At 70.7% G+C, this 57,671-nt stretch carries 47 protein-coding genes and 1 pseudogene (1 of these 48 running past the window's edge); 19 read left to right on the top strand and 29 right to left on the bottom strand.

Features of this window, described 5'->3' with window-relative positions; translation table 11 throughout:
- Nucleotides 1-708, top strand: the 3' portion of a protein-coding gene (locus ACZ49J_RS22445) for an Mrp/NBP35 family ATP-binding protein (protein ID WP_467455814.1). The gene continues 426 nt to the left of window position 1, outside the view; the window shows 708 of its 1,134 coding nt (coding positions 427-1,134); its start codon lies beyond the left edge, outside the window; its stop codon occupies nt 706-708.
- 156 nt (nt 709-864) lie between these two features.
- Here ACZ49J_RS22445 and ACZ49J_RS22440 read toward each other — a convergent pair whose 3' ends face one another.
- From ACZ49J_RS22440 to sigE, 5 genes are all read right to left on the bottom strand, one after another.
- Nucleotides 865-1,527 (bottom strand): hypothetical protein, encoded by a 663-nt coding sequence (locus ACZ49J_RS22440; protein WP_467455813.1) that lies wholly within the window; start codon nt 1,525-1,527, stop codon nt 865-867.
- 350 nt (nt 1,528-1,877) lie between these two features.
- Nucleotides 1,878-2,324 (bottom strand): sec-independent translocase, encoded by a 447-nt coding sequence (locus tag ACZ49J_RS22435; protein ID WP_467455811.1) that lies wholly within the window; start codon nt 2,322-2,324, stop codon nt 1,878-1,880.
- Nucleotides 2,325-2,551: 227 nt separating this feature from the next.
- Nucleotides 2,552-4,318 carry a S1C family serine protease gene (locus ACZ49J_RS22430; RefSeq protein ID WP_467455847.1) on the bottom strand — a complete coding sequence of 589 codons (1,767 nt, stop codon included), beginning with the start codon at nt 4,316-4,318 and terminating at the stop codon, nt 2,552-2,554.
- Nucleotides 4,319-4,976: 658 nt separating this feature from the next.
- A complete protein-coding gene (locus ACZ49J_RS22425) occupies nt 4,977-6,260 on the bottom strand; it encodes an anti-sigma factor family protein (RefSeq protein ID WP_467455809.1) in 1,284 nt (427 codons plus the stop codon).
- The gene (gene sigE / locus ACZ49J_RS22420; protein ID WP_467455845.1) at nt 6,257-6,958 is read right to left on the bottom strand and encodes an RNA polymerase sigma factor SigE; all 702 of its coding nucleotides are present in this window, start codon (nt 6,956-6,958) and stop codon (nt 6,257-6,259) included. The genes ACZ49J_RS22425 and sigE overlap by 4 nt, the downstream gene beginning before the upstream one ends.
- A 223-nt stretch (nt 6,959-7,181) precedes the next feature.
- On the opposite strand from sigE, the gene ACZ49J_RS22415 reads away from it, so the two are divergent.
- Nucleotides 7,182-7,880, top strand: a complete 699-nt coding sequence (locus ACZ49J_RS22415; RefSeq protein ID WP_467455844.1) for an O-methyltransferase — start codon at nt 7,182-7,184, stop codon at nt 7,878-7,880.
- A 636-nt stretch (nt 7,881-8,516) separates the two neighbouring features.
- Here ACZ49J_RS22415 and ACZ49J_RS22410 read toward each other — a convergent pair.
- Nucleotides 8,517-8,684 (bottom strand): DUF3117 domain-containing protein, encoded by a 168-nt coding sequence (locus ACZ49J_RS22410; protein ID WP_003966491.1) that lies wholly within the window; start codon nt 8,682-8,684, stop codon nt 8,517-8,519.
- A gap of 377 nt (nt 8,685-9,061) precedes the next feature.
- Between ACZ49J_RS22410 and chcB the strand changes: the two genes are divergently transcribed.
- The gene (chcB, locus tag ACZ49J_RS22405; RefSeq protein ID WP_467455808.1) at nt 9,062-9,865 is read left to right on the top strand and encodes a 2-cyclohexenylcarbonyl CoA isomerase; all 804 of its coding nucleotides are present in this window, start codon (nt 9,062-9,064) and stop codon (nt 9,863-9,865) included.
- A 172-nt stretch (nt 9,866-10,037) separates the two neighbouring features.
- Here the strand turns inward: chcB and ACZ49J_RS22400 are convergent, their stop codons facing one another.
- Together ACZ49J_RS22400 and ACZ49J_RS22395 are read right to left on the bottom strand one after the other, a co-directional pair.
- Nucleotides 10,038-10,604 (bottom strand): DNA-3-methyladenine glycosylase I, encoded by a 567-nt coding sequence (locus ACZ49J_RS22400; RefSeq protein WP_467455843.1) that lies wholly within the window; start codon nt 10,602-10,604, stop codon nt 10,038-10,040.
- An 11-nt stretch (nt 10,605-10,615) separates the two neighbouring features.
- Nucleotides 10,616-10,969: a DivIVA domain-containing protein gene (locus tag ACZ49J_RS22395; RefSeq protein WP_467455807.1), complete on the bottom strand. Its 354-nt coding sequence runs from the start codon at nt 10,967-10,969 to the stop codon at nt 10,616-10,618.
- Nucleotides 10,970-11,097: 128 nt separating this feature from the next.
- On the opposite strand from ACZ49J_RS22395, the gene folP reads away from it, so the two are divergent.
- Nucleotides 11,098-11,958, top strand: coding sequence for a dihydropteroate synthase (folP, locus tag ACZ49J_RS22390; RefSeq protein ID WP_467455805.1), 861 nt, complete (start codon nt 11,098-11,100; stop codon nt 11,956-11,958).
- 170 nt (nt 11,959-12,128) lie between these two features.
- Here folP and ACZ49J_RS22385 read toward each other — a convergent pair whose 3' ends face one another.
- A complete protein-coding gene (locus ACZ49J_RS22385) occupies nt 12,129-12,887 on the bottom strand; it encodes an LOG family protein (RefSeq protein ID WP_467455803.1) in 759 nt (252 codons plus the stop codon).
- A 120-nt stretch (nt 12,888-13,007) separates the two neighbouring features.
- Nucleotides 13,008-14,087 (bottom strand): succinyl-diaminopimelate desuccinylase, encoded by a 1,080-nt coding sequence (gene dapE / locus ACZ49J_RS22380; protein ID WP_467455802.1) that lies wholly within the window; start codon nt 14,085-14,087, stop codon nt 13,008-13,010.
- Between the two features lie 141 nt (nt 14,088-14,228).
- On the opposite strand from dapE, the gene ACZ49J_RS22375 reads away from it, so the two are divergent.
- Both ACZ49J_RS22375 and ACZ49J_RS22370 read left to right on the top strand, forming a co-directional pair.
- Entirely contained in the window at nt 14,229-15,269 is a 1,041-nt protein-coding gene (locus ACZ49J_RS22375) for a heavy metal transporter (protein WP_467455801.1), read from the top strand.
- A 358-nt stretch (nt 15,270-15,627) separates the two neighbouring features.
- Nucleotides 15,628-16,107, top strand: a complete 480-nt coding sequence (locus ACZ49J_RS22370; RefSeq protein WP_467455799.1) for an ATP-binding protein — start codon at nt 15,628-15,630, stop codon at nt 16,105-16,107.
- A 102-nt stretch (nt 16,108-16,209) separates the two neighbouring features.
- On the opposite strand, the gene ACZ49J_RS22365 is transcribed toward ACZ49J_RS22370, so the two are convergent.
- A complete protein-coding gene (locus ACZ49J_RS22365; RefSeq protein ID WP_467455798.1) occupies nt 16,210-17,304 on the bottom strand; it encodes a bifunctional succinyldiaminopimelate transaminase/glutamate-prephenate aminotransferase in 1,095 nt (364 codons plus the stop codon).
- A gap of 97 nt (nt 17,305-17,401) precedes the next feature.
- Complete coding sequence (fdxA, locus tag ACZ49J_RS22360; RefSeq protein ID WP_134029414.1) at nt 17,402-17,731, bottom strand: ferredoxin; 330 nt, start codon at nt 17,729-17,731, stop codon at nt 17,402-17,404.
- 140 nt (nt 17,732-17,871) lie between these two features.
- On the opposite strand from fdxA, the gene ACZ49J_RS22355 reads away from it, so the two are divergent.
- Nucleotides 17,872-18,918 (top strand): GNAT family N-acetyltransferase, encoded by a 1,047-nt coding sequence (locus ACZ49J_RS22355; RefSeq protein WP_467455795.1) that lies wholly within the window; start codon nt 17,872-17,874, stop codon nt 18,916-18,918.
- Nucleotides 18,919-18,935: 17 nt separating this feature from the next.
- Nucleotides 18,936-19,787, top strand: a complete 852-nt coding sequence (locus ACZ49J_RS22350) for a transglutaminase-like and tetratricopeptide repeat-containing protein (protein WP_467455841.1) — start codon at nt 18,936-18,938, stop codon at nt 19,785-19,787.
- Nucleotides 19,788-19,863: 76 nt separating this feature from the next.
- Here ACZ49J_RS22350 and ACZ49J_RS22345 read toward each other — a convergent pair whose 3' ends face one another.
- From ACZ49J_RS22345 to ACZ49J_RS22330, 4 genes are all read right to left on the bottom strand, one after another.
- Nucleotides 19,864-22,137: a hypothetical protein gene (locus ACZ49J_RS22345; RefSeq protein ID WP_467455793.1), complete on the bottom strand. Its 2,274-nt coding sequence runs from the start codon at nt 22,135-22,137 to the stop codon at nt 19,864-19,866.
- A 159-nt stretch (nt 22,138-22,296) separates the two neighbouring features.
- Nucleotides 22,297-22,668, bottom strand: coding sequence for a DUF6113 family protein (locus ACZ49J_RS22340; RefSeq protein ID WP_467455791.1), 372 nt, complete (start codon nt 22,666-22,668; stop codon nt 22,297-22,299).
- Between the two features lie 136 nt (nt 22,669-22,804).
- Entirely contained in the window at nt 22,805-23,746 is a 942-nt protein-coding gene (gene mshB / locus ACZ49J_RS22335) for an N-acetyl-1-D-myo-inositol-2-amino-2-deoxy-alpha-D-glucopyranoside deacetylase (protein ID WP_467455790.1), read from the bottom strand.
- 90 nt (nt 23,747-23,836) lie between these two features.
- The gene (locus ACZ49J_RS22330; RefSeq protein ID WP_095753716.1) at nt 23,837-24,031 is read right to left on the bottom strand and encodes a hypothetical protein; all 195 of its coding nucleotides are present in this window, start codon (nt 24,029-24,031) and stop codon (nt 23,837-23,839) included.
- Nucleotides 24,032-24,191: 160 nt separating this feature from the next.
- On the opposite strand from ACZ49J_RS22330, the gene ACZ49J_RS22325 reads away from it, so the two are divergent.
- Nucleotides 24,192-26,339: a S9 family peptidase gene (locus tag ACZ49J_RS22325; RefSeq protein WP_467455789.1), complete on the top strand. Its 2,148-nt coding sequence runs from the start codon at nt 24,192-24,194 to the stop codon at nt 26,337-26,339.
- 149 nt (nt 26,340-26,488) lie between these two features.
- On the opposite strand, the gene ACZ49J_RS22320 is transcribed toward ACZ49J_RS22325, so the two are convergent.
- From ACZ49J_RS22320 to ACZ49J_RS22300, 5 genes are all read right to left on the bottom strand, one after another.
- Nucleotides 26,489-27,562, bottom strand: a complete 1,074-nt coding sequence (locus ACZ49J_RS22320) for an ABC transporter ATP-binding protein (RefSeq protein ID WP_467455787.1) — start codon at nt 27,560-27,562, stop codon at nt 26,489-26,491.
- A complete protein-coding gene (locus ACZ49J_RS22315) occupies nt 27,555-28,529 on the bottom strand; it encodes an ABC transporter ATP-binding protein (protein ID WP_467455785.1) in 975 nt (324 codons plus the stop codon). Before ACZ49J_RS22315 ends, ACZ49J_RS22320 begins: the two co-directional genes overlap by 8 nt.
- Nucleotides 28,530-28,745: 216 nt before the next feature.
- Nucleotides 28,746-29,774 (bottom strand): ABC transporter permease, encoded by a 1,029-nt coding sequence (locus ACZ49J_RS22310; RefSeq protein WP_467455784.1) that lies wholly within the window; start codon nt 29,772-29,774, stop codon nt 28,746-28,748.
- A complete protein-coding gene (locus tag ACZ49J_RS22305; protein ID WP_467455783.1) occupies nt 29,767-30,690 on the bottom strand; it encodes an ABC transporter permease in 924 nt (307 codons plus the stop codon). Before ACZ49J_RS22305 ends, ACZ49J_RS22310 begins: the two co-directional genes overlap by 8 nt.
- 6 nt (nt 30,691-30,696) lie before the next feature.
- Nucleotides 30,697-32,334, bottom strand: coding sequence for a peptide ABC transporter substrate-binding protein (locus ACZ49J_RS22300; RefSeq protein WP_467455781.1), 1,638 nt, complete (start codon nt 32,332-32,334; stop codon nt 30,697-30,699).
- An 875-nt stretch (nt 32,335-33,209) separates the two neighbouring features.
- On the opposite strand from ACZ49J_RS22300, the gene ACZ49J_RS22295 reads away from it, so the two are divergent.
- The 5 genes and pseudogenes from ACZ49J_RS22295 (at nt 33,210) to ACZ49J_RS22275 (ending at nt 39,501) form a co-directional block, all read left to right on the top strand.
- Complete coding sequence (locus ACZ49J_RS22295) at nt 33,210-34,238, top strand: ABC transporter permease (protein WP_467455780.1); 1,029 nt, start codon at nt 33,210-33,212, stop codon at nt 34,236-34,238.
- Between the two features lie 146 nt (nt 34,239-34,384).
- Nucleotides 34,385-36,169 (top strand): ABC transporter substrate-binding protein, encoded by a 1,785-nt coding sequence (locus ACZ49J_RS22290; protein WP_467455778.1) that lies wholly within the window; start codon nt 34,385-34,387, stop codon nt 36,167-36,169.
- A gap of 153 nt (nt 36,170-36,322) precedes the next feature.
- Nucleotides 36,323-37,306, top strand: coding sequence for an ABC transporter permease (locus ACZ49J_RS22285; RefSeq protein ID WP_467455777.1), 984 nt, complete (start codon nt 36,323-36,325; stop codon nt 37,304-37,306).
- Between the two features lie 8 nt (nt 37,307-37,314).
- Nucleotides 37,315-38,358, top strand: coding sequence for an ABC transporter ATP-binding protein (locus ACZ49J_RS22280; protein ID WP_467455775.1), 1,044 nt, complete (start codon nt 37,315-37,317; stop codon nt 38,356-38,358).
- Nucleotides 38,359-38,488: 130 nt separating this feature from the next.
- Nucleotides 38,489-39,501: pseudogene (locus tag ACZ49J_RS22275) on the top strand (ABC transporter ATP-binding protein).
- Between the two features lie 12 nt (nt 39,502-39,513).
- On the opposite strand, the gene ACZ49J_RS22270 reads toward ACZ49J_RS22275, so the two are convergent.
- The 8 genes from ACZ49J_RS22270 to ACZ49J_RS22235 all read right to left on the bottom strand — a co-directional run bounded on the left by ACZ49J_RS22270 (nt 39,514) and on the right by ACZ49J_RS22235 (nt 51,209).
- Entirely contained in the window at nt 39,514-39,888 is a 375-nt protein-coding gene (locus tag ACZ49J_RS22270) for a VOC family protein (RefSeq protein WP_467455774.1), read from the bottom strand.
- A 294-nt stretch (nt 39,889-40,182) separates the two neighbouring features.
- Nucleotides 40,183-41,319: an ABC transporter ATP-binding protein gene (locus ACZ49J_RS22265; protein WP_467455773.1), complete on the bottom strand. Its 1,137-nt coding sequence runs from the start codon at nt 41,317-41,319 to the stop codon at nt 40,183-40,185.
- Nucleotides 41,320-41,332: 13 nt separating this feature from the next.
- The gene (locus ACZ49J_RS22260) at nt 41,333-42,394 is read right to left on the bottom strand and encodes an ABC transporter ATP-binding protein (RefSeq protein WP_467455772.1); all 1,062 of its coding nucleotides are present in this window, start codon (nt 42,392-42,394) and stop codon (nt 41,333-41,335) included.
- Nucleotides 42,395-42,409: 15 nt separating this feature from the next.
- On the bottom strand, nt 42,410-43,387 hold the full coding sequence (locus ACZ49J_RS22255; RefSeq protein ID WP_467455771.1) for an ABC transporter permease: 978 nt from the start codon (nt 43,385-43,387) through the stop codon (nt 42,410-42,412).
- Between the two features lie 98 nt (nt 43,388-43,485).
- On the bottom strand, nt 43,486-45,279 hold the full coding sequence (locus ACZ49J_RS22250) for an ABC transporter substrate-binding protein (protein WP_467455770.1): 1,794 nt from the start codon (nt 45,277-45,279) through the stop codon (nt 43,486-43,488).
- A 101-nt stretch (nt 45,280-45,380) separates the two neighbouring features.
- The gene (locus ACZ49J_RS22245) at nt 45,381-46,424 is read right to left on the bottom strand and encodes an ABC transporter permease (protein WP_467455769.1); all 1,044 of its coding nucleotides are present in this window, start codon (nt 46,422-46,424) and stop codon (nt 45,381-45,383) included.
- A 451-nt stretch (nt 46,425-46,875) separates the two neighbouring features.
- Nucleotides 46,876-48,783 (bottom strand): translational GTPase TypA, encoded by a 1,908-nt coding sequence (gene typA, locus ACZ49J_RS22240; protein ID WP_467455768.1) that lies wholly within the window; start codon nt 48,781-48,783, stop codon nt 46,876-46,878.
- 332 nt (nt 48,784-49,115) lie between these two features.
- Complete coding sequence (locus tag ACZ49J_RS22235; RefSeq protein ID WP_467455766.1) at nt 49,116-51,209, bottom strand: ABC transporter family substrate-binding protein; 2,094 nt, start codon at nt 51,207-51,209, stop codon at nt 49,116-49,118.
- A gap of 382 nt (nt 51,210-51,591) precedes the next feature.
- Between ACZ49J_RS22235 and ACZ49J_RS22230 the strand changes: the two genes are divergently transcribed.
- From ACZ49J_RS22230 to ACZ49J_RS22210, 5 genes are all read left to right on the top strand, one after another.
- Complete coding sequence (locus tag ACZ49J_RS22230) at nt 51,592-51,882, top strand: hypothetical protein (RefSeq protein WP_467455765.1); 291 nt, start codon at nt 51,592-51,594, stop codon at nt 51,880-51,882.
- A gap of 174 nt (nt 51,883-52,056) precedes the next feature.
- Nucleotides 52,057-52,878, top strand: a complete 822-nt coding sequence (locus tag ACZ49J_RS22225) for a hypothetical protein (RefSeq protein WP_467455764.1) — start codon at nt 52,057-52,059, stop codon at nt 52,876-52,878.
- A gap of 17 nt (nt 52,879-52,895) precedes the next feature.
- Nucleotides 52,896-54,830, top strand: coding sequence for a fumarate reductase/succinate dehydrogenase flavoprotein subunit (locus tag ACZ49J_RS22220; RefSeq protein ID WP_467455762.1), 1,935 nt, complete (start codon nt 52,896-52,898; stop codon nt 54,828-54,830).
- Entirely contained in the window at nt 54,827-55,600 is a 774-nt protein-coding gene (locus ACZ49J_RS22215) for a succinate dehydrogenase/fumarate reductase iron-sulfur subunit (RefSeq protein ID WP_467455761.1), read from the top strand. Before ACZ49J_RS22220 ends, ACZ49J_RS22215 begins: the two co-directional genes overlap by 4 nt.
- A 210-nt stretch (nt 55,601-55,810) precedes the next feature.
- Entirely contained in the window at nt 55,811-57,331 is a 1,521-nt protein-coding gene (locus ACZ49J_RS22210; RefSeq protein WP_467455759.1) for a hypothetical protein, read from the top strand.
- The last annotated feature ends 340 nt before the right edge of the window (nt 57,332-57,671 follow it).

The following is a 57,671-nucleotide window of genomic DNA, read 5'->3' as shown; positions in this document are numbered from 1 at the left end:
GTCGGCGTCGTGGACGCCGACATCTACGGCCACTCCGTGCCCCGCATGCTGGGCGCCGACGGGCTTCCCACCCAGGTCGAGAACATGATCATGCCGCCGTCGGCGAACGGTGTGAAGGTCATCTCGATCGGCATGTTCACCCCGGGCAACACGCCGGTCGTCTGGCGCGGCCCGATGCTCCACCGCGCCCTTCAGCAGTTCCTGGCGGACGTGTACTGGGGCGACCTCGACGTCCTGCTCCTGGACCTGCCCCCCGGCACGGGCGACATCGCCATCTCGGTCGCGCAGCTGGTTCCGAACGCCGAGATCCTGGTCGTGACGACGCCCCAGCAGGCCGCGGCCGAGGTCGCCGAGCGGGCCGGCTCGATCGCCGTCCAGACCCACCAGAAGATCGTGGGCGTGGTCGAGAACATGTCGGGCCTGCCCTGCCCGCACTGCGGCGAGATGGTCGACGTCTTCGGCACGGGCGGCGGCCAGGTGGTGGCCGACGGCCTGACCCGTACGACGGGCGCGACGGTCCCGGTCCTCGGCAACATCCCCATCGACGTCCGTCTCCGCGAGGGCGGCGACGAGGGCAAGCCGGTCGTCCTCACGGACCCCGACTCCCCGGCCGGCGCGGCCCTCCGCTCCATCGCGGGCAAGCTCGGCGGCCGCCAGCGCGGCCTGTCGGGCATGTCCCTGGGGATCACCCCGAAGAACAAGTTCTAGGGCTCTTTACGACGTTCGGGCGAGTCGCGCCCCTGCAAGGGGCGCGGGGCTGTGTTCGATATGCGGCTCCGCCGCGTGGGCGCGACCAGCCACAACGACCCCGCACCCGAAGAGGCGCCGCACCACAACGGCGCCCCCTCGGCTCAGCGCCGCAGGCTACGCGTACGCGCCGATGTCCTTGATCATGGCGAAGCCAAGCCCGTACGCACTCATCCCCCGCCCGTACGCACCCACATGGACGCCCTCCGGCGTGGACCCCGCGAGGACCCACCCGAACTCGGACTCGCGGTAGTGGAACGGGGTCGGGACCCCGTCCACGGGGAGGGACAGCGTCGACCAGTCCGGACCGGCCAGGTCGTCCGCGAGGACCCACGCCGTCTCGGTCTGCTGGTCCAGCCAGTCGTCCCGCAGGGTGTGGTCCATCTGGCCGGGCCAGGTGAGCGTCAGCAGCCCCACACCGGCCAGCCAGGCCGCCGAGGAGGCCGTGGTGGCCTCCAGGACCCCCGTGCCGTCCGCACTGCGCCGTACGGGGTTCGCGGCGACCGTGACCACGATGGCGAAGCGCTCCTTGCCGTCCTCGCCGGAGCCCTCGTGCTTTATCGAGGGTTCGTCGCCGTGCCCGATCGATCCGTGCTCGACGGCACCGTCGGCCGCCGTACCCACCTGCATCAGCCAGCGCGGGCCCGTGAAGGCCTCGTCGAGGCCGTACCACGGGAAGGGCGCCTGCAGGTAGCTGTCGACCGTGCGCCGGGCGGAGGGGACCGGTTGTCCGTCCTCCGCGGCCGGCGCATGCGCGCCTACCCGACTCGTCGTCTCCATGTGCCCGGACGCCTCCTCGCTCTCGTCGGACCGGGAGCGGCCCGCCCCCCTCGGGCGTCGTCGCTCACACTCGTACGGTCCGCACAACAACTGGGCAGCATAGCCACAGCGCTCCGAACTGCTGGGAAACAGGCCGGGGCGCCAAGGCGCGTTCGGGTCGGGTTCCTGCGACACGGCGGGGCGTACGGGTATGACAAGCATCACACGAGGGTGCGCACAACGCCCCGAAACGACGCGCCCCGCAAGGGGCGCGGGGCTGTGTTGGATATGCGGCTCCGCCGCGTGGGCGCGACCAGCCACAACCGACCCGCAGCCGCCAGACAACCCCGGTCAAACCTGCGCCCGAGCGCCTACGTGGCGTCGGCGTCGAACGGCGGCCGCTCGTCCGGCTGCGGCCTCTCGGGCTTCTTGGTCATGTCGACGGAGCCGCCGCCGCTGGACGATGCGGAAGGGGAGCCCGCGGACGTCTCGGACTCCCGGCCGTGCACCGCGTCCGTGACCTCGGCCATCTCCTTCTTCAGGTCGAAACCGTTGCGGATCTCCTTGAGCCCCAGCTCGTCGTTGTCCAGCTGCTTGCGGATGAACGTCTTGGGGTTGAGGTCCTCGAACTCGAAGTCCTTGAACTCCGGGCCGAGCTCCTGCCGGATGTCCTGCTTGGCGCTCTCGGAGAAATCGCGGATCTTGCGGATGGTGCGCGTGACATCCTGGATCATCTTCGGGAGCTTCTCCGGGCCGAAGACGAGCACGGCGAGGACAACGAGCGTCACCAGCTCGAGCGGTCCTATGTCATTGAACACCTGAAGCTCCTTGCGAGTCCTCGGCCCTGTTCCATCGGCCCTCGGCGGTCGTTCCGTGGTGTCTTCCGTGGTCCGGGCCGGGTCCACGGTACCCGGGGTTGCTGTCCGTCCGGTACTGTCGCGACGCTCCGCGATGCGTGTACAAGGCCGGTTTTCCGCGAAGTTTGCCGTTCAGAGGCGTTTCGCGTCGTGTGCTGTGCAGTCGCTGTCACTCGTGCCCGGCCCGCTCAGCCTCCGGAGGAACCGAGAGTCAGGGTGATCCGCCTGTCCCGGCCGTCGCGCTGAAGGGTGAGTTCCAGCCGGTCGCCGGGGCGGTGGGCACGGATCTTGACGATGAGTTCCTCGCCGGAGTGGACGCGCTGTCCGTCGACCTCCGTGATGACGTCGCCCGCCTTGATGCCGGCCTTGTCACCGGGGCCGTCTGCCTTGACCGGGGGCCCTGAGCCATTGCTCTCGGTGCCGACCCGGGCTCCGTCGCCGGCGTAGTCCATGTCGAGCGTCACGCCGATGACGGGGTGGGTCGCCCTGCCCGTGTTGATCAGCTCCTCGGCGACGCGCTTGCCCTGGTTGATGGGGATGGCGAAGCCGAGGCCTATCGAACCGGCCTGTCCGCTCTCCAGGCCGGAGCCGTTGTCCGCGGAGCGGATGGCGCTGTTGATGCCGATCACGCGGGCACTGGCGTCGACCAGGGGGCCACCGGAGTTGCCCGGGTTGATCGGCGCGTCGGTCTGCAGCGCGTCCACGTAACTGATGTCGCTCCCGTCGCCTTCCCCTCCGCCCGCGGTGATGGGCCGCTCCTTGGCGCTGATGATGCCCGAGGTGACGGTGTTGGCCAGGTCGAAGGGCGCTCCGATGGCGACGACGGGGTCGCCGACCTGGACGTCGTCGGAGTTGCCGAGGGGCAGCGGCTTGAGCCCGCTGACACCCGAGACCCTGACCACGGCGAGGTCGTAGCCGCTGTCCTTGCCGACGATCGTGGCCTTGGCGGTCTCGCCTCCGCTGAAGGTCACGGAGATCTCGCCGCTCTCGCCGGCCGGTTCGACGACGTGGTGGTTGGTGAGGATGTGTCCCCGCTCGTCGAGCACGAAGCCGGTGCCGGTGCCCTGCTCGTCCGCACCGCTCACGTGCAGGGTGACCACGCTGGGCAGCGCGCTGGCCGCGATCCCGGCGACGCTGTCGGGCGCGCGGCCCTTGGCTCCGTCCGCGGCCTGGGGCAGCTCGACGTCCGCGATCCCGCCGTTGCGCTCCAGATAGGCGCCGACGGCTCCGCCGATGCCGCCGGAGGTGAGCGCGAGGAGCACGGCGCCCAGGACGAGAGCCTTGCGCGTACGCCTGCGCCGCTGGTCCTCGCTCGGCACCGCGGCCCCGTTCTGCTGCAGGGGCCCGGGGGCGACAGCCCAGGGGTCGTAGTTCCGCCAGGGGTTGTGGGGTGGCGCTGAGGGAGTGCCTCCCGGCTCGTGGGAGTTCCCCCGGTCGAACCAGGCCGAGGGTGGGGGCGGAGCGGAGAGACCGGCGGAGACGGGCGGCATGACCGCTCCGTGGGGCGCGCCGTCGGCCGGGCCGGGCGTCCCCGGCACCGGCGTCCGCACCGCGGCGGGCGCCCCGTGGGGCGGAGCCGCGGGCTCGACAGCCGTACCGTCCGCGGAAGTCCCCGGGTGCTGGACCGGCGGCGCGGGCGCCCAGGGGCCCGGCTCACCGTAGGGCGGGGTGCTGTAGGGGTCGGGGTCGTGCAGCGGCCTGGGCCGCTCGGTGGGGGCACCGGCGTCTGCCGGGCTGCCCTGCGGTATGCCGGCTTCGGGTAGGGCGCGGGAGGACGCGTCGCCGATGGGGGCCCCGCTCGCTGGTACGGCGTCTGTGGGCGCGGGTTGGTCCGGCACCTCTGCCACGCTGCTCGTCCCGGTCGTCCCACCCGGCGCGGGCGCGGGCACAGCCGCGGACGCGGACGCAGACGCAGACGTGGACGCAGACGCGGACGCAGACGCAGACGCAGACATCACGGCACCGATCGGCCGTGCGAGCTCGAAGTCGCCTTCGGTACCGGTCTGTTCCCGCGCCCCGGCGGGACTCTCGGCCCGCGCTGCCGGGACTTGGGGCCGGGCCGGCTCGAAGTCGCCGTCGTTCGCCGCACCGGCATCGGGAGCCGCCTCCTCCGGACGCCTCAACTCGAAGTCGCCACCGCTGTCGCCACCGTCGGCGTCACCCGCACCCGCTGCCCTCACCCTCACGGCCGCACTCACCCCCGCCGAACCGGCCACACCGTCCTGAACGAAGGCCGGACCCGCCGCCCCAGCCGGACCCGCCGTCTCAGCCGGGTCGGTCGAGGAGCCCACTGTCGGGCCCTCGGCGTCCTCGGGCCCCGGCACCGGAGTCGTCCGGGCGGACGCATCCCGGGAGTCCTCCGTCCCGGACGAGACCCGCCCGTCCGCCATGTGATCCGGCGTCAGGCCGGCCTCCGCGCCCTGGACTCTGGGGCGGTTCCACCACTTCGCCTTCGTGGGTTTCCCCTCGTTCAATGCTCTCCCCACACCTGGCCCGCGGCAGACCTCGCCGGCGGTCATCGCAGATCGTCGACTCCGCGTCCGGGGTCAACCCGGCGGACGCGGCCCACCATGGATTCAACCAGGTTCACGGGCCGCGGCGCAGTGGACGGAGTCAGGGGACCGCGGGAGGGGTGGGTGTGGGGGACGTGGTCGTGGCGGGGGCCGTCAGCAGGCCCGGAGCAACGAACTCCGGCGTTGCCGGCCATTCCGCCGACAGCACGTGCGAGTTCGCCGAGAGCGGCCGTATGAGCGGGGACATCGCGGCCGCGCCGGCCAGCACCGGGGTGGTCAGCGGATGCGCGGTCTGCTGACTCCGGCCGGCCGGAGCGGGGACCCCGGGCAGCAGGGGTGCGGACACCTCGGTGGGCGCCACGGGGGCCTCGCCCATGAATCCGTGTCCCTGTCCGAGCAGCGGAGCGACGGATCCGCGGCGGCGCTGTGACTCGGGGACGGTGGGGGTGCTCGAACCTGGCGCCCGCATCGGCGTCACGTTGCTTCCCGAGCCCGGACCGCCCCGTGCCTCCGTGGTGTCCACCGGCACGCCGGTGGACATCCCTCCGAGTGCGATGGCGGCCAGTGACACCGCCCCGGCCGCCACGAAGGCAAACCGCAGGCCTCGCGAAGCCTGCCGATCGGCGTCGTGACGCCCGACGTGGTGGATACGGAAGCCACGGTCACCGCTGTCGCCGTGCCCCCCGGTGACACCACTGCCGGCGACGGGGGCAACGGCCTCCGCGCCCCGCGCGGCCCCGTTCCCGTCGGCGCCGGCGGCATCAGAGCCCTCCGACGGCCCTGGATTCCCGGACAGTCCCGGACCGGCGTCGCCGAAGTAGTCCCGTCCACTGGCGGGGGTCCGGTCGCCGAAGAACCCACGCCCGCTGCCGGGCAGCCCGCGGTCGCCGAAGAAGCCACGTCCGCCGGCGAACCCGCGGCCACCGAACAGGCGGCGCTCCTCCGACGGCGACAGCACACCGGAGTGCGGCCCCGACGGGACGTATCCGAAGGGCTCACCCCTCGCTCCGAAGATTCCGGGGCCCGCTACGGTCCTGGGATCACCGGGGAGCCCCGGTTCTGCTCCCGGACCCGGAAGTCTTCTCCCGAAGCCTCCCCCGCCCAGCGGTGAGCCACCGCCGTCGAGGTCACCTCCCCCGGGAAGCCCCTGGAGGCGGGCCAGGAAGCTCTCGGAGGGCGACGGAGGGGCCGCCTCCGCGAACACGTTCTTCAACTGGCGCTGGGCGTCCGCCTCCGCCTTGCACTTCGCACAGGTGGCGAGGTGGGCCAGGACGCGCTCACGCGCGTCATGACCGAGCTCTCCGTCCACCAGGGCGGAGAGTCGGTCCCCAAGATGCTGGTCGGCGACACGCCGCTCGCCGGGATTCGGCCGTGATCCACTCACGCGGTCGCGCCCCCTCCTCCCAGCGCCGGCACTCCGACGGCGAAGGTGCGGCGCTCGGCGCGGCGGGCCTCCGGCGAACGGTGCGCGAGGGCCTTGCGCAGCTGGGAACGGCCGCGGTGGATCCGGGAGCGGACCGTGCCGAGCTTGACGCCGAGGGTCGCGGCGATCTCCTCGTACGACAGTCCCTCGATGTCGCACAGCACCACGGCGGCGCGGAACTCGGGGGCGAGGGTGTCGAGGGCCTGCTGGACGTCCGCGTCGAAGTGCGAGTCGTTGAAGACCTGCTGAGGGGAGGGCTCGCGGCTGGGCAGCCGCTCGGCCGCGTCCTCGCCGAGCGCGTCGAAGCGGATGCGCTGCTTGCGGCGCACCATGTCCAGGAAGAGGTTCGTGGTGATGCGGTGCAGCCAGCCCTCGAAGGTGCCCGGCGTGTAGGTGGACAGGGAGCGGAAGACGCGGACGAAGACCTCCTGGGTGAGATCCTCCGCGTCGTGCTGGTTTCCGGTCAGACGGTATGCCAGTCGGTAGACCCGGCCGCTGTGCGTGCTGACGATCTCCTCCCAGGTGGGCGGAGTCCACGCCTGCCCGTCCGCGTCGGTGGAGAAGGTCGCGGTCTGGGCGAAGTCAGCGGCGTGGCTGTGGTCAGCGGTGTCGTTCACGGATTTCGGCCTGCCCGCCGACCCGAGAAAGCGCCGCAGCACTCCTCTCCGATCCACAGGCGCAGCCGCACCTCCCCTATCGGCTCTGGTGGTGTCCAGTGGAGCCCCTACCATAGCCACCTCGCCCGTTAGCTCCGGATAAGCGGTTTTACGAAATTTTGATACTCGCTGCCTCGGCTGATGGGCCTGTGTCAGCACTTGCTCGGTGTCCTGATCCATCCGATGCCCCCCGCCGTCTCTGCCACCCCTCTAAACGACCGGTCCCATCTGCGGGTTCCCGGGGCCAACGGATACAGTCACGCCGAGGCCACCGCGGGGACAGGAGAGGGTCATTACCGGCAACCGGCAGACGAGCTGGGCGTTCGCCGACGCCTTTGTCGCCGAGGACGAAGCTCTGCGCTGGGCCCGTGACCGGGCCCGTGAGGCGGGGCTGCGCTCGGTGTCGCCCGGCACGGGCGCCGCGCTGCGGTTGCTCGCCGCCACCGTGGACGCGAAGGCGGTGGCGGAGATCGGGACCGGGACCGGCGTCTCCGGGATCCATCTGCTGCGCGGTATGCGGCCGGACGGGGTCCTGACCACCGTGGACCCCGAGCCGGAACACCAGCAGTTCGCCCGGCAGGCCTTCCGCGCGTGCGGCTTCGCCAGCAACCGGGCCCGTTTCATCCCGGGCCGGGCCCTGGATGTGCTGCCCCGGCTCGCGGACGCCGGCTACGACCTCGTCTTCTGCGACGGTGACCGGCTGGAGTCCCTGGAGTACCTCGCTGAATCGTTGCGTCTGCTGCGTCCGGGAGGCCTGGTGGTTTTCGAGGGCGTCTTCGCCAACGGCAGGACCGTCGACTCGGGCCCGCAGCCCACGGAGGTCATACGCATCCGTGAGCTGCTGCGCACGGTCCGGGAGAGCCAGGACCTGGTGCCGTCGCTGCTTCCGGTGGGTGACGGGCTGCTGTGCGCGGTCAAACGGTGACGCGGGGCGCGTCCCGCGGACCCGGACGGGAATGACCGACCGGAGCGACCGGCTGGAGCGACCGGCTGGGGAGGCGGCCAGGGAAGCCGGAGCGGCCGGCCGCGAACCGGGGAGGCGGGAGTGACCGGCGGCGGGTAACCGGGGAAGTCGGGGCCACCGGGGCTACCCGGGCGACTGGGGAAGTCGGGGCCACCGGGGCTACCCGGGCCACCGGGGACCTCGGGGCCACTGGAGTCACCGGAACCACCGGAACCACCGGAACCGGAACCACCGGAACCACCGGCCGGAGGATGACCGCGGAGGCCTTATGACCGGCCAGAGTGACCGGTCACGGATGACCGGGCCGCTGAGGGCCAGGGCCACCGGCCGAGGACGACCGCGGAGGCCTCATGACCGGCCAGAGTGACCGGTCGCGGATGACCGCGGACAACCGGGGCCTCAGGGGCCTGGGTCCCCGGCCGAGGACGACCGCGGAGGCATCGTTACCGGCCAGAGTGACCGGTCGCGGATGACCGGGGAGGCGTCATGACCGGCCCGGGTGACCAGGCGCCGGCCGATCGACGGCCACCCCGCAAACAACCGCCCCGGCACCGCGTTCGGTGCCGGGGCAGTTGAAAGGGTATGGTCGCTTCCGCGTCAGCCGACGACCTTCTTGAGGGCGTCGCCGAGGGCATCGGCCTCGTCAGGGGTCAGCTCGACGACGAGCCGACCGCCGCCTTCGAGCGGAACGCGCATGACGATGCCCCGCCCCTCTTTGGTCACCTCGAGCGGGCCATCGCCCGTCCGCGGCTTCATGGCCGCCATGCTCGTTCCCCTTCCTGAAACCAGCTCAACGTCAGCCGACGGCCCCCTTGAAGGGCACGCGCGTTCCCCACTCGGACACGCGACACCGGCATCGAACACATTGCTTCCAGGCCATTATCCCGCATCTCAGGACCCGATGACCAACATCAGTCGGCATCGCTTGGGCAACGCGCGCGAGCAAAACCACTCAATTCGGCGATGTGGCTGCGATACTGCGCGACCCCACGGACTTCCGCCGGAGTTCCGCCAACCGGAATTCTTTGACGCAGGTCACATGTCCCGCCCGCGCCACCGCTGGTGATCTCCGCCATGCTGTGCGGGTGACCCAAGGACGTACCGACCGGTACGCCGGAGCCGCGACACGGAGGGGAACCACCATGGCCGACACCGTGCTCTACGAAGTGAGCGACGGACTGGCGACGATCACGCTGAACCGCCCGGAGGCGATGAACGCGCTGAACGTCGAGACCAAGGTCGCCCTTCGGGAGGCGGCACGGTCCGCCGCCGACGACGACGCCGTACGGGCCGTGCTGCTCACGGCCGCCGGGGACCGCGCGTTCTGCGTGGGCCAGGACCTCAAGGAGCACATCGGGCTGCTCGCGGCGGACCGCGAGACCGGCTCCGGTCAGACCATGAGCACCGTACGCGAGCACTACAACCCCATCGTGCGGGCGCTGGCGGGGATGGCGAAGCCCGTGGTGGCGGGTGTGAACGGGGTCGCGGCAGGGGCGGGCTTCGGCTTCGCGCTGGCCGCGGACTACCGCGTCGTCGCGGACACGGCGTCCTTCAACACGTCGTTCGCGGGGGTCGCGCTGACCGCCGACTCCGGCGTCTCATGGACCCTGCCACGGGTGGTCGGCCCCGGGCGCGCCACCGACCTGCTGCTCTTCCCGCGCAGTATCAAGGCCCAGGAGGCGTACGAGCTGGGCATCGCGGGCCGCGTCGTCCCGGCGTCCGAGCTGCGGGCCGAGGCGGAGAAGGTGGCCCGGGCGCTGGCCGAGGGCCCGACCCTGGCGTACGCGGCGCTGAAGGAGGCCGTCGCCTACGGGCTGTCCCACTCCCTGGAGGAGACGCTCGAGAAGGAGGACGAGCTCCAGACGAGGGCGGGCTCCTCGGAGGACCACGGGATCGCGGTGCAGGCGTTCGTCAACAAGGAGAAGCCGAAGTACCTGGGGCGCTGAGCGGTCGGGGACGGGCGGGCGCGGGGTGGGACGGGCGCGGGGTGGGACGGGCGCGGACGGGACGGGCGGCTGTGGGGTGGCAGTGCGGCGGCCCCCCTCTCCGTCCCGTACGGCTCAGGCTCGTGCTGATCGGCCCCGTGCGACTCGGTCCCGGCCCCGCCGGGGCGGCGGCTCAGCCGCGCCTTGCCGTGCAGTCCGACAGGTGGTCGTCGACCAGGCCGCATGCCTGCATCAGCGCGTACGCCGTGGTGGGGCCCACGAAGCGCAGGCCCCTCTTCTTCAGGGCCTTCGACAGGGCCGTCGACTCGGCCGTGACGGCGGGGACGTCGGTCAGGCTCTTCGGGGCGGGGCGGGTCGCCGGATCGGGGGCGTGGGACCAGATCAGCTCGTCCAGCTCGCCCGGGGACCATTCGGCCAGCACGCGTGCGTTGGCGAGGGTGGCGTCGATCTTGGCGCGGTTGCGGATGATGCCCGGGTCGGCGAGGAGACGGGCCCGGTCGTCGTCGGTGAAGGAGGCCACCGAGGCGATCTTGAAGTCGGCGAAGGCGGCCCGGAAGCCGGGACGTCGGCGGAGGATGGTGATCCAGGAGAGCCCCGACTGGAAGGCCTCCAGGGAGAGCCGCTCGAACAACGCGTCGTCGCCGTGGACCGGGCGGCCCCACTCCTCGTCGTGGTACGCCACGTAGTCCTCGGTCGACAGGGCCCACGGGCAGCGCAGCCTGCCGTCCGGCCCCTCCATCGCGGCGCCGCTCACCGGTGTTCCCCCTCCTCCGGCTTGTGCGGCGAGGTCGGCGGACCGGCCGAGCGGGCGCCCGCCAGGGCGGCCTCCAGGTCGGCGATCCGGGCGTCTCTCTCGGCGAGCTCGGCGCCGAGACGGCCGAGGGCGTCGTCCACGTCCGACATGCGGTAGCCGCGCACGGCGACGGGGAAGCGGAGTGTCTCCACGTCGGCGCGGTTCACGGGGCGGTCCAGCGGCAGGGGGTCCTGGAAGCGCTCGGGCGCGGCCTCGGGCAGCACGTCGCGCTCGCCGCCCCCCACCACGGCGAGCGTCACCGCGGCCACCACGACGGCCAGCGCGACGACCAGGAACAAGAACATGAACATCGCTGAGGTACCCCTTACTCTCGTGCTGCGCCTCCGGGGCGCCCCCGGCTCCGATCGTGCCATGCGAGTCTGACAGTTAAGGTCGCAGACGGCTAAGCAGCGGGAAGTACTGGGAGAGGTCACAGGGCATGCTCAGGCTGGGCAGGCGTGAATTCGGTACGCGGGAGCCGGTGATCATGGCGATCGTGAACCGGACCCCCGACTCCTTCTACGACCAGGGGGCCACCTTCCGGGACGAGCCCGCACTCGCGCGCGTGGAGCAGGCCGTGGCCGAGGGCGCCGCGATCATCGACATCGGCGGGGTCAAGGCCGGGCCGGGCGAGGACGTGACGGCCGAGGAGGAGGCGCGGCGGACCGTGGGCTTCGTCGCGGAGGTCCGCCGTCGCTTCCCCGATGTCGTCATCAGCGTCGACACCTGGCGGCACGAGGTGGGTGAGGCGGTCTGCGAGGCGGGGGCGGATCTGCTCAACGACGCGTGGGGCGGGGTGGACCCCCGGCTGGCGGAGGTCGCGGCGCGGTACGGGGTGGGGCTGGTGTGTACGCACACGGGGGGTGCCGAACCCCGTACGCGGCCTCATCGCGTCACGTACGACGACGTCATGGCCGACATCCTGCGGGTGACGGTGGGGCTGGCCGAACGGGCGGTGGCCCTCGGGGTGCCGCGGGACGGGGTGCTCATCGATCCCGGGCACGACTTCGGCAAGAACACGCGGCACAGTCTGGAGGCGACGCGGCGGCTGGGTGAGATGGTCGCGACGGGGTGGCCGGTGCTCGTGTCCTTGTCCAACAAGGACTTCGTGGGGGAGACGCTGGACAAGCCGGTGAAGGAGCGGGTGGTGGGGACGCTGGCGACCACCGCGGTGTCCGCGTGGCTGGGGGCGCAGGTGTACCGGGTGCACGAGGTCGCCGAAACGCGGCAGGTGCTGGACATGGTGGCGTCGATCACCGGGCACCGGCCGCCGGCCGTGGCCCGGCGGGGGCTGGCGTAGCGCCGGCGCCCGGGTTTTCCTCGCCCCCGCCGCCCCTACCCGTCCCATCCCTGGGGGCTGCGCCCCCAGAGCCCCGCCTGTCGGCCTTCAACCTCGTCCTCAAACGCCGGACGGGCTGAATCGGGGTCCGGGGCGGAGCCCCGGCGGGGGCGAAGAACACCCCGGCTCCCCTACCGGCCCGCCTCCTTCGACACCAGGGCCACCGCCTCGTCCACGTCGTCCGTCAGGTGGAACAGGAGCAGGTCCTTCTCCGAGGCCTTGCCCTGGGCGACGAGGGTGTTGCGGAGCCAGTCGACGAGGCCGCCCCAGTACTCGGTGCCGAAGAGGACGATGGGGAAGCGGGTGACCTTCTGGGTCTGGACGAGGGTCAGGGCCTCGAAGAGTTCGTCGAGGGTGCCGAGACCGCCCGGCAGGACGACGAACCCCTGCGCGTACTTGACGAACATCATCTTCCGCACGAAGAAGTAGCGGAAGTTGAGGCCGATGTCGACGTAGGGGTTGAGGCCCTGCTCGAAGGGCAGCTCGATACCGAGGCCGACCGAGATGCCCTGCGCCTCCACGGCACCCTTGTTGGCCGCCTCCATGGCACCGGGACCGCCACCGGTGATGACCGCGAAGCCCGCCTCGACCAGGCCGCGCCCGAGGGCGACCCCCGACTTGTACTCGGGGGAGTCCACCGGAGTCCTGGCCGAGCCGAACACGCTGATCGCGGGAGGGAGTTCGGCCAGTGTGCCGAAGCCCTCGATGAACTCCGACTGGATGCGCAGGACCCGCCAGGGATCGGTGTGGACCCAGTCCGAGGGGCCGCCCGCGTCCAGCAGCCGCTGGTCCGTCGTGCTCGCCTGCACCTGACCGCGCCTGCGCAGCACGGGACCCAACCGCTGCTCCTCCGGTGGCTGCTTCTTGCCCTCCGGGTTACCGGTAGCCATGTGCGCTCCCTCCGCCGTGCCGGGTCGTTCCACCTCAGCGTAGATCCACGCGGGTTACGGAGGGGGGACGTCGGCATGTCCGCCACGAACCGCCACGGCGATCGGCACGGCACGGTGCTGTCAGGAGGTCAGCCACTCCCTCAGGCGCTCCTCCCCCGCGATGATCTTCGCCGTCTCCACCCGCTCGTCCCGCTTGTGGGCCAGGATCGGATTCCCGGGGCCGTAGTTGACCGCCGGGACACCGAGCGCGCTGAAGCGGGACACGTCCGTCCAGCCGTACTTGGGCTGCGGGGTGCCGCCGACCGACTCGATGAAGGCGGCGGCCGCCGGGTGGGAGAGGCCGGGGAGTGCTCCGCCGCTGTGGTCGTCCACGACGAACTCCTCCACCCCGCAGTCCGCGAACACCTCGTGGACATGCGCCAGCGCCTCGGCCTCCGTACGGTCCGGCGCGTAGCGGAAGTTGACCGTGACCACGCACTCGTCGGGGATCACGTTGCCGGCCACGCCACCGGAGATGCCGACGGCGTTCAGGCCCTCCCGGTACTCCAGGCCGTCGATCACCGGGTGGCGCGGCTCGTACGACGCCAGCCGGGCCAGGATCGGGGCCGCCGCGTGGATCGCGTTGGAGCCCATCCAGCCGCGCGCCGAGTGCGCCCGCTCGCCCTTCGTCCTCAGCAGCACCCTCAGGGTGCCCTGGCAACCGCCCTCGACCTGCCCGTCCGAGGGCTCCAGGAGGACCGCGAAGTCGCCCTCCAGCCAGTCCGGGTGGGCTTCCGACACATGCTTCAGGCCGTTCAGGTGTGCGGCGACCTCTTCGTTGTCGTAGAAGACGAAGGTCACGTCGCGGTTCGGCTCCGGGACCGTGGCCGCGATCCGCAGCTGGACCGCCACCCCGGACTTCATGTCGCACGTGCCGCAGCCCCAGAGCACGCCGTCCTCGTCCAGCCGTGAGGGCACGTTGTCCGCGATGGGGACCGTGTCGATGTGTCCGGCGAGGATCACACGCTCGGCGCGGCCCAGGTTCGTGCGGGCCACGACGTTGTTGCCGTACCGGTCGACCGTGAGGTGCGGCAGGGCACGCAGCGCGCCCTCGATCGCGTCCGCGAGCGGCTTCTCGCTGCCGCTCTCGGAGGGGAAGTCCACGAGCCGGGCGGTCAGCCGCGCGGCGTCCAGCGTGAGGTCAAGCGGGGTGTCGGCCATGCGGACGACCCTAACGCGCCGCGGACCGTGCACCGGCCGCCGCCCGGAATGCGTCCTTCAGCGACCGAATCTCGCCACCCCTGGCACCAGTAGTCACAGACGCACACGTCGCTGACAGGTGTCTCCGATAAATTCGGAGGCGTGTCAGAGCTGTCCCCTCCTTCTCGTCGTCGCCGTGGCCGCGTCCTCCGCCTCGGGGCCGCATTCACCGTCCTTCTCGCGCTCGCGGGGTACCTGGCGATGCAGTACCTCACCGGCGGAACAGGCGCTCCGCGGTGCGAGGTGGTGTCGGGGAAGGGAGACGGCGCGTCGTACGAGTTCACGCCGGAGCAGGCCACGAACGCCGCGACGATCTCCGCCGTGGGCACCTCGCGCGGCATGCCCGAGCGGGCCGTGACCATCGCCCTGGCGACCGCGCTGCAGGAGTCGGGGCTGCGCAACATCACGCACGGCGACCGGGACTCGCTGGGCCTGTTCCAGCAGCGCCCGTCCCAGGGCTGGGGCACCGAGAAGCAGATCATGGACCCGACGTACTCGGCGGGTGAGTTCTACGAGCACCTCGCCAAGGTGCCCGGCTACTCGCGGCTGCCGCTGACCGTCGCCGCCCAGCGAGTGCAGCGCAGCGGCTTCCCGCAGGCGTACGCGAAGCACGAGCCGGACGCCACGCTGCTCGCCGCCGCCCTGACCGGCCGCGCGGCGGCCACCCTGACCTGCGAGGGGCGCCCCGGTGCGACCTCGAAGGGCGGCCCGGACGCGGTGCGGGCCGCGCTCGAACGGGACTTCGGCGGCACCGTGCTGCAGTCGGCCGCGACGCAGATGCGGGCCGACGCTTCCACGGGCACCCCCGCGCCCGCCAACGCCCCCGCGGCGGCCGCCACGCCCTCTTCCACGGCCCCGGCCGCCAACACCGTCACCATCCCCGTGCAGACCGGCCCCGGCTCCGGCAGGGCCTCCGAGGCCTCGCTCCGGCGTCGCGGCTGGGAGCTCGCGCACTGGGCCGTGGCCAATTCGTCGGCCCTGCACATCGAGCGGGTGGCGTACGCGGGCCGGGAGTGGGTCGCCGGCGGCCGGGCGGGCGAGTGGCGCACACCGGCGGACAGCGGCGCCTCCGGCAGCGCGTACGGCGACAAGGGCGCCGGGCGGGACGGTCTCTCCGAAGTTCGAATCGTCACTGGACAGTAGACGCCGACGGTCACCCGCAGGGGGTACGTCCAGCACGGCCCGTGGACGATGTGCGCAAATTTCCGCCCCCTCACCCGGGCTGCGGGGAGAAGCCCTCCGAACCCGTGAAAACCCTTGGGAACAAAGGGCTGTGTCCCTTCCACAGGGTTACCGGACAGCGTCCCTTCACCCGTTTTCGTCCGCATCCGATAATGCGACGCATTGCCAATTCTTTACACGGGATCACCGCAACCTTCGCGGCCTTCGAGCGGTAGTCACTGCGTCCGAACCCGGACGATCAAGGGCCGACCGGCAGCCAGCCGCTCAGCCCCCGGGAACGGTCGGACACTTCAACGTTCCCTCCCGTCAAAGGAGCACCATGTCCCTCCCCCTGACCCGTCGGATCGCCCGTGCCGCGCTGCTCACCGCAGCGGGAGCGGCCTCCGTGGTCGGTGCGGCCGGCTCCGCGAGCGCGGCACCCGAGCTCCCGGCCACCCCGAACGTCGGCGGACTGTCCACCCTGGACGGGGCGAACGTCGGCAACACCGCCGACGACACGGCGCAGAAGGTCACCGGGCTCGCGGGCAAGACCGGAGGCAAGGCCGTGAGCAAGACCCTGCCGGCCGCCGGCAAGACCGGTGGCAAGGTGGCCAAGACCGCGACGCCCGTCGCCCAGAAGACGGCCGGGACCGCGGCCGGCCAGGCAGGCGGCCTCCTCGGTGACGCCACGAAGGCGGCGGGCAAGGACCTGCCCACCAAGTCCGCCGGAAAGGGCAAGCTGCCGGCCAAGGGCAAGGGCCTGCCGACCAAGGGGCTGTCGACCAAGGGCACGCCCCTGAAGGGCGGCCTGCCGCTCTGACGAGCGGTTCCGGACCGGTGCGTGCTCAGGAGGGGGCCGGGGAACATCGCGTTCCCCGGCCCCCTCCTTTGCTGTCCTGCTCCCGCTGTGCCCGGTGGGCGCTCAGCGCAGCCGCTCCACCGCCGCCGCCACCCGCTCGTCCGTCGCCGTCAGCGCCACGCGGACGAAGCGGTCGCCCGCCGGGCCGTAGAAGTCGCCGGGCGCGACCAGGATCCCGCGCTCGGCGAGGTGGGCCACGGTGTCCCAGCAGGACTCGTCACGGGTCGCCCACAGGTAGAGGCTCGCCTCGCTGTGCTCGATGCGGAAGCCGTGGTCCAGCAGGGCGTCGCGCAGGAGGGTCCGGCGGGCCGCGTACCGCTCCCGCTGCAGGCGGACGTGCTCGTCGTCTCCCAGCGCCGCGACCACGGCCGCCTGGGTCGGCGCGGCCGTCATCATGCCGCCGTGCTTGCGGATCTCCAGCAGCGGGCCGAGGACCGCGGGGTCACCGGCCAGGAAGGCCGCGCGGTAGCCCGCCAGGTTGGAGCGCTTGGAGAGCGAGTGGACCGAGACGATCCCCTCGTACGAGCCGCCGCAGACATCCGGGTGCAGAACGCTGACGGGGTCGGCCTCCCAGCCGAGCTCCAGGTAGCACTCGTCGGAGAAGACGAGGATCCCGTGCTCGCGGGCCCAGGCGACGATCCGGGTCAGCTCGTCCTTGCCGAGCACGCGGCCCGTCGGGTTCGAGGGCGAGTTCAGCCACAGCAGCTTCAGACCGGCCGGGTCCAGCTCGGTGGGGTCGTCGTACACCTCGTACTCGGCGCGGGCGAGGCGGGCGCCGACCTCGTACGTCGGGTAGGCCAGGCGCGGGTACGCGACGCGGTCGCCGGGGCCGAGGCCCAGCTGGGTCGGCAGCCAGGCGACGAGTTCCTTCGAGCCGACGATCGGCAGGACGTGGCGGTGGGTGACCTCGCGGGCGCCGAGGCGGCGCTCCACCCAGCCCGTGATCGCGTCCCGCAGCTCGGGGGTGCCCCAGACCGTCGGGTAGCCCGGGGAGTCGGCCGCGGCGACCAACGCCTTCTGGATCAGGTCGGGGACCGGGTCCACCGGGGTGCCGACGGAGAGGTCGACGATGCCACCCGGGTGGGCCCTGGCCGTCGCTTTGTACGGCTCCAGCTTGTCCCAGGGGAAGGTGGGGAGCCGGTCGGAGACTGCGGACACGGGATCTGGCTCACTTTCTCGTACGTACGCCTCGGTCCCGTACGGCGATCAGGACGATCGTGCCGTACGGGACCGAGGTGGCGCGGGTGAGGACCGCTCAGTGCTCTTCCTGGTTCATCGGGGGCAGGCCCGCGATGAAGGGGTGGTCACGCTCGATCAGCCCCAGCTTGCTCGCGCCACCGGGAGAACCCAGCTCGTCGAAGAACTCGACGTTCGCCTTGTAGTAGTCCTTCCACTCCTCCGGGGTGTCATCCTCGTAGAAGATCGCCTCGACCGGGCAGACCGGTTCACAGGCGCCACAGTCGACGCATTCGTCCGGGTGGATGTAAAGGGACCGCTGCCCCTCATAGATGCAGTCGACCGGGCACTCCTCGATGCACGCCTTGTCCTTGACGTCGACACAAGGCTCTGCGATGACGTAGGTCACGCTGTCGTTCCTCCTCGATAGGGCGCTGGCGGGCCTCCTCAGGCTCCGCCGCCTGGCGCGCGGGAGCGCGGCGTCGTCGATGCCCGCACCTAGTATCTCCGTTCCTGGGCATGATCCGAACAGGAGGGGTGGCCCGACCTGTGGAATTCTCTACCGGCGCACGACTCGAAGTCCGTATCACAGCCGCTGACGTGGGCAAACGCGTCTCGGTACGACAGCTCTACGAAGATGCGCCCAAGGGTGAGTTGTTCACCGACACGGTCGGTGTTCTCACATCATGGGACGACGGCGTGCTCCTGATCACACGGCGGAACGGTGAGCGGGTGCGGATACCGGAGTCGTCACTGGTGGCGGGCAAGGTCGTTCCCGGGGCCCCGGCGCGCCGGCGGGGCCCCGCCGCCTCGTACGCGGAACTGGCACGGGTGGCCGCGCGGGGCTGGCAGCCGCTGGAGCGCGAGCCGCTCGGCGAGTGGGAGCTGCGGGCCGCCTCCGGATTTACGCGGCGCGCCAACTCCGTGCTGCCCCTCGGCGATCCCGGGCTGCCGCTCGACGAGGCGCTGGCGTCCGTACGGTCCTGGTACGCGGCCCGGGGGCTTCCCGCTTACGCACAGCTCGCCACCGGCGCCGAGGGCACGCAGGAGCAGCTGTGCGCGGAGCTGGAGCGGCGGGGGTGGGTGCGGGAGGTGACGGCCGAGCTGTGGGTCGGCTCGCTGGCACCCGTCGCCGACCACGATCTGCCCGGTGGGGTGGTGCTGTCGCGGGTGGCGGACGAGGCGTGGCTGAGCCGCTACCAGCGCAAAGGCGTGAGCGAGGTGGCGCTGACGGTGCTGGGGAGCGGCCCCTCGGTGTGGTTCGCGACGGTACCGGGACCGGCGGGCGCCCCTCCGGCGGCCATCGGGCGGTGTGTGGTGGACGGCCGCTGGGCGGGCTTCGCGGCGGTGGAGGTCGATCCGTCCCGTCGCCGCCAGGGCCTCGCCACCGCCGTCATGACCGCCCTCGCCCGCCAGGCCCTGGACGAGGGCGCCTCGGCCGGCTGGCTCCAGGTGGAGACGGGCAACACGGGGGCGCGGGCGCTGTACGGGGCGATGGGCTTCCGGGCGCACCACGCGTACCACCACTATCGGGAACCTGACGCGCCCGGTACCGGCATGGGCGGTTCCCCCGGCGAGCCGTACCGATCATCGTGAGCGGGCACGACGAGACCATGGGTGCGCCACGGCCTCCTGAGCCGGAGCGGGCCGCGGAGGTGCGGCGGCGGTTCGCGGAGGAGGCGCGGGCCGAGCGCCCGGATCTGGTGACGCTGTGCCTGCTGGTGGGCGCGGCCGGCGACGGAACGCTGGACGACGCCGGGGAGGACGCCGCGCAGATCGAACTCGACCGGCTGGCCGGGCAGGTGCCGTTCCGTCCCGGCGACCCCCGTGCCTGGGCGCTCGCACTGGCCGAGCTGCTCGGCGAGCGCTGCGGGTTCCGCGGCTCGCCCGGCGACTACCAGCGGCTGGAGTCGTCGCTGCTGCACGAGGTGCTGCGGCGGCGGCACGGGCTGCCCATTCTGCTGTCGGTGGTGTGGATGGAGGTCGCCCGGCGAGCCGGCGCGCCCGTCTACGGGGTCGCCCTGCCGGGCCACTTCGTCGTGGGGTTCGGGCCCCCTGAGGAACAGGTACTGGCCGACCCGTTCGAGGGAGGGCGCGTCCTGACCGGTGGGGACGCGGAGCTCCTGGTCGTGGGGGCCACGGGCGCGCGACTCGACCCGTCGATGCTGGAGCCCGCCGCCCCGCTCGACGTGGTGCTGCGCGTCCTGAACAACATCCGCGCCTGGGCCGCCGCCCGCCCCGAACGCTCGGACGTCTCCCTGTGGGCCGTGGAGCTCTCCCTGCTCCTGCCCTCCCACCCCGCCCGCCTGCGCCACGAGCACGCCCAGCTCCTCGTCCAGCGCGGCGACTTCCTGCGGGGCGCCGCCGAGCTCGACGCGTACGCCGACGTCGTATCGGCCGTCGACGAACAGGCCGCCGACCGGGTACGCGGCCAGGCACGGGCGGCCCGGGCGATGCTCAACTGAGACGTCCGGGCGGCTGAACGACACGGAGGGCACCCGGTGCGGAACCGGGTGCCCTCCGTACGTGGTGATCAGACGGTCAGCTCGGGTTCGTCTCGATCACGGCCGTACGCTCCGCCGCGCTCTTGCCGAGGAGCGCCGGGCGCAGGGCTCCGATCACGTCCTCCGGTGTCACCGGGGTCTTCTTGCCGGTGCCGCGCGTGATCAGGACGCCGTCGAAGGTGGTGCCGTACAGCTCCTTCAGGGCGGCCTTGTCGTAGTACTCGACGAGCTTGCCGTTCTGGGCCTTGACGCCGAGGAACTTCCACAGGGAGTTCTCCGGGCTGAACTGGATGACCGCCGAGCCCGCCTTGACCGTGACGATCCCGGACATCGCGGGCTCCGCGAACTCCTTCATCATCCGGTCGACCTCGGCCTTGGAGACCGACGGCTCCTTGGTGGCCGTGGGGAGCGTCACGGGGTCCGTCTTCCCGGTCTCGACCTGCGCGCGGTAGGCGTCCTCGACGGCCCGTGTGGACTGGTCGACGGCGATGCCCTTGCCCGCCTTGCCGTACACGGCGACGGCCTTGCCGGACTCGAACTTGATCGTGCCGTCGGTGGCCGAGCCGGAGCCGCCCGCGGCGCGCTCCAGGGCGGCCCGCAGCTTCTCCTCGTCGACGGGCATGACGGGCGCGACCACGCGCTTCTGGCCGAACAGCGAGCCGATCACCGACACCGGGTTGTAGTCGCTCTGGGCGGCGGCGTTGACCGTGGCGTCGGCGTCGAGCTGGAGACCCGCCTGGTCCGGCCTGAGCGACACGGTGTCGCCGTCGACCGACAGCTTGAGCGGCTTGTCCGTGTTGTCCCCGAAGGCCGCGTCGAGCTTCTTGGCGGCGTCGTCGCGGGTGCCGCCACCGATGTCGACGCCGAGGACGGTGGTGCCCTTGGGCACGTCGGAGTGGTTCATGAGCAGTCCGGCGCCGTACACGCCCGCCGCCACGAACACGAGCCCGCTGCCCAGCAGCACCAGCTTGCTGCGGCCCTTCTTCGCCGGCTTCGAGGAGACGGTCGTGGTCGACTGCGCGGGGTCCGGCAGCTTCGGCGGGGTGTGCGGACCCGACTGCTCGCCGGTGCCGCCCGGCCCGAAGGGCGAGCTCTGGGCGCCGGGCGGGACCACGGGGATGCCGCTGGTCAGGGTGTGTCCGGACACGTTCTCCCGGATGCCGCCCGGGCCGTCGTACCCGTGCTGGCCCCCTGGCCCCGGCTCGGGCGCCGGGCGCTGGGGCGTGAGGATCGCGGTGTCGTCGCTGAGGCCACCACCGGGGCCGGAGAAGTCGGGGCCGGCGAAGTCCGGGCCGGGGCCGCCGAAGGGCCCACCGGTGCCGGGACCGCCGCCGGGGCGTCCGGCGCCCGGGCCGGAGCCGCCGGGGCCGGAGCCCAGGCCCGCGCCGGGGCCGCCGTAGCCGGGGCCGGAGCCGGGAGACGGGGACAGGGCCCCGTCGCCGGTGACCGGGCCGCCGGTCGGACCGTACGGCCCGCCGGGTCCGCCGGCAGGGCCGCGTCCGCCGTCTCGGCCGTTCGCGGCGTCGTCCGAGAAGTACGGCAGGTCGTCGCGCCGTCCCGCGCCCGTGTCGGGGTTGGCGCCGGGGCGCGAGCCGGCCGTCAGCGCGGCCGACACGTCGAAGGAGCCGGTGCCGCCGCCGTGGCCGGGCGCCACGGGTCCGGCACCGGTGGCGCCGGGAAGCCCGGCACCGTTCGTACCGCCCGGACGGGGGCCGCCGGCTCCGCCCAGCGGGCCGGAGCCGTTCGTCCGCGGACCGGAGCCACCGGGACGCAGGCCGCTGCCGGGACCGCTCGGGGTGCCCGTGCCCGACCCGTTCGCCGACCCGCCCTGGGGGCCCGCCGGGCCGCCGCTCCAACCCGAGGGAAGACCGCCACCGTTGGTGGAGCCGCCGGCAGAACCGGGCTTGGGCGCACCGGGCTTGCGCGGCGCGAACCAGTCGCTGGTCTTCTCGCCGGCCGCCTCGGCGGGCTCCGGCGAGGGCGGGGCGGTGTCCGTCAGCACGGGCATGCTCGTGGTGCCCGTGGTCTCCGACTCGCTGAGCGTGTCGTCCGACGCGGTCTCGGCCTCCGCCACCGGTGTGCGGACGACGACCGGCGGAATGGGGCGCGAACCGGGGATGTTGATCCGCACGCGGGTGGTCAGCGTGGTCTCGGTCTTGCGCTCGTCCGACCGCGCGCCCGTCGCCGAACGGCCCGGGTCGCCACCGCCGTCGGAAGCCATGGGGGTCCCGTACGGCGGCGTCCCCGACGGGTACGCGGCTCCTCCGCGCCCGTTGGGCCCGGAGGACGAAGTGTCAGTTTCACGACTCAAGGCAGGTTCTCCCGATCGGCTTCGCCGCCCGTGACGACCTCACACGGCGGGCAGCTCGGCGGCGCGCACCACCATACTGGCCACTTCCCGCCCGTATCCCACGACCGCCGATGAAACCCACACGGGCCCTCCACCGGCGCTTGGTGGCGAAGTAGTACGTCACTTGGCAAGTCGGGCGCCGGGGTCTTTCGGTTGCCGCCCCCCGCCAAGCGTGGCGCACATCACAGCGACTGCCATGCCGCCGAGCAGGAAGAGATAGGAGACGGCTCCCGCGCCGAAGAGGAAATCCCCTTCCGGACGGGTGGCGGTGAGGAGGATGACGGAGATCATCCAGCCGGCCACCGGCACAACGGCCCCCGCCCGGGCGCCCATCGCGTGCGCGCCCCCCAGGAAGACCCCGGCCGCTCCCAGCAGGGCGAGCAGCAACCCGGCCGGGAACCAGGCGGCGTTCACCAGTGCCCCGGCCGCTCCGACCACGCCGCCGAGCAGGAAGAGCCCCAGATAGGCGGCGGCCCGTCCGGCCGGGGGCAAGGTGAACGGCTGTGCGAGCGCGCTGCCTTGCGCGCCCCGCCCCTGAGGTCCCGCCGCCTTCACAGCGCACCCGCCCTTCCGGCACCGGCCGTGCGCCACGTTCGCCCCGTGCGTCCGTCATACCCAGTCGTACGCATCAGAGGGCCGCTCCGTTCTGTCCCGCCACCGATACGTTCCCTTCGGCGCCCTCGACACCCTCGAACAAGTCGGTCTCGCGCCCGCCTCCTTCACGTCGGCCGCGCACCAACTCGTAGTACTCGGTGGTGAGGAGGGGCTGCGCCAGTTCGTTGGAGAGCGCGAAGAAGGGCTCGGCGACCACGATCTGGGTGGCGTGCGCCCGCATGGCCCCGGCCTTCGCGGCGGCGAAGTCCGTGCCGTCGACCTCCGTGGTGACGATCCAGTCGTCGACGACACCGGGGACGTCGACGACGGAGGCGGCCTTGGTGAAGGGCAGCCGCCCGGGCTCGGCGAGCGCCTCGCGCAGCCGGCTGAAGCCCTCGATGACCACGGAGCGTGGCACCCGGTTCCAGTAGACCTTGGCGACCTCCCAGGGCTCCCCCAGGTCCGTACGGAAGCCGGGGGCCGCGGCGAGGTCGGCGGCGCGCATGGCGACGCGGTGGGTCTGGATGTGGTCGGGGTGGCCGTAGCCGCCGTTCGGATCGTAGGTGACGAGGACCTGGGGGCGGACCTCCCGGATCACCTCGACGAGGAGGGCCGCGGCCTCGTCGACGTCGGCGGCCCAGAAAGCACCCTCGCGGTCGTTCTGCTCGACGCCCATCATCCCGGAGTCGTGGAAGCGCCCGGGGCCGCCGAGGAACCGGTGGTCGCTGACGCCGAGCCGCTTCATGGCCTCGGCCAGCTCGCCCTCGCGGTAGGGACCCAGCGCGTTGTCCCGGTCGGGCGCGAGGTGGGCCAGGTGGGGCGGTATGACCTCGCCCTCCTCGCCGAGAGTGCAGGTCACCAGCGTCACCTGGGCGCCCTCGGCCGCGTACCTGGCCATGGTCGCGCCGTTGTTGATCGACTCGTCGTCCGGATGCGCGTGCACCAGGAGCAGACGACGGGCAGGGAGCTCGCTCATGTGCCCCACCCTACGAGGCGGCGCCCCGCGCCACGGCGGGCCCGGATCATTCACAGCTTCGGGCCGGTGCCGGTGCGGGGCGGGCCGGGGTCAGAACTTGATGCTGCCGATCATGCCCGCGATGTTCGTCGTGAGCTCACTGATCGTCGGGGCGACGGTGGACGAGGCGAGGTAGAAGCCGAGGAGGATGCAGACGACCGCGTGCCCGCCCTTCAGCCCCGATTTCTTGATCAGTAGGAAGACGATGATCGCCAGCAGCACCACCGCCGAAATCGAGAGTGCCACGGCGGCTCACCTCCTATAGAACAGAGCACCGGAATATGTAAATCCATACAGCAGCCAGCAGGTTCATACCCACACAGCGGTAGTGATCATAACTAGCGGTACGCGCGCATCGGTCGGCGCACAGCCGCACAAGGGGGCGCATGGCCAATATGGTCGAGGCATGACGACCGAGCCCGAATCCTTCCCCCGCCGGCACGCCCGTACCCAGCGGTTCACCCTCGGCGCGCCGCGCGCGTTCACCATCGCACCCGACGCGTCCCGTGTCGTGTTCCTGCGGTCCGCCTCCGGCACCGACCGCGCGAACAAGCTGTGGGTGTACGACCTGGCGGAGGGCGACGTGGGGGCCCCTGCGGCCGAAGGACGGGAAAGGGTGGCGGCCGACCCGGCCGTTCTCCTTGGCGGCGCCTCGGAGGAGCTGTCCGCCGAGGAACGGGCACGCCGCGAACGCAGCCGCGAGGGCGGTGCCGGCATCGTCGGCTACGCCACCGACACGGCCGTCGAGCTGGCCTCCTTCGCCTTGTCGGGGCGGCTTTTCGTGGCCGAGCTGCGCGCCGGGACGGCCCGTGAGCTGGATGTCCCCGGCCCGGTGATCGACCCGCGCCCCTCCCCCGACGGTCGGTACGTCGCCTACGTCTCCGGGGGTGCCCTGCGCGTCGTCGAGGCCGAGGGCGGGAACGACCGGGCGCTGACCGAGGAGGGTGCGGAGAACGTCACGTACGGTCTGGCCGAGTTCATCGCGGCCGAGGAGATGGGGCGTTCGCGCGGTTTCTGGTGGTCGCCCGACTCGGACCGGCTGCTCGTGTCGCGCGTGGACGACACGCCGGTGAAGCGCTGGTGGATCTCCGATCCGGCTCATCCGGACCGGGCGCCGCAGGAGGTCGCGTACCCGGCGGCGGGCACGGACAACGCGGACGTGCGGCTGTTCACGGTCGATCTCCGGGGGGTGCGCACGGAGGTGTTCTGGGACCGGAAGCGCTACCCGTATCTGGCGCATGTGCACTGGTCAGCGGCGGGGGCACCGTTGATCCTGGTGCAGGCCAGGGACCAGCGCAGCCAGCTGTTCCTGGCGGTGGACCCGGACTCGGGGACGACCCGGATGGTGCACGCGGACGAAGATCCACATTGGCTTGATCTTTTCCCTGGGGTACCGGCCTGGACGCCCTCCGGGCAGCTCGTCCGGATCGCCGACGAGGGCGGCGCGCGGGTGCTCGCGGTGGGGGAACGGCCGCTGACGAGTGCGGCGCTCCACGTCCGGACCGTCCTCGACGTGGCGGACGAGGACGTGCTGGTCTCGGCGTCGGCGGGCGAGGCGGCCGACGACCCCGAGATCGGCCAGGTGCACGTGTACCGCGTGAACGAGCTGGGCGTGGAGCGCCTGTCGCAGGAGCCCGGCGTGCACTCGGCGGTGCGGTCGGGGAGGGTGACCGTGCTGATCTCGGCGGTGCCGGACCGGCCGGGGACCAGGGTGCGGGTGCTGCGGGACGGCAAGCACCTGGCGAACGTCACCTCTTACGCGGAAGATCCCGGTCTGTCCCCGCGCGTGACGCTCACACAGGGGGGCGCACGCCGCGTACCGTGCGCCGTGCTTATGCCTACGGACTACCACGGTGACACTCCCCTGCCGGTGCTCATGGACCCGTACGGGGGTCCGCACGGCCAGCGGGTGGTCGCCGCGCACAATCCGCACCTGACCTCGCAGTGGTTCGCCGACCAGGGGTTCGCGGTGATCGTCGCGGACGGGCGCGGGACGCCGGGCCGCTCCCCCGCCTGGGAGAAGGCGGTCAAGGACGACCTGGCGGAGGTCGTGCTCCAGGACCAGGTGGACGCCCTCCAGGCACTGGCCGCCGACTTCCCGCTCGACCTCACGCGGGTCGCCATCCGCGGCTGGTCCTTCGGCGGCTACCTCGCGGGCCTCGCCGTGCTGCGCCGCCCGGACGTCTTCCACGCCGGGATCATCGGGGCGCCGGTCACCGATCTGCGCCTGTACGACACCCACTACCAGGAGCGCTACATCGGCCACCCCGGTGAGCAGCCCGAGGTGTACGCGAGGAACTCACTGATCGACGACTCGGGCCTGGTCGGCGCCCAGGAGCCGAACCGCCCCATGATGATCATCCACGGCCTGGCCGACGACAACGTGGTGGTGGCCCACTCCCTGCGCCTGTCCTCGGCCCTCCTGGCCGCCGGCCGCCCCCACGAGGTCCTCCCGCTCTCCGGGGTCACCCACATGACCCCCCAGGAGGCGGTCGCGGAGAACCTGCTGCTGCTCCAGCTGGACTTCCTGAAGCGTTCACTGGGCCTGGCGTAGTACAGCAACGGGCCGGAGCGACATGGCGCGCTCCGGCCCGTTTACGGCACCCGCACGGCCGTACGCTGTACAGACTGACCCGTCCGTATATCGGTACCGCTTCCGTGAAGTTGCCTGCGTGTTAACGCAGTTGATGCACATTTGTGCAGCTATGTCGGGTCGTAGGCGTGATCGTCGTGCTTCTCCCCCGCGAAATGGCAGGCCGAGTCGTGCGCGGCGGGCCCGGCGGCGTACCGGAGACCGGTGGGGACGGCCAGCTGCGGCACCTCCGTCTCGCACCGCTCACGGGCCTTCCAGCAGCGGGTGCGGAAGCGGCAACCGGAGGGGACGGCCGTCGGAGAGGGCACGTCCCCGGAGAGGATGATCCGCTGCCGGCGTTCCCGCGCCCCGGGGTCCGGCACCGGCACGGCGGAGAGCAGGGCCTGGGTGTACGGGTGCGTGGGGTGGTCGTAGATCTCGGCGTCCCGGCCGGTCTCCACGATCCGCCCGAGGTACATCACGCCGACCCGGTCGGAGATGTGCCGCACGATCGACAGGTCGTGGGCGATGACGACGTAACTCAGCCCGAACTCACCCTGCAGGCGCTCCATCAGGTTGACGACCTGCGCCTGCACGGAGACGTCGAGGGCCGAGACCGGCTCGTCGGCCACGATGATCTCGGGGCGCAGCGCCAGCCCCCGTGCGATGCCGATGCGCTGGCGCTGGCCGCCGGAGAACTGGTGCGGGTAGCGGTTGACGTGCTCGGGGTTGAGTCCGACCACGTCCAGCAGTTCCCGCACCCTGCGGCGCCGGTCGCCCCTGGGCGCGGCCTCCGGGTGGATCTCGTAGGGCTCGCCCACGATGTCGCCCACGGTCATACGGGGGTTGAGGGAGGTGTACGGGTCCTGGAACACCATCTGGATGTTGCGCCGGACGGCCTTCAGCGCCCTGCCGGACAGCTTGGTGATGTCCTCGCCCCGGTAGGTGATGGATCCGGCGGTCGGCTGCTCCAGGTTGACCATCAGCCGGGCGAGCGTGGACTTGCCGCAGCCGGACTCGCCGACGATGCCGAGGGTCTCGCCCTTGGCCAGCGTGAGGTCGACGCCGTCGACGGCCCGGACGGCGCCGACCTGTTTCCTCATCAGGACGCCCCGGGTGAGCGGATAGTGCTTGACCAGGCCGCGGACCTGAAGGATCGGTTCGTCCGTGAGGCCGGCCGCGGGGTCGGCCGTGAGCTCAGCCATGCAGGCACTCCGTCCAGAAGTGGCAGGCGCTCCCGCGCTCGCCGGTGACCTCGTGCAGGGGCGGTACGTCGGTGCGGCACAGGTCCCGGGCGGCCGTGCAGCGCGGGTGGAAGGCGCAGCCGGGCGGGATGCTCGTGAGGCTGGGCGGCAGGCCCTTGATGGCGTAGAGCTCGCGGCCCTTCTGGTCGAGCCGCGGGATCGAGTCCAGCAGTCCTCTGGTGTACGGGTGGGCGGGCGCCTTGTAGAGGTCGTGCACGGGCGCCGACTCGACGACGCGGCCCGCGTACATCACCGCGATCCGGTCGGCGACGTCCGCGACCACGCCGAGGTCGTGGGTGATGAGGACCAGCCCCATGGTGAGTTCGCGCTGGAGCTCGGCGAGGAGGTCCATGACCTGGGCCTGGACGGTGACGTCGAGGGCGGTGGTGGGCTCGTCGGCGATGATCAGCGCGGGTTCGAGGGCCAGCGCCATGGCGATCATGATGCGCTGGCGCATACCGCCGGAGAACTGGTGCGGATAGTCCCGTACGCGCGCGGCGGCGCCCGGGATGCGGACGCGGTCCATCAGCTCGACGGCCTTGGCACGGGCGTCCTTCCTCGACATCCCCCGGTGCACGACGAACATCTCGCCGAGCTGGTCGCCGACGGTGAGGACCGGGTTCAGCGACGACAGCGCGTCCTGGAAGATCATCGCCATCTCGGCGCCCCGGATCCTCCGGCGCTCCTCCTCCTTCAGCTTCAGCAGGTCCCGGCCCCGGAAGAGGATCTCGCCACCGGTGACGCGGCCTGGCGGGGTGTCGAGGATGCCCATGACCGCCTGCGCGGTCACCGACTTGCCGGAGCCGGACTCGCCGAGCACGGCGAGCGTCTCGCCCGCGTCCACGCCGTAGCTGACCCCGTTGACGGCCCTGGCCACTCCGTCCCGCGTCCTGAACTCCACGTGCAGGTCACGCACTTCGAGCAACATGACGACGACTCACCTCAGCTTCGGGTCGAGGGCTCGCGGAGTCGCGTCGCCGAGTGGGACGAACGCGGGCACCGTAATCGTGGGCGCGCCCCAGGGCCGGCAGCGGCCCGCATCGGGCGCCCCAGGTCCACCGGCAGCCCGAGTCGGGCGCCCGCAGCTCACGGCCGAGCCCCGGAATCAGCCCGCGCCTCACACGCGTCCTGCGCCATGGCACCGTCACCTCAGCTTCGGGTCGAGGGCGTCGCGGACCGCGTCGCCGAGCATGATGAAGGCGAGGACGGTGAGGGCGAGGGCGCCGGAGGGCCACAGGAGCGCGTGGGGGGCGTTGCGGATGTAGGGGGACGCGGCGGAGATGTCGATTCCCCAGGAGACGCTCGGCGGTTTCAGTCCGACGCCGAGGTACGACAGGGTCGCCTCCAGCGCGATGTACGTGCCGAGCGCGATGGTGGCCACGACGATGACGGGGGCGATCGCGTTGGGCGCGATGTGCCGCAGCAGGATGCGTGTGTTCGAGGCGCCGAGGGCGCGGGCGGCCTGGACGTAGTCGTTCTGCCGGGCGGTGATGACCGAGCCGCGGGCGATGCGGGAGATCTGCGGCCAGCCCAGCAGCACCATGAACCCGATGACGGGCCAGACGGTCGAGCTGGTCACCACGGAGAGCAGGACGAGACCGCCCAGCACGACGGGGATCGCGAAGAAGACGTCCGTGACCCGGGACAGGACGGCGTCCCCCACCCCGCCGAAGAAGCCGGCGAGCCCGCCGAGGACCGAGCCCAGGACCGCGACCCCGAGCGTGGCGCAGACTCCGACGGTGACCGAGGTCCGCGCCCCGTGGACGGTGCGCGTGTAGACGTCGCAGCCCTGGCCATTGAAGCCGAAGGGGTGGCCGGGCGCGGGGCCCCGCTGGGCGTTGGCGAGGTCGCAGTCGAGGGGGTTGCCGGAGGCGACCGCCGAGGGCCACAGCGCGATGAACACGAGGAAGCAGATCACGAGCCCGGAGACGATGAAGACCGGGTTGCGGCGCAGGTCGTGCCACGCGTCGGACCACAGGCTGCGCACCCGCTCCTCGGGGGCGGCCGAGGGTTCCGGTCTCCGTGGCCCCCGGCCCCACGGCCCTGTCTGGAGGATCTCCGCGTCGGCGGGGACGAGGTCCGCGGTGCCGCCCGAGGCGTACGACGGCTCCAGCGACGGCTCCAGGGGCTTCGGTTCCAAGGGCCGAGGCTCCATGGGCTGCGGCTCAGGCATAGCGGATCCTCGGGTCGAGTACGGCGTACAGGAGGTCGACGATCAGGTTGGCGACCAGGAAGACCAGGACGAGGACGGTCACGAAACCGACGACGGTCTGTGTGCTTTGGCGCAGGATGCCCTGGTAGAGCTGGTAACCGACGCCGTGGATGTTGAAGATCCGCTCGGTGACGATCGCTCCGCCCATCAGGAACCCGATGTCGGCGCCGATGAAGGTGACCACGGGGATGAGGGAGTTGCGCAGCAGGTGCCGGACGATCACCCGGTGCCGCGGAAGCCCCTTGGCGACGGCCGTACGGACGTAGTCGGCGCGGAGGTTCTCGGCGATCGACGTCCTGGTCAGCCGGGTCACGTACGCCAGCGACACGGACGCGAGCACGAGCCCCGGCACGACCAGCTCGCCGAAACCGGCCTGAGGTGACACGGACGGCTTGATCCAGCCCCACTCGACGCCGAGCAGCAACTGGAGCAGCAGGCCCGTGACGAAGACCGGGACGGAGATGACGACGAGGGTGACGAGCAGGACCCCCGTGTCGGCGGGCCGGCCGCGGCGCAGGCCCGTGACCACGCCCAGGGTCACCCCGATGGCGATCTCGAAGAGGATGGCCACGATGGTCAGCCGGACGGTGACCGGGAAGGACGTCGCCATCAGCTCGGTGACCTTCTGCCCGTTGAACGCGGTGCCGAAGTCGCCGGTGAAGACGTTGCCCATGTAGGTCAGGTACTGCCGCCAGACGGGCTGGTCGAGGCCGAACTCCTGCTTCAGCCGGGCCGCCGTCGCCGGGTCGCACTGCCGTTCGCCGCACAGGCCCGCGACGGGGTCGCCCATCACGTTGACCATCAGGAAGATCAGCAGGGTGGCGCCGGCGAAGACGGGGACCATCTGCAGCAGACGCCGGGCGACGTACCGGCCCACGGTCGGTCAGCCCACCTTGATCTGGTCGTAGACGGGGACGCTGAACGGGTTCAGCGCCACGTTCGTCAGCCGCTCCGAGTAGCCCGCGCTGCCGTTCTGGTACCAGAGCGGGATGGCGGCCATCTGCTCCCGGAGGACGTCCTCGGCCTGCCGGAACTTCGCGACGGCCCGGGCGGCGTCGGTCTCGGCGTTGGCCTCGTCGACGAGCTTGTCGAACCGGGGGTCGGACCACTCGCCGTCGTTGGAGGAGGCGCCCGTGTAGTAGAGCGGCTGGAGGAAGTTCTGGATCAGCGGGTAGTCCATCTGCCAGCCTGCGCGGAAGGGGCCGGTCATCTTCCGGTCGGTGATGCGGTTGCGGTAGTCGGCGAAGGTGCCGATCGGGTTGCCGACGCAGGCGTTGTCCTTGCCGAGGGCGTGGTTGATGGAGTTGCAGACGGCGTCGACCCATTCGCGGTGGGAGCCGGTGTCGGCGTTGTAGGTGATCCTGACCTGCCCGCCGGGGAGTCCGCCGCCCTCCTTGATCAGCTTCCGGGCCGCGGCGGCGTCGTACACGCAGGCGTCACCGCAGGGGCCCGCCCGGTAGCCGCCCTCCTCGCCGAGGACGGGTGAGGTCCAGTCGATGGCGGGGGTGCGGGTGTTGTGGAAGATGGTCCGGGTGATCTGGACACGGTTGATCGCCCGGGACAGGCCCTCGCGGACCTTCTCCATGCCCGCCTTGTTCCAGCGCTTGTCGTAGTACGGGAAGGCGAGGGTCTGGATGATGCCGGCGGGCGCGTTGATGTAGCGGTCGCCGAGGTCGCCCTTGACGTTCTTCAGCTGGGAGGCGGGGATGTCGTCGACGAGGTCGAGGTTGCCGGCCATCAGGTCCGTGTAGGCGGTGTTGCTGTCGGTGTAGACCTTCAGGTCGACACCGCCGTTGCGGGCCTTGTCCTCGCCCGGGTAGGCGTCCCATCTGCGCAGGGAGAGCTGGGAGCCCTTGGCGTACGACTGGACGAGGTAGGGGCCGTTGCCGACCGGCTTCCTCAGCCAGGCCTCGTGGTCGTCGAAGAACGCCCGGGGCAGCGGGGCGTACGCGTTGTAGCCGAGGGTGTCGGGGAAGCTGGAGAACTTCTGCCTCAGCTTGACGGTGAACGTCCGCTCGCCCGTGACCTTCAGCCCGGAGAGGGTGTCGGCGGTCTGCCTGCCCTTGGCCGGGTGGGTCTTGTCGTAGCCCTCGATGTACTCGAAGAAGTACGCGTTGCGCTGGTTGTTCCTGAGGCTGGCGCCGTAGTTCCAGGCGTCCACGAAGGAGCGTGCGGTGACCTTCTCGCCGTTGCTGAAGGTCCAGCCGTCCTTGACGGTGATCGTGTAGTTCGTGGAGTCCGTGGTCTCGATCTTCTCGGCGAGCATGTCCTCGGCCTCGCCGGTCTTCGGGTCGTACTGCTTCAGACCGCGGAAGATCATGGACAGGACCTTTCCGCCCTGCACCTCGTTGGTGTTGGCCGGCTCCAGCGGGTTCGGCGGGTCGCCCCAGGAGGAGCTGAGCACGGCGCCGGTGCCGCCACCGCCCTCGCTGCCGCCGCCCCCGCAGGCCGTCGCCGCGAGGGCTACGGCCATCGCGCAGACCACCGGGCGGACCGGTCGGGCGTGCGTGGCTCCGCGCATGGTGTGCCTCCTCGTGAGTGGTGCCGGCGCCGGGGCGCTGTGCGGTTGGCGGGTTCGTTGGCGGGCTCGCCGGCGGGTTCGTTGGCGGGCTCGCCGGCGGGCTCTTTGTGAGCGAGCTGGCGGGCTCGATGGCGGGTTCGTTGCGGGGTCACTACCGGGTTCGTTACCGGGTTCGTTACCGGCCAATATCAACCCATCACGCACATGACGCACATTCACCCCGTCCATCCGGGGGCGGCGGCCATCCGGACGTACACATTCCGGGAGGACCTCACCCGCATATCGGACCTGGTGGCCGGTGTGTCCGTCGTCCCCCGCTTTGGTCATGGCAGTCCAAAGCCGGGCCATGCGGCCCACCACACCCGGGTCAAACGGCAAAAGACCAGATCAAAGCCGTCAATGATTCATTGACGCTGGGCGGAGGGGGGTTGAAAGTCGCGTTTGGCACGGGTTCGCTCCGCGCTGACGGCGCAAGGTTCACCCCGCACCACCGGCACAGGGCCTGACCCGCGCCAGGTGCAGGGTGCGCCCCGTACCGACGGCACAGGGCTCGCCCCACGGCACCGGCACCGGGTTCGCCCCACGCCAGGCACAGGGGGTTCGCCTCGTACTGACGGCACAGGGTTCGCCCCACGCCGACGGCGCGGGGTTCGCCCACGCTGACGGCACAGGGTTCGCCTCACGCTGACGGCGCGGGGGCGCCCCGCGCCACCGGCACAGGGCTCGCCCCGTGCCAGGTACAAGGGGTCGTCCCGCGCCGCCGGTGCAAGGGCTGAAGCTCTTGCACGGGCGGCGTGCGAGTCCCCGTGCTGACGGTACGTCGGGTTCCTTCGTGCCGACGGCAGTCACCTCGCCCCATCCAGGCCAGGAGCACCATGACCTCCCCCATGCCATCGGCCGCCACCTTCCAGGTGGCGGCGGACCCGGGTGCCGCACCCCCGGCGCCCACCGCGCCGTCACAGGGCGGTGCCGGCCGTTCCCCCGGGCGGCTCGCCTGGCTGCGCTTCCGGCGCGACCGGGTGGGTGTGCTCTCGGCCTGGGTGGTGCTGTTCTTCTTCGTGGCCGGACTCGCGGCCCCGCTGATCGCGAAGCTGTACGGCAAGGACCCGTACACCACCTACGGACAGAACCAGTCGGGCCTGCTGAACGACTTCGGGTTCCCCATCAAGCCGAACGGCGGCATCAGCGGCGACTTCTGGTTCGGCATCGAACCCCAGCTCGGCCGCGACGTGTTCACCCTGCTGCTCTACGGCATCCGCAACTCGCTGCTGATCGCCACGGTGACGACCCTGCTGGTCACCCTGCTCGGCGTGGTGGTCGGCATCACGGCCGGTTATCTCGGCGGCCGGGTGGACAGCCTGGTCGGGCGGATCATCGACATCCTGCTGGCGTTCCCCTCGACGCTGTTCTTCATCGCCTTCTGGCCGGTGATGATCTCGATCTTCGTCTCGCCGGAGGACAACACCCCGACCTGGCTGATCGTCGTCAGCCTGATCTCGGTGATGACCGCGTTCGGCTGGGCCCCCATGGCCCGTCTGCTGCGCGGTGAGGTGCTCGCCCTGCGGGAGCGGGAGTTCGTCGAGGCGGCCAAGGTCACCGGCGCCTCACCGGCCCGGGTCATCTTCAAGGAGCTGCTGCCCAACCTGTGGACGCCCATCCTCATCCAGGGGACTCTCGCGCTGCCCATGTACGTCACCACGGAGGCCGCCCTCGCCTTCCTCGGCGTCGGACTCCAGGACCCCACGCCCGACTGGGGCGTGATGATCCAGCGCGGCTCGCAGGTCTACCAGAACGACATCACGTACATGCTCTTCCCCGGTCTCACGATGGTGATCTTCGTGATCGCCTTCAACCTCCTCGGTGACTCCGTGCGCGACGCGCTCGATCCGAGGATCCGGCGCTGACGGCACCCCCTCTCCTCCCTCACCTCTCCTCCCTCACCTCGCCTCCTCTCCTCGCCTCCTCTCCTCACCTCACCTCCGGCCCGGGCGACGGGGCCCGCCGGACCCCCCACAGCCTCCCTTTCTCCCTGATTCAGGCAGGACACCCCATGTCTCTCTCCCGCAGAAACTTCGTCATCGCCACCTCGGTCGCGGCCGGCGGCTCCATGGTCCTCTCCGCGTGCAGCAGCGGCGGAGGCGGTGGGACGGGAAGCGGCGGCTCCTCGGCGGGCGCCACCAAGTACTCCGCCGTCACCATCGGCACGAAGGACGACTCGACCGGTCCCGCGCCCGAGGTCGCGGGAGCGAAGAAGGGCGGCACGATCCACGCGATAGGCCCGGACGACTTCTCCCATCTGGACCCGCAGCGCATCTACTTCGCCTGGAACTCCACGGTCGCCAACCTCTACGTCCGCTGCCTCACCGGTTACAAGATCGCCCCCGACGGCTCCATGAAGCTCGTCGGTGACCTCGCCACCGACACCGGCACCATGTCCGACGGCGGCAAGACCTGGACCTTCACCCTGAAGGACGGGCTGAAGTGGGAGGACGGCAGCGAACTGACCGTCGACGACGTCCGCCACGGCATCGAGCGCGGCTTCGCGAGCTTCACCACCGAGGGCGCCCAGTACGTCCAGACCTGGCTGACCGGTTCCACCGACTTCCGGTCGGTCTACAAGGGCCCGTACAGCGGCAAGCACCTGGACTCGATCGTCACGGACACCGCGAAGAAGACCATCACCTTCCATCTGAAGACACCGCGCGGTGACCTCAACTGGGCGCTGGCGATGCACTCCTACGGCGCCGTGCCCGTCAAGCACGACACCAAGGAGAAGTACGACAAGGACCCGGTGTCCGCGGGCCCGTACCGGATCAAGCAGCACTCCGTGGACAAGTCCATGACGCTGGTGCGCAACCCCCACTGGGACCCGAAGACGGACGCGATCCGCACCGCCTACCCTGACTCCTTCACCTTCGAGTTCGGCCCCGAGGGTCTCCAGGCCACCGACCGGCTGATCGCGGACTCCGGGACCGACCAGTACGCGGTCATGGCCTACAGCGGTGTGCCCGCCGAACGCATCCAGAAGGTGATCAGCACCCCCGACCTCAAGTCCCGCACCGTCGACGGCCTGCTGACCGGCCTGTACTACTACGCCATCAACTGCAGGCGCATCACCGACGTACGGGTGCGCCAGGCACTCAACTACGCCTGGCCGCTGGAACAGATCCGCAAGATCTACGGCGGCCCGTCCGCGGGCGACTACGCGACCACGATCCTCAGCCCCGACATCGCGGGCCGTGTGAAGTACGACATCTACGGCAAGCTGACCAAGCCTCAGGGCGACACGGCGAAGGCCAAGGCGCTGCTGAAGCAGGCCGGCAAGCTCGGTCAGAAGATCGTCTACACCTACCCGCAGGGCGGCAGCGACGCGTACGACAAGACCAAGGTCGTCATCGCCAACGCCCTCAAGGAGGCGGGCTTCGACCCGGTCGTCAAGCCGGTGGAGTCCTCCAGCTACTACGACCAGGTCCAGCAGGTCGACAACCAGTTCGACGTGATGTGGTTCGGCTGGTCCCCGGACTGGCCCGCCGCGTACACCCTCGTCCAGCCGCTCTTCGACGGCACGACGATCGCCAACGGGTCCAACAACGTCTCGCAGCTCAACGTGAAGTGGGTGAACGCGGCGATCAAGAAGGACGCGGCGATCACGGACACGGCCAAGTCGGAGGCGGCCTGGGCGGCGCTGGACAAGGAGATCATGCAGAAGGAGGCGCCGATCATTCCGGAGACGTATCAGCGGCGGTTCTACCTGTACGGGTCGAAGGTCGGAGGGGCCGAGTACGACCCGCTGTTCTCCGCGTTCATCCTTTACAAGCTGTACGCCAAGGCCTGAGCCTCTGCCGGGTTCTGTCGGTGTTTTGGCTGGGGGTTCGTTGTGGCTGGTCGCGCAGTTCCCCGCGCCCCTGAGGAGCAGGGGCGCACCCGGCACCATGACGAACCCGCAGGCTGACCACCCACCACGTGAAAGCCACCCAGGGACCGCCCCATGTTCCGCTTCATCGCCCGTAGGACGCTCAGCGCGGTGCTGATCCTGCTGATCATCAGCGCCCTCACCTTCGTCCTCTTCTACGTCGCCCCGCGCGACCCGGCCCGCGCCGCGTGCGGCAAGGTGTGCACGCCGCAGACGCTGGCGCTGGTGCGGCACAACCTCGGGATCGACGATCCGCTTCCCGTCCAGTACTGGCACTGGCTCGTGGGTGTGTTCGCGGGCCGGGACTACCAGGGGCTCGGGCACTGCTCGGCCCCGTGTCTCGGCTACTCGTTCACCAACCACGAGCCGGTGCTCGGCCTGATCACCGACCGTTTCCCGACCACGCTGTCCCTGTCTCTCGGCAGCGCGGTGGTGTTCGTCGCCTTCGGCGTGGGCACCGGCATGGTCGCGGCGGTCAAGCAGGGCAAGGCGCTGGACAAGATCGCGTCGTCGGCTTCGTTGATCGGCTCGTCGCTGCAGATCTACATCGTGGGCGTGGTCGCGATGTACTACCTCTCCGACGAGTGGCACATCCTGCCCCGTCCCCAGGACAGCGCGGGCTTCACCCAGGACCCGGCCGCCTGGTTCAAGGGCCTGCTGCTGCCCTGGCTGGTCCTGGCGCTGATCTTCACGGCCAACTACACGCGGATGACCCGCTCGCAGCTGGTCGAGACCCTGAACGAGGACTACGTGCGCACGGCCAGGGCCAAGGGCCTGTCCCGGCGCACGGTCTTCTTCCGGTTCGCCTGGCGCGGCGCCATGGGCCCGATCGTCACCATCCTCGGCCTCGACCTGGGCTATCTGCTCGGCGGCGCGATCATCACCGAGGAGACGTTCGGACTGCACGGCATCGGGGCGCTGTCCATCAAGGCCGTACGGGACAACGACCTGCCGCTGCTCCTCGGCGTCGTCCTCGTCGCGGCCGCGGCGATCGTCGTGGCGAACATCGTGGTGGACGCGGTGTACGCGCTCATCGATCCACGGGTCCGGCTGGCGTAGGGGGAGCCATGAGTACGCATACGCAGGCGGGCGGGGCCTTCCTCTCCGTGCGGGACCTGAAGGTCCACTTCGACACCGAGGACGGGGTCGTCAAGGCCGTCGACGGTCTCTCCTTCGACCTGGAGCGGGGCCGGACCCTCGGCATCGTGGGCGAGTCCGGCTCCGGCAAGTCCGTCACCAACCTGGCGATCCTGGGCCTCCACGACCGCGTCCGCACCGCCCTCGACGGTGAGATCCTGCTGGACGGCAAGGAACTGCTGACGGCGACCGAACGGGAGCTCGAGCGGCTGCGCGGCAACACGATGTCCCTGATCTTCCAGGACGCGCTGGCCTCCCTGTCGCCGTACCACACGGTGGGCGCGCAGATCGGCGAGACGTACCGCAAGCACACCGGGGCCTCCAAGCGTGAGGCACGGGAGCGGGCGGTGGAGATGCTGCGCCGGGTCGGCATCCCGCAGCCGGACGTGCGGGTGGACGACTACCCGCACCAGTTCTCCGGCGGCATGCGGCAGCGCGCCATGATCGCCATGGCGCTGGTCTGCGACCCCGAGCTGCTGATCGCCGACGAGCCGACGACGGCCCTGGACGTCACCGTGCAGGCACAGATCATGGACCTGCTCGGGGACCTCCAGCAGGAGTTCGGCACCGCGATCATCTTCATCACCCACGACCTCGGGGTGATCTCACGGATCGCCGACGACGTCCTGGTGATGTACGGCGGCCGGTGCGTGGAGAAGGGCCGGCGCGCCGAGGTCCTCGGCGCGCCCCAACACCCCTACACCCTGGGTCTGCTGGGCTCGATGCCGAGCCTGGAGGGTCCGGTGGACGTCCCGCTCTCCCCCATCCCGGGCACACCCCCGTCCCTCCTCACCCCGCCGCCGGGCTGCCGCTTCCATCCGCGGTGCGCGTTCGCGGAGAAGGTCGGGGGCGGACTGTGCACGACGCGGCGGCCCCTGCTGGAGCCGGACGACGGGCACGCCACGGCCTGCCACCTGACCACCGGCCAGCGCCGGGAGTACTTCGCGGACTACGCGGCGGCAAGGGTCAACTGACGCAAGCAGCCAACCGCCGCCCGGCGGTCACCGCCGCACACCAGTCACCGCCGCACAGGCAGTCAACCGCCCACAGCAGTCAGCCGCCGCACAGCAGTCATCTGACGGACAGCCAAAGGAACCTCACGCCATGACCAGCACGGACCCGCTCCTGGACGTCAGCGGTCTGACCAAGCACTTCCCGATCCGCGGCGGTTTCCCCGTCAAACGAACGGTCGGGGCGGTGCGGGCCGTCGACGGCCTGGACTTCCAGGTCGCCGAGGGCGAGAGCCTGGGCCTGGTCGGCGAGTCGGGCTGCGGCAAGTCCACCACGGGCCGGCTGATCACCCGGCTCCTGGAGCCGACCAGCGGCAGGATCACGTACGCCGGCCGGGACATCACGCACGCGAGCCGCAAGCAGCTCACGTCCGTCCGCCCCGAGATACAGATGATCTTCCAGGACCCGTACTCCTCGCTCAACCCCCGGCAAACGGTCGGCGCCATCATCAGGTCCCCGATGGAGATCCACGGCATCAACCCGGTGGGCGGCCGCGAACGACGGGTCCGTGAGCTCCTGGAGACGGTCGGCCTCAACCCCGAGCACTACAACCGCTTCCCGCACGAGTTCTCCGGCGGCCAGCGGCAACGCATCGGCGTGGCAAGGGCGCTGACGCTGTCCCCGAAGCTGATCGTGGCGGACGAACCGGTCTCGGCGCTGGACGTCTCGATCCAGGCCCAGGTCGTGAACCTCCTCCAGACCCTCCAGAGGGACCTGGGCATCGCCTTCGTCTTCATCGCCCACGACCTGGCGGTGGTCCGCCACTTCTCCCAGCGGGTCGCGGTGATGTACCTGGGCCGCATCATGGAGATCGCGAACCGCTCCGACCTGTACGACACCCGCGCCACCCGTACACCCGGGCCCTGCTCTCGGCGGTCCCCGAGGTCACCGACCACGCCCCGCGCCGCGAACGCATCCTCCTGACCGGCGACGTCCCCTCCCCCATCGACCCGCCCTCCGGCTGTCGCTTCCGCACCCGCTGCTGGAAGGCGACCGGCCTGTGCGCGACCGAGACACCGCCGCTGGCCAGGATCGAGGGCAACGGAACGGGGCACCTGACGGCCTGCCACCATCCGGAACCCGCACGAACGGCCATCGCCGCGTAGGGCTTGGAGGCCCTAGTCCAACTCCCCCCGCTCCACGCAGAACTCATTGCCCTCGGGGTCGGCCAGCACGACCCAGCCGCGCCCGTCGGGCCGCGTGCGGTCCGCGACCAGCGTGGCCCCGAGCCCGATCGCCCGCTCGACCTCCTCGGCACGGGTGCGCCCCTGGGGACGCAGGTCGAGGTGCACCCGGCTCTCGGCCGGCTTGCCCTCGTCCACCCGCACGAACAGCAGCCTCGGGCCACCGGCCGGGTCCGCGATCAGGGCCTCGGGATCACCGGGCTTGTCGTCGTCGGCGAGCGGCCGTCCGAGCAACTCGCTCCAGAACAGGCCGAGATCGTAGGGATCGCCGGTGCAGCTGAACGTGATGCTGTGGATCACGGGGTTCAACGAATGCCTCCAGAGGGCTGGTCGGGTCCCCGGGGAGCATTGCCCGGAGTCCGGCCCCCTGTCGAACGATTAATCCCCGCGCCGGCGGTTGACCACGCGTTCTCCCATGTCACTCCGCGCACCGCACGCGAGGCACTCCCCCCGCACGGGCAGTTCGTGTCCGAGACCCGCGACCCCGCCGTACGGGCGTCGCCAAGAAACGGTTCGGGACCGGGGGCAGGGGCCCTTCGCCCCGCCTCCAGTCCCGAGACCGTCACCGTCGTACGCCCGGCCAGTACGTGCCGACCTGTGTCGTCAGTCCTTGCCGACCTGCGCCTCGGACGCGGTGTCCTGCTCCAGCGCCCTCAGCGCCGGGTCCATCACGACGTCCTCGTCGCGGGCCTCGGTGGTCGGCTCCTCCGGGAAGTGGCAGGCCGTCAGGTGGCCCTCACGGTTGCCGGAGATCTGGACCAGCGGCGGCTCCTCGGAGGCGCACTTGTCCTGCGCCTTCCAGCAGCGGGTGCGGAAGCGGCAGCCGGAGGGCGGGTGGATGGGGGAGGGCACGTCGCCGGCGAGGCGGATGCGCTCGCGCGGCTCGCCCTCGTCCTCCACGGTGACCTCGGGAACGGCCGAGAGCAGGGCGTGGGTGTAGGGGTGCCGGGGCCGGTTGTAGATGGAGTCCCGGTCGCCGACCTCCACCACCTTGCCGAGGTACATCACGGCCACGCGCTGCGAGAAGTGCCGGACGATCGCGAGGTCGTGCGCGATGAACAGGAAGGCGATGCCGAGCTCCTCCTGGACCTTCTGGAGGAGGTTCACCACCTGCGCCTGGATGGACACGTCCAGCGCGGAGACCGGCTCATCCGCGACGATCAGCTTCGGGTTCAGCGCCAGGGCACGGGCGACGCCGATGCGCTGGCGCTGGCCACCGGAGAACTCGTGCGGGAAGCGGTTGTAGTGCTCCGGGTTGAGGCCGACGAGCTCCAGGAGCTCACGGACCTTCTTCTCCCGGCCGCCCTCCGGCTCGATCCCGTTGACCTCCATCGGCGACTTGATGATCGAGCCGACGGTCTGCCGCGGGTTCAGCGAGGAGTACGGGTCCTGGAAGATCATCTGGATCTCGGACCGCACGGGCGCCAGCTGCTTGCGCGAGGCGTGCGTGATGTCCCGGCCCGCGTACGTGATCTTCCCGCTGGTCGGCTCCAGGAGCCGGGTGATCAGCCGGCCCGTGGTCGACTTGCCGCAGCCGGACTCGCCGACCAGGCCGACGCTCTCGCCGACGCCGACGGTCAGGTCCACGCCGTCGACGGCCTGCACGGCGCCGACCTTGCGTTTGATGGGGAACCCGCCGTAGATCGGGAAGTGTTTCGTCAGTCCCTGGACCTCAAGGAGGGTCTCGGTCGACGTACCGGTGGAGCCCTGCTGTGTGGGGAGGGTGAGGTTGTCGCTCATGTCTCGGATCTCCCTAGCGCAGCCGGGGCTGGATCTTGTCGATGAAGATGGTCTGCTTCTGCTCCGCCGTCAGGTGGCACGCCGAGGCACGCCCCTCGCCCAGCGGCGGACGCGTGTCCGTGCACAGCGTGCCCGGCACCTCGTCCTTGAACACGCACCGCGGGTGGAAGGGGCAGCCCGACGGCGGGTTGAGCAGGGAGGGCGGGGAGCCCGGGATCGGCGTCAGCGTCTCGTGGATGTCGCCGTCGAGGCGCGGCATCGAGCTGAGCAGGCCCCACGTGTACGGGTGCTTGGGCGTGCCCAGCACCTCCTTGACGCTGCCGCGCTCCACGGCCCGGCCCGCGTACATCACGAGCAGGTCGTCGGCCATGTTGGAGATGACGCCGAGGTCGTGGGTGATGAAGATGATCGCGGAGCCGAACTCCTGCTGGAGGTCCTTCAGCAGGTCCAGGATCTGCGCCTGCACGGTCACGTCGAGCGCGGTGGTCGGCTCGTCGGCGATCAGCAGGTCCGGGTCGCACATCAGCGCCATGGCGATCATCGCGCGCTGGCGCATACCGCCGGAGAACTGGTGCGGGTAGTCGTCGAAGCGCACCTTGGGCTGCGGGATGCCGACCTTCTCCAGCATCTGGACGGCCCGGTCCTTGGCGTCCTTCTTGTTGGCGCCGGTGTGCTTCATGAACGGCTCGGAGAGCTGCCGGCCCACCGTGTAGTACGGCGACAGCGCCGTCAGCGGGTCCTGGAAGATCATCGCCATCTTGTTGCCGCGGAGCTGCTCCAGCTCCTTCTCGGTGGCGGTGACGAGTTCCTTGCCGTCGAGGACGATCTCGCCGTCGATGGTCGTGGTCCGCGGGTTGTGCAGGCCGAGGATCGTCAGGTTGGTGACGGACTTGCCGGAGCCGGACTCACCCACGATGCCCAGGGTCCTGCCGCGCTCGACGTCGAAGGAGAGACCGTCGACGGCCTTGACGATGCCGTCCTCGGTGGAGAACTGCACCCGCAGATCACGGACCGAGAGGAAGCTCTCGGACCCGGACGGGGCCGGGGCGTCCTCGGTCTTGGTCAGTGTGGTCACGGTGGTTCGTTCTTCCTAGGAGAGCCGGACGCGCGGGTCGATGTAGGCGTAGGCGATGTCGGTGAGGATGTTCACGATGAGGATGAAGAAGGCCCCGAACATCATGACGCCCATCGTCAGCGGGAGGTCCTTGGTGGTCGCGCCGTTCACGGCCAGACGTCCGATGCCCTGGAGGGAGAAGGTGAGTTCGGTGACGACGGCACCGCCGAGCATGGAGCTGATGTCGATGCCGAGGACGGTGACGATCGGGATCATCGAGCCGCGCCAGGCGTAGCGGAAGAAGACGAACTTCCGCGGCATGCCCTTCGCGCGAGCGGTGCGGACGTGCTCCTCCGCCAGCTGCTCGATCATCGAGGCCCGGGCCATACGCGTGTACTGCGCGGTGAAGATGGTGGCCATCACACACACCGGGATGGACATGCCGATGAACCATCCGGCCGGGTCCTCGGTGATGGGCACGTACTTCGGGTCCTCCATCCAGCCCGTGCTGTAGACGAGGATCGTCAGCACGATCGGGCCGAGGAAGTAGATCTGGAAGGAGCTCAGCACCATGGACGTGCCCGTGGCCGCCTTGTCGAGCATGGAGCCCCGCTTGTAGGCGGCGAGCATGCCGGCGCCCACACCGATGATCAGGAAGCAGACCGCGCCACCGGCGGTCAGCGTGAGGGTGGTCGGGAACCGGTCCAGGATCGTGTCCCAGACCATGTCGCCCGAGTAGAACGACTGGCCGAGGCACGGCGCGGCGCAGTGGCCGTCGGGGAAGTCACGGCCCACGACGATGCCGGACATGAAGTCCCAGAACTGCTGGGCGATCGGCAGGTTGAGGCCGAGCGCCTGACGGATCTCCTCCAGTCTCGCCGGGGTGCAGTCCCTGCCACAGGCCAGAGAGGCATAGTCGGACGGCGCGGCGACGAAGAGGAAGAAGGTGGTGGCGCCGATCAGGAACAAGGTGACGACGGCACCGACCAAGCGCCGGATGATGAACTGAAGCATGGCGGGGAGGCTGCTCTCTGCGGAGACGGTGGAAGGTTTCACGGAACCGCGGGAGTGCGCTCCGCCTGGTGCGCACCCCCGCGATCAGCCGTAGGACGTTACGACTTCAGGAAGAGTCCGTTGACGTCGATGTAGCTCGACTCGGTGCTGTAGCGGGCACCGCCGATGTTCGAACCGTGGAGCTGGAACTGCTTGACGTACCACAGCGGAGCGGCCGGGTTGACCTTCTCGAGGATGTAGTGGTGCGCCTCCTGCCAGGTCTTCTCCGCCTCGGTCGGCTCCTGGGTCAGGGCCTTCTTGATCAGCGCCTGGACCTGGGGGTCGTTGACGTGCGAGTAGTTCGGCGAACCGTCGGCGATCTGGTCACCGTCGTAGACCGGCGTGACGACCGTACCGGCGGACGGCCAGTCCTGGCCCCAGCCGCTGATGTAGATGTCGTAGGGGTTGTCCAGCTTGCCGATCTGCTCGTAGTAGCTCGCGCCGTCGACCTCCTTGGAGACGACGTCGATGCCGACCTTGGTCAGCGCGTCCTCGATGGCCACCTTGCGCTTCTGGCCCTGCTCGGTGTTGGCGTAGGCGAAGACGAGCTTCTTCTCGGAGGCCGGGACGTCCTTCAGGAGTTCCTCGGCCTTCTTGATGTTGCCCTGGGGCGTCTTCAGGCGGCCGTACGGGTCGTAGGAGGGTTCGTAGCCCGGCAGGGTCGGGGCGAACAGGTTCTGGGCGACGTCGCCTCCGTAGGCACCGCCCTCACCGGCGATGAGCGACTTGGAGTTCACCGCGTAGGTGATGGCGTCGCGGACCTTCTTGTTCTTGACCCGGTCCAGGTTGAAGTTCAGCACCTGGACGTAGGGCGCGTAGCCCTTGACGGTGCGCTTGTTGACGGCCGGGTCGGAGATGACGTTCTGGATCTGGGTGGACTCGACGCTGCCGGTGAGCTGGATGGCGTTCTTGGACGCACCCTGGTCGGCGATCAGACGCTTCGTCTGGGTCGACTCGGTGACACCGAAGTCGAAGTTCCAGCCGTCAACGTACTGGTGGCGGACGGCGTCGGTCTTCGGGTCCCACTGGTCGTTCTTCACCAGCTTCATGGACTTGCCGACCTTGTACTCGGCGATCTTGTAGGGGCCGAGGGCGACCGGGGCCTTGTCGTACTTCTCCTTCGTGTCGGTCTTCTCCGGAACGATGGCGTAGCCCGGCATGGCCAGCGTCTGCGGCAGGTCGGGGCGCGCCGTGTCGAAGTGGAAGACGACCGTCTTGTCGTCCGGCGTCTCCAGGACGCTGTCCGGCAGGTGCTTCTTGCCGTAGCCGCCGTCGGGCAGTGCCTCGCGGTACTTCGGGCCGCTCAGCCAGGTCTGCACGTAGGTGGGACCGTCGAAGATGAACTTGGCGTACTGGCGCTCGATGGTGTGGCGGACGTCGGCCGAGGTGATCTCGTTGCCGTTCTGGTCCTTGATGCCGTCCTTGAGCGTGAACGTCCAGGTCTTGCCGCCGTCGGAGGACTTGCCGGAGTCGGTCGCCACGTCACCGACGACCGCGACGCCGCCCTTGCCGTCCTCCTTGAAGTTCGTCAGGCCACGGAAGAGCAGGTTGCCGACCTGACCACCGTCGGAGACATAGGTCTGGCCCGGGTCCAGGTGCGAGAGGCCCGCCTCCTGGTAGACCTCGATGGTGCCGCCCTTCTTGGCGCCGGACACCTCCGCGGCCGGTCCGGTGGAGGCCGCCGCGTCAGCGTAGGTGACGGGCTTGGCCTGCGCCGCGGCACCCTTCTGGTCTTCCTTCGAGTCCTTGTTGGAGCTCGTGCCCTTGTTCTCCGAGCAGCCGGTCAGCGCGAGGGAGCCGGCCGCGATGGCGACCACTATGGCGCGTGCTCTGCGCGAGGTGAGCGACTTCATGACGGTGTATGCACCTACCTGTCGGTTGTTATCCATGAGTACTGCCTGACGCGGCTGGTAGGCCGACGCGGGGGCGGCAGTCACCCCCCACCAATGGACGATCAGCGCCCGGACTTGGGGTCGAAGGCATCCCGTACGGAGTCTCCGAGAAGGTTGAAGCACAGGATGAAGATCACCAGCGCCACACCGGGGAAGAACATGAACGCCGGGTCCTGCTCGGCGTACTTGGCGCCGGCGGCGAACAGTCGCCCCCAGTCCGGAGTCGGTTCGACGAAGCCGACCCCGGCGAAGGAGAGGAAGGCGATGGTGAGAATCGTGCTCGGGAGCTGGTAAGTGAACTGCACCAGGATCGGCGAGACGACGTTCGGCAGGATCTCCTTGCGGACGATCCGCCAGGGCGAGGCACCCGACACCTTCGCCGCCTCCACGAACTCCCGCTCACGCAGCGACAGCACGGTGGAGCGCACCAGTCGGGCCATGCCCATCCAGCCCAGCAGCCACAGCACGATCAGGATCGCCACCGCCCGGAAGTAGGTGGGCGTCTCCTCCTCCGGGTCCACGAAGAACGCGGTGACCACGGGCATGAAGGCGATGAAGAACAGCTGCTGCGGGAAGGACAGGAAGAAGTCGGTGACGCGGCCGATCCAGTAGTCGGTGCGGCCACCGAAGTAACCACCGATCAGACCGATGATGACGCCGGTCACCATCAGCAGCACGGTCACACCCAGCGCCATGTAGAGCGAGGTGCGCATGCCGTACATCAGCATGGCGAACAGGTCACGCCCGTACTGGGGTTCGACGCCGAACCAGTGCTCGCCCGAGACTCCTCCGAACCAGCCGAGCGGGAGACCGAAGTCGTCCAGCACCGGGTTGTCCGCGTACGTGGGGTCCTGGCCGTACAGCGTGTACGGGTTGGTCCCACTGATCGAGGTCAGCAGCGGCGCCAACAGGGCGATGACGAAGTAGAAAATCACTACCCCGGCACAGAACATGCCGGTACGGTCACGCCTGAAGCGCTGCCACATCAGCTGGCCGGGGGAACGGCCCTCAAGCTTCTTCGGCTCGTCGGCCTTGCTGGCGGAGGCCAGTTCGGGGTCCAAGGCGACCGACGGACCCGAGCCCTCGGCCTTGGTTGGACTGGTCATGTGTGTTCTTCCCCCGGGGGATGGAGAGTTGAGCGCAGCACAGATACCGGCGGGTTCTGTGGTTTGGGGGAACTTTCGCCAAGTGAGTCAACGCGCGTCAAGGGCGAAAGACATAGGGATCTCCCTACCGTCCATATTTTGAGCAAAAATTGCAAAGATTGACACCTGAACGCGCTTGACAGGTGAGACGAAGACTTCGCGAAACGGACATTCGCGGAGGGATTTTTGTTTACATGTCCGAAACTTGATCGCTGCAACACCGATATCCGAACAGCGCCTCACAGTCCACGGACAGCAAAGTCGACGCGACCGCGGCGGTGCACTTCGGCGCACGGACGGGCGGGCGCGAGGACCGGCCGGCCCGTCGCCGTGGACGACCATACGCGCACACGGAAGGCCCGGTTCCCTCCTTGCGGGAACCGGGTCCTCCACAGGCCTCGGTGACGGTGTGTCAGCCGTGCTTGGCGCGGCTCGCGGCGCGGGCCCGCTCGCGGGCGTCCAGGTTCACCTTGCGGATGCGTACGGCCTCCGGGGTGACCTCGACGCACTCGTCGTCGCGGCAGAACTCCAGCGACTGCTCCAGGGAGAGCTTGCGCGGCGGGACGATCGACTCGGCCACGTCGGCCGTCGACGACCGCATGTTGGTGAGCTTCTTCTCCTTGGTGATGTTCACGTCCATGTCGTCGGAGCGCGAGTTCTCGCCGACGATCATGCCCTCGTACACCTCGGTGCCGGGCTCCACGAACAGGACGCCGCGCTCCTGGAGGTTCGTCATCGCGAAGGCGGTGACGGCACCGGCGCGGTCGGCCACCAGGGAGCCGTTGTTACGGGTCTGGAGGGCGCCGAACCAGGGCTCGAAGCCCTCGTGGATGGAGTGCCCGATGCCCGTGCCGCGGGTCTGGGTCAGGAACTCCGTGCGGAAGCCGATCAGACCGCGCGAGGGGACGACGAACTCCATGCGCACCCAGCCCGAACCGTGGTTGGACATGTTGTCCATGCGGCCCTTGCGCACGCCCATGAGCTGCGTGACGGCGCCCATGTGCTCCTCGGGCACGTCGATCGTCATGCGCTCGACCGGCTCGTACACCTTGCCGTCGACGTCCTTGGTGACGACCTGCGGCTTGCCGACGGTGAGCTCGTAGCCCTCCCGGCGCATGGTCTCGACGAGGATCGCGAGGGCCAGCTCGCCACGGCCCTGGACCTCCCAGGCGTCCGGCCGCTCGGTGTCGAGGACGCGCAGGGAGACGTTACCGATGAGCTCGCGGTCGAGGCGGTCCTTGACCTGGCGGGCGGTTACCTTGCGGTCCTTCACCGCCGCCTTCGCGTCGGCGCCCTTGCCGGTGCCGCCGCGGCCGACCAGCGGCGAGGTGTTGGTGCCGATGGTCATGGAGATCGCGGGCTCGTCGACCGTGATCAGCGGGAGCGGGACCGGGTTCTCGGTGTCGGCGAGGGTCTCACCGATCATGATGTCCGGGATACCGGCGACGGCACAGATGTCACCCGGGCCGGCCTTCTCGGCGGGCTTGCGGGTGAGCGCCTCGGTCATCATCAGCTCGCTGATGCGGACGTTGCTGATGGAGCCGTCGCGCTTGATCCAGGCGACCGTCTGGCCCTTGCGCAGCTCGCCCTGCTCGACGCGGAGCAGCGCGATGCGGCCGAGGAAGTTGTCGGCGTCCAGGTTGGTGACGTGGGCCTGGAGCGGGGCCTCCTCGTCGTAGGTCGGCGCCGGGATGTGGTCCAGGATCGTCGAGAAGAACGGCTCCAGGCTGGTGGAGTCGGACGGGACCGTGCCGTTGTCCGGCTTGGTCAGCGAGGCGATGCCGTCGCGGCCGCAGGCGTAGACGATCGGGAACTCGATCTGCTCCTCGTCCGCGTCCAGGTCGAGGAAGAGGTCGTAGGTCTCGTTCACGACCTCGTCGATACGGGCGTCCGGGCGGTCCGTCTTGTTGATGCACAGGATGACGGGCAGCCGGGCCTGCAGGGCCTTGCGCAGCACGAAGCGGGTCTGGGGCAGGGGGCCCTCGGAGGCGTCGACGAGCAGGACGACGCCGTCGACCATCGACAGACCGCGCTCGACCTCGCCGCCGAAGTCGGCGTGGCCGGGGGTGTCGATGATGTTGATGGTGATCGGTTCCCCGCCGTCCTTCGGGTGATACTTCACCGCGGTGTTCTTGGCGAGGATCGTGATGCCTTTCTCACGCTCCAGGTCGTTCGAGTCCATCATGCGGTCGTCGACGGAGTCGAGCTGGTGCGCGGCGAAGGCGCCGGCCTGCTTGAGCATGGCGTCGACGATCGTCGTCTTCCCGTGGTCGACGTGGGCGACGATGGCTACGTTGCGGATGTCGTGGCGCGTGGCCATATTGCGGCGTTCTCCCGGAGTGTGAGGACGGTCTCGCGGACGGCTGCGTCTCGCGGACCCTGCCGGGCTGGACACGCCACGGCCTCACCCCATGGTACGGGTGCGCTGCCGCTGGGCTTGGCCGGGAGGTGTGGGGGACCTTCTTTTGTGAGGTACTCGACTACGGAGTTCGGCGGGTTGCGTCTCGTCTGCTGGGTTGGGGTTGTGTGGCGGGTGCGGGTCGGTTGTGGCTGGTCGCGCAGTTCCCCGCGCCCCTGAATGCCTTGGGCGCGCCCTCGGCCGATAGGGCCCCGAAGCCTTGTCGGGGCGCCCCCCAGTCGATATGCGAGCCCTCAGCGGCGCTCCGACTTCTTCAGGAAGCCCATGTCCTCGTAGACCGGGGTCCGGAAGCCGAAGGCGCCCGCGTTGGCCAGGTTGGTGCGGGTGGCCACCAGTTGGGGGCGCTGGTAGAGGGGGATCGAGCCGGCGGCGGCCCAGATGCGGGCGTCGGCCTTGCGGATCAGGGAGCGGGACTCGTTCTCGTCCAGCGTGGCGATGGCCTGGTCGAAGAGCTGGTCGACCCGGTCGGTGCCCACGCGCGTGTAGTTCTGCTCGATGCTCAGCGAGCCGTCCGCGCCGGGGACCGGCTTGGCGTAGATGGGGCGGGCGTCGGTGGCGGGGTAGGCGGAGGCGGGCCAGGAGTACAGCGCGAGGTCGTACTCGCCGTTCGCGATGTGGTCCTTGAAGTAGCTCTCGTCGGGGACCTTGGTGATCTCGGTGCGGATGCCGACGCGGTCCAGCATGCGCGCGATGCGCTTGCCGACCGCCCGCAGGGACTGTGAGCCGGGTCCGGACGGCAGCACGAAGCGCAGGCTGAGCGCCTTTCCGTCCTTGGCGAGCGGGCCCTTCATGGCGGGTGCGTGGGTGCCCACCGGGGCGTACGCGCCCGGAGGGTCCTGTTTGTCGTCGTCGTGCGCCTTGTTGTCCTCGCCGACGACGTACGTTCCGCCGTCGGCCTCCCGGGAGTCCGTCTTCTCGGAGCGCTCGGAGTCAGTGGATCCGGAGTGCTTCCTGCCCTCGGCTCCGGCCGCCTTCTTGTCCTTCTTGACCGGGCCGCCCGGTACCCACCCGGCGTCGGCGAGCAGGGCCTTCGCCTCCTTGGTGTCCTCGCCGCCGAGGGCGCCGCTGTTGTCGGCGTACGCGGCCTGGCCGGCGAGCGCGACATGGCTGCCGACGGGGACGGCGGGCAGCCCGAGCGGCTTCAGGACGAGGGCGGCGAGCTGCTCGCGGTTCAGGGCCCGGGCCACGGCACGGCGGACGCGTTCGTCGGTGAGGGGGCCCTCGGCGCCGTTGAGGGCGAGCTGGGTGTAGGCGGGCTCCAGGGACTTGCGGACCTCGAAGCCGCGCAGGGCGGACTGCTGCCTCGCGTACGCGGAGAGCGCCCTGCCCCGCTTGCCGCGGGCGCGGTTGTCGTCGGCGGCCTTCTCGCCGGACTCGTGCCCGGCCTTCCCCGAGTCCAGGGCCCGGTCGGAGTTCCGCCCGGTGGCGTTCTGGTCGCCCTCGGTCCGTCCGGCGCGGTCGATCCGCCGGGCGTCCGCCGCGTCGATCTCCGCGATGTCGACCTTGCCGTCGGCCAGTGCCTCCGCCCGGTCGTGGCGTGGCACGGCGCGCAGCACCAGTTCCTTGAGCTTCGCGGGGCGGCCCCACCACCGGGGGTTGCGGGTGAGGGTGACCTTGCCGCCCTTGCGGTCGACCTCCTTGAGGTTGAAGGGGCCTGCGGTGACCTTCAGCTTGCGCCTGGCACGGTCGTTGAAGGCGTCCGGGTTGCCCGTGACCTCCTTCGGGTACAGCGGTGTGAACAGCGACTTCCAGTCGGCGTACGGCCTGCTGAAGGTGACCCGCACCTGGAGGTCGTTGGCCCCCCGCTCGATCTTCTCGATCCGGTCGTACCCGGCGTTGCGGGCCGTCCAGTACGTGGAGTCCCGGCCGGACAGGGCGCGCCACTGGGCGGCGAAGTCGGCGGCGGCGATCTCGCGGCCGTCGCTCCAGACGGCCCGCTGGTGGAGCTTGTAGAGCACGACCTGCTTCGGCTCGCGCTCGATGATCTCGGCTGACTCCAGGTAGTCGGTGTTCCGCTCCGGCCTGCCGTCCGCGTCCATCCGGTACATCGACGGCAGGACGGCTCCGGCGATCCGCGCGGTGGCGGCGTCGGCGTCCGACTGGAAGGTGTTGAGCGTCTCGGGCACGGCGTCCACGGCCCAGCGCAGGGTGCCCCCGTCGGCGACCTGGTCGCGTTCGGCGGGCGCGATGTCCTGTCCGGCGAGGGGTCTGCCGGCCGGGTCGTCCTCGCCGCACGCGGTGAGCACCGGTGCCGCGAGCACGCCCGCGGCAAGGAACGCGACCGAGCGCAGCGCCGCGCGCGGTCCGACTCGGTCGTCGGCCTTCACTGCCACCTCCGGGTGTCGCCGTGCCACTCCGTCGCCGTCGCGGCGGAGGACAGGTCCACTTTGATCACGTTCGGGGTATATTGGGGCGATATAGAGCTGATCGGATCGATCAGACTGATGGGCCCACTGAAGGCGAGAAGGCGCGAGTGGACGCGACGACACGGCGAGACGCGGGGCGAAGCCCACCCGCGCGGCGCAACCCGCTCCGCGCCCGCCGGCGCGTGCCCGGAGTGCGCCGGGAGCGCGTGGCGGCGCGTTCCGGGGGTTGCGATCCGCCAATCCGTGCACATGCCTTCACAGCGGCTCGTGTGACGCGCAACACTCTCAGGCGCATGAACGTCGCCGTCCAGGGTTCGACAGCCCACGGAAGTGAGGTCACGTCATGTCCGTGCACGACGAACTGACATCGGTCCAGCGCTGCCTCGAAGACCTGTTCCGGTCCGTAGGCCGCCTGGAGCAGCAGCTCGGCAGCGGCGGGCTCGATATGCGCCGGGTCCGCGCCGACGCCGATCACCTGCGCGAAAGCGTCGCGCTGCTGCGCGACGCGGCACCAGGGCTCGGGCAGCACCGGCGGCCCGAACTCCTCACGATCCCCGACACCCCGTACGACAGCGCGCTGTGGACGGACACGGACGACGAGGGACTCGGCGCCCGCGACCGCCACGCGCCCTGAGCGCCGTCCGTGGAGCCGGGTGCGTACTGGCGAGTGAGCCGAAGGGGCGCGCCGGTGTCGAGAGGCCGAGCGCGCGGAGGCCCGACGAAGGAGGGCTGAGCACGGTCGGTCTCTCGACACCGGCTCAGGCGCCCCGGAGGCGAACCGAGCCCCTTAAGAGAAGGGCGTCCTACGTTGGCAACTGGTACGGAACCCCATCCGAACAGCGGCGGTGTACGCACCGGCACACGCGCCGCGATCGCCGCTCCGCACCTGCGGACGGACCGCTGGTGGCTGGCGCCCGCCGGCACCGCGGCCGGGCTGCTCGCCTTCATCGTCTACTCGACGTGGCGGGCCTTCGCCGACGCGGACTACTACGCCGCGCCCTACGTCTCGCCGTTCTACTCGCCCTGCCTGGCCGAGCGGTGCGAGCCGATGCACGCCGGGCCCAACTGGGAGATCTTCGGCAGCTGGTGGGGCGTCTCCCCCGCGATCATCATCCTGATCTTCCCGCTGGGCTTCCGCCTGACCTGCTACTACTACCGCAAGGCCTACTACCGCGGGTTCTGGGCGTCCCCGCCGGCCTGCGCGGTCGCGGAGCCGCACAAGAAGTACACCGGCGAGACCCGCTTCCCGCTGATCCTGCAGAACATCCACCGGTACTTCTTCTACGCCGCGATCGTCGTCGCCGGGATCCTCACGTACGACACGGTCCTCGCCTTCCGCGACGAGAACTACGCGTGGGGCCACATGGGCCTCGGCACCGTCGTGTTCCTGGTCAACATCGTGCTGATCTGGGCGTACACCGTTTCCTGCCACTCGTGCCGGCACATCGTCGGCGGCAAGCTCAAGCACTTCTCCAAACATCCCGTTCGGTACCGGATGTGGCGTTACGTCGGGAAGCTCAACGCCCGGCACATGCAGCTGGCGTGGGCGTCACTGGTGAGCGTGGCGCTCGCCGACTTCTACGTCTACCTGGTCGCGTCCGGCGCCTTCGACGATCCGCGCTTCTTCTAGATGGGTGGGGCCTTCTGATGTCCGTGGTCGACCGGCAGGAGTGGGACGTCGTCGTGGTGGGCGCGGGCGGCGCCGGACTGCGCGCCGCCATCGAGGCACGCGAACGCGGCGCCCGTACGGCCGTGATCTGCAAGTCCCTGTTCGGCAAGGCCCACACGGTGATGGCCGAGGGCGGCATCGCGGCCGCCATGGCCAACGTCAACGCGGGCGACAACTGGCAGGTGCACTTCCGCGACACCATGCGCGGCGGCAAGTTCCTCAACCAGTGGCGCATGGCCGAGCTGCACGCGCAGGAGGCGCCCGACCGGGTGTGGGAGCTGGAGACGTGGGGCGCGCTCTTCGACCGTACGAAGGACGGCCGGATCTCGCAGCGCAACTTCGGCGGGCACGAGTACCCGCGCCTGGCCCACGTCGGCGACCGTACGGGCCTGGAGCTGATCCGCACCCTCCAGCAGAAGATCGTCGCGCTCCAGCAGGAGGACTTCAAGGAGACCGGGGACTACGAGTCCCGGCTGAAGGTCTTCCAGGAGTGCACGGTCACGCGCGTTCTGAAGGACGGGGCACGGGTCAGCGGGGTCTTCGCCTACGAGCGCGAGTCCGGCCGCTTCTTCGTCCTGGAGGCACCCGCCGTCGTGATCGCCACCGGCGGTATCGGCAAGTCCTTCAAGGTGACCTCGAACTCGTGGGAGTACACGGGCGACGGACACGCCCTGGCGCTGCTCGCGGGCGCTCCCCTGCTGAACATGGAGTTCGTGCAGTTCCACCCGACGGGCATGGTCTGGCCGCCGTCGGTGAAGGGCATCCTCGTCACGGAGTCGGTGCGCGGCGACGGCGGTGTGCTGCGCAACTCCGAGGGCAAGCGGTTCATGTTCGACTACATCCCCGACGTCTTCAGGGAGAAGTACGCCGAGTCGGAGGAGGAGGGCGACCGCTGGTACGAGGACCCGGACCACAACCGGCGGCCTCCGGAGCTGCTCCCCCGTGACGAGGTGGCGCGGGCGATCAACGCCGAGGTGAAGGCGGGCCGCGGCTCCCCGCACGGCGGTGTCTTCCTGGACGTGTCCACGCGGATGCCGGCCGAGGTCATCCGGCGCCGACTGCCCTCGATGTACCACCAGTTCAAGGAGCTGGCCGACGTCGACATCACCGCCGAGCCCATGGAGGTCGGCCCGACCTGCCACTACGTGATGGGCGGCATCGCGGTCGAGTCGGACACGGCGGCGGCGCGCGGGGTGCCGGGCCTGTTCGCGGCCGGGGAGGTCGCGGGCGGCATGCACGGCTCCAACCGCCTCGGCGGCAACTCGCTGTCCGACCTGCTGGTGTTCGGCCGCCGGGCGGGCTGGCACGCGGCCGAGTACGCGACCGGCCTGGCGGGCGCCCGGCCGCCGGTGGACGACGTCCAGGTCGACGCTGCGGCCGCGGAGGCGCTGCGCCCGTTCTCGGCGGAGGGCGGGGAGCCCGCCGGAGGGCCGCCGGAGAACCCGTACACCCTCCACCAGGAGCTCCAGCAGGCGATGAACGACCTGGTCGGCATCATCCGCCGCGAGCCCGAGATGAAGCAGGCCCTGGAGAAGCTCGCCGATCTCCGGGTCCGGGCACGCAGGGCCGGGGTGGAGGGGCACCGCCAGTTCAACCCGGGCTGGCACCTCGCCCTGGACCTGCGGAACATGCTGCTGGTCAGCGAGTGCGTGGCGCGGGCCGCACTGGAGCGCACGGAGTCGCGGGGCGGCCACACCCGCGAGGACTACCCGACGATGGACCGCAAGTGGCGCCGCACCAACCTCCTGTGCCGGCTGACCGACCCGACGGGCGGTCTGGCGGCGACCGACCCGGTGGCCGGCCAGATCGACCTCACCCCCGAGACAACCGACCCCATCCGACCCGACCTGCTCGCCCTGTTCGACAAGGAGGAGCTGGTCAAGTACCTCGCCGAAGAGGAGCTGTACGAATGAGCGGCTACACGGCCCACTTCAAGGTGTGGCGCGGGGACGTGGGGGGCGGCGGCCTGGAGGACTTCAAGGTCGAGGTGAACGACGGTGAGGTGGTCCTCGACATCATCCACCGCCTCCAGGCCACCCAGGCCCCCGATCTGGCGGTCCGCTGGAACTGCAAGGCGGGCAAGTGCGGCTCGTGCTCGGCGGAGATCAACGGGCGGCCCCGGCTGATGTGCATGACGCGGATGTCGGTGTTCGAGCGGGACGAGACGATCACGGTCACCCCGCTGCGCGCCTTCCCGGTGGTCCGCGACCTGGTGACGGACGTCGGCTTCAACTACGCCAAGGCCCGTGAGGTGCCGTCCTTCGTGCCGCCCGAGGGTCTCGGCCCGGGCGAGTACCGCATGATGCAGGAGGACGTGGACCGCTCGCAGGAGTTCCGCAAGTGCATCGAGTGCTTCCTGTGCCAGGACACGTGCCATGTGGTCCGCGACCACGAGGAGAACAAGCGGGCGTTCGCGGGCCCGCGCTTCCTCATGCGGGTGGCCGAGCTGGACATGCACCCGCTGGACGCCGCCGCGGAATCGGGCCTCGACCGCAAGGCCACGGCCCAGGACGAGCACGGCCTCGGCTACTGCAACATCACCAAGTGCTGCACGGAGGTCTGCCCCGAGGGCATCAAGATCACGGACAACGCCCTGATCCCCCTGAAGGAACGCGCGGTCGATCGCAAGTACGACCCGCTGGTGTGGCTGGGTTCGAAGATCAGCAGGAGGAAATCGTCGTAGAACGACGCCCGTGCCTCCAAGGGCGCGGGGCTGTGTTGAATATGCGGCTCCGCCGCGTGGGCGCGACGACCGGCCACAACGGACACGCGGGCGAGCACCGACAGCAACAGGGCAGACGAGACGCATCAGGTGCGGACTCACCCAAGGGCCCATACCCTCTCAAATGTGACATCGCCCCCGCACCGGAGCCGGTCGCACCCAGGTGTGCGCGTGGCACACGCCGTGCTCGGGGCCTTGGTAGCCCTGGCCTGGCTGGTGCTGCCCGTGACAGGCGCGGGCGGCACGGAGCAGGCACAGGCGCCCCGTCCCACCGTCACCACGGGCCCCGTCGCCCGGGTGGCACAGCCCGACGAGGACAGGATCGCCACCGGCGACCTGATGCTCCCGTTGCTCGCGCTGGGCGCGGCGGGAACCCTCGCCGCGTACGCGTACGTACGGCGGACGCGGCGCGCCAGGACACGCACGACACCGGGCGGCGGGCGCGAGCCGGTCGTGCCGTCGGAGGAACTCGACCGGCGGGGCCGGCGGTTCCTCGTCGAGGTCGACGACTGTGTGCGGACGAGCGCGGAGGAGCTCGGGTACGTCGTGGGGTGGCTCGGCGAGGCCGCGGCGCGGCCCTTCACCCAGGCACTGGAGGACGCGCGGGGCGAACTGGCGGTGGCGTTCCGGCTGCGGCAGGAACTCGACGACACGGCGGACGAGGTGTCCGCCGACGAGAAGCGGGAGACCCTGAAGCAGATCGTCACGCGGTGCGCGGAGGCCGGGCGGCGGCTGGACGCGGAGGCGCCCGCGTTCGACGCGCTTCGGGAGCTGGAGCGGGACGCCACCGGGGCGCTGGAGTTCGCGGAGGCACGCTTCCGGCAGCTGACCGCGCGGACGACGGGCGCGGAGGCGACCCTGGTCGGGCTGCGCGACCGGTACGGCCCTGCGGCCTGCCTGCCCGTCGCGGGCCACGTCGAACAGGCCAAGGACCGGCTGGTGTTCGCCACCGAGCAGCTGGGCCGGGCACGGCGGGCCATGGTCGAGGGCGACCATGATGAGACGGCGGTTCACCTGCGGGCGGCGGAGGGAGCCGTTCACCAGGCCGACGTCTTCGTGACCGGTGTCGACCGGCTGGCCGGCGAACTGGCGACGGCCGAGGAGCGGCTGCCGGCCGTGCTCGCGGAGGTGGAGAGGGCCCTCGGCGCCGGCGGCCTCCCCCGGGACCGTACCGCCGCGACGACCGTGGCGGACGTACGCCGGGAGGTGGCCGTCGTGCCGTACGACCCCCTCGACGCCCTGCGCCGCCTGGCCCGGGCCGCCGCCGCGATGGGTGACTCGCTGCCCGGTGAGTACGCCGCCGACCTGCTCGACGGGGCCCTGCTCACGGCCCGGAGTGCGGTGACCGCGGCGGCCGGTTTCGTCACGACACACCGGGCGGCCGTGGCCGGCCGGGCGCGGACCCGGCTGGCGGAGGCGGAACGTCACTTCTTCCTGGCCCAGGAGAGCTCCTCCCTCTCCGAGGCCCGGCACGCCGACGTGCTGGCCCACGAGGCCCAGCGGCTGGCCTGGCAGGACGTGCGGTCGTACGGGAATCCGTACGCCGGCCCTTTCGGCGGCGGGCTGGCCGGGGCGCTGCTCGGCGGCGTCCTCCTCGGGGAGGCACCCGGCGACCGGGGCGCCCCCCGGGGGCCCGCCTGCTTCGGCGGGCCGGCCACCCGGGGACGGCGGGGCACGCGCGGGCCGCTCTGAGCCCACCGCACTGGACGCCTCCGGCGGGCCACCTCCGCCGGGAGCGGGCCGTGACCCGGCGCTGCTGGGCGGCGTCCTCCTCGGGGAGGCACCCGGCGACCGGGGCGCTCCTCGGGGGCCCGCCTGCTTCGGCGGGTCCCCGACCCGGGGACGGAGGGGTAGGGGCGGGTCGGTTTGAGCCCGCCCTCCGGACGCCTGCGCCCGGCCGCCTCCGCCGGGAGCGGGCCGTGACCCGGCGCTGCTCGGCGGCGTCCTCCTCGGGGAGGCACCCGGCGACCGGGGCGCTCCTCGGGGGCCCGCCTGCTTCGGCGGGTCCCCGACCCGGGGACGGAGGGGTAGG

Source organism: Streptomyces sp. NPDC030840 (genome assembly GCF_055572015.1).
The sequence above is the reverse complement of the archived record's forward strand: the minus strand, read 5'-3'. Positions and strand labels throughout refer to the sequence as shown.

Coding starts and splice junctions, on each gene's coding strand:
- ACZ49J_RS22220 (WP_467455762.1), top strand. CDS start 52,896: ATGTCCGTGGTCGACCGGCAGGAGTGGGACGTCGTCGTGGTGGGCGCG.
- chcB (WP_467455808.1), top strand. CDS start 9,062: ATGGCCGACACCGTGCTCTACGAAGTGAGCGACGGACTGGCGACGATC.
- ACZ49J_RS22440 (WP_467455813.1), bottom strand. CDS start 1,527: ATGGAGACGACGAGTCGGGTAGGCGCGCATGCGCCGGCCGCGGAGGAC.
- ACZ49J_RS22290 (WP_467455778.1), top strand. CDS start 34,385: ATGTCTCTCTCCCGCAGAAACTTCGTCATCGCCACCTCGGTCGCGGCC.
- dapE (WP_467455802.1), bottom strand. CDS start 14,087: ATGGCCGACACCCCGCTTGACCTCACGCTGGACGCCGCGCGGCTGACC.
- ACZ49J_RS22395 (WP_467455807.1), bottom strand. CDS start 10,969: ATGTTCATGTTCTTGTTCCTGGTCGTCGCGCTGGCCGTCGTGGTGGCC.
- ACZ49J_RS22400 (WP_467455843.1), bottom strand. CDS start 10,604: ATGGAGGGGCCGGACGGCAGGCTGCGCTGCCCGTGGGCCCTGTCGACC.
- ACZ49J_RS22350 (WP_467455841.1), top strand. CDS start 18,936: ATGGGTGCGCCACGGCCTCCTGAGCCGGAGCGGGCCGCGGAGGTGCGG.
- ACZ49J_RS22250 (WP_467455770.1), bottom strand. CDS start 45,279: ATGAAGTCGCTCACCTCGCGCAGAGCACGCGCCATAGTGGTCGCCATC.
- folP (WP_467455805.1), top strand. CDS start 11,098: ATGCTCAGGCTGGGCAGGCGTGAATTCGGTACGCGGGAGCCGGTGATC.
- ACZ49J_RS22410 (WP_003966491.1), bottom strand. CDS start 8,684: ATGGCGGCCATGAAGCCGCGGACGGGCGATGGCCCGCTCGAGGTGACC.
- ACZ49J_RS22215 (WP_467455761.1), top strand. CDS start 54,827: ATGAGCGGCTACACGGCCCACTTCAAGGTGTGGCGCGGGGACGTGGGG.
- ACZ49J_RS22230 (WP_467455765.1), top strand. CDS start 51,592: ATGTCCGTGCACGACGAACTGACATCGGTCCAGCGCTGCCTCGAAGAC.
- ACZ49J_RS22300 (WP_467455781.1), bottom strand. CDS start 32,334: ATGCGCGGAGCCACGCACGCCCGACCGGTCCGCCCGGTGGTCTGCGCG.
- ACZ49J_RS22310 (WP_467455784.1), bottom strand. CDS start 29,774: ATGCCTGAGCCGCAGCCCATGGAGCCTCGGCCCTTGGAACCGAAGCCC.
- ACZ49J_RS22385 (WP_467455803.1), bottom strand. CDS start 12,887: ATGGCTACCGGTAACCCGGAGGGCAAGAAGCAGCCACCGGAGGAGCAG.
- ACZ49J_RS22315 (WP_467455785.1), bottom strand. CDS start 28,529: ATGTTGCTCGAAGTGCGTGACCTGCACGTGGAGTTCAGGACGCGGGAC.
- typA (WP_467455768.1), bottom strand. CDS start 48,783: ATGGCCACGCGCCACGACATCCGCAACGTAGCCATCGTCGCCCACGTC.
- ACZ49J_RS22265 (WP_467455773.1), bottom strand. CDS start 41,319: ATGAGCGACAACCTCACCCTCCCCACACAGCAGGGCTCCACCGGTACG.
- ACZ49J_RS22255 (WP_467455771.1), bottom strand. CDS start 43,387: ATGCTTCAGTTCATCATCCGGCGCTTGGTCGGTGCCGTCGTCACCTTG.
- ACZ49J_RS22325 (WP_467455789.1), top strand. CDS start 24,192: ATGACGACCGAGCCCGAATCCTTCCCCCGCCGGCACGCCCGTACCCAG.
- ACZ49J_RS22295 (WP_467455780.1), top strand. CDS start 33,210: ATGACCTCCCCCATGCCATCGGCCGCCACCTTCCAGGTGGCGGCGGAC.
- ACZ49J_RS22320 (WP_467455787.1), bottom strand. CDS start 27,562: ATGGCTGAGCTCACGGCCGACCCCGCGGCCGGCCTCACGGACGAACCG.
- ACZ49J_RS22370 (WP_467455799.1), top strand. CDS start 15,628: ATGTCCCTCCCCCTGACCCGTCGGATCGCCCGTGCCGCGCTGCTCACC.
- ACZ49J_RS22245 (WP_467455769.1), bottom strand. CDS start 46,424: ATGACCAGTCCAACCAAGGCCGAGGGCTCGGGTCCGTCGGTCGCCTTG.
- ACZ49J_RS22285 (WP_467455777.1), top strand. CDS start 36,323: ATGTTCCGCTTCATCGCCCGTAGGACGCTCAGCGCGGTGCTGATCCTG.
- ACZ49J_RS22430 (WP_467455847.1), bottom strand. CDS start 4,318: ATGTCTGCGTCTGCGTCTGCGTCCGCGTCTGCGTCCACGTCTGCGTCT.
- ACZ49J_RS22280 (WP_467455775.1), top strand. CDS start 37,315: ATGAGTACGCATACGCAGGCGGGCGGGGCCTTCCTCTCCGTGCGGGAC.
- mshB (WP_467455790.1), bottom strand. CDS start 23,746: ATGAGCGAGCTCCCTGCCCGTCGTCTGCTCCTGGTGCACGCGCATCCG.